Here is a 55,104-nt window from a genome sequence, read left to right as displayed (position 1 = left end):
GCATGGAACGCGAACGATGGGTCTGCGACTTCTGCGGCACCCGCGGCCGGACCGAGACCGGCCAGCCCAGCGAGACCGTGCTCTGCCCCACCTGTGGCGAGCCCGTGACGAGGGAGGGTGGGTGACCGTGCCGTACGCCGAGGTCCGGGTTGTTGCTCAACAGGTGGTTCCGGCCCGCGCCGAGCGCCTCGAGCATCTGGGCGACGGCGGTGTGTCGTGCTCGTCCTCGGCGCGTCCAGCGAGATGACCGGCGCTTGGACGAGCGCACCGCCGGGCCGAGAACAGCTCACCATCTCGGACTTTCGGTGAGCGCCGGCTTTGGAGGCCGTCGCCCGCAGCCGGTGCCGAGCAGGACCTCCAGTCGGCCCTGCCCCGGCCCCCACGACTTGGCGATCGACCCCACCTGCGACTACTGAGGACCGGCCGACCCCCGGCCTCATCACCCTTGAAAGAAGTGAAGGCCGAACCCACAGAACTGTGGGTTCGGCCTGTTCCGATGTCCTGAGACATCACATGGAGCCGCCTGTCGGAATCGAACCGACGACCTAGTCATTACGAGTGACTCGCTCTACCGACTGAGCTAAGGCGGCGCGCTGCCCGCGCGCGAGCAACCCGACGAAGTATAGGGAGCCCGTCGCGAGGCGCGAAAACGAGGCCCGGCCGGGTGGTGAGGGGACGTGTCGACGTGGGCAGGGTCGCGACATGAGCAGTACGTCGACCTCCGCACGTCACCGTGGCACCGACCGGACGTCAGGCCCAGCGGCCTGGTGGACGCTGATCCCGTTCCTGCTGGCCGTGGCGCTCGCCGCAGGCCTCGGTGGAGCGGCGTCGTCCTCGGCCGGTTCGGAGTACGAGTCGCTCGACCAGCCGTTCTTCGCGCCGCCGTCGTGGCTGTTCGGGCCGGTGTGGACGGCGCTCTACGTGGCGATCGGCGTGGCGGGGTGGCTCGCCTGGCGACGTACCGGCGTCGACGCGGCCACCGGGTGGTGGGCCGGGCAGCTGGTGCTCAACGCCGCCTGGACCCCGATCTTCTTCGGTGCCGGCGCCTACGGCTGGGCATTGGTGGAGATCGTGGCGCTCCTGGCGGCCGTCACGGTCACCATCACCATGTTCCGCGCCCGCAGCGGAGCCGCCGCCTGGCTGATGGTCCCCTACCTGGGCTGGGTCGCCTTCGCGACCGCCCTCAACGCGTCGATCTGGTGGCTCAACCGCTGAGGGGTCTCGACGCCCGCTCGTCGCTGACGCTCCTCACTGCTCGACCACCCGACCACCGGGACGTCAGACCACGCCCATCGCCAGCATCGCATCGGCCACCCGGACGAAGCCCGAGATGTTGGCGCCGGCGACGTAGTCGCCGGGGCGTCCGTACTCGTCGGCGGCACTCGCGCACCGCTCGTGCACCCCCGCCATGATGGCGCGCAGCCGCTCCTCGGTGTGCTCGAAGGACCACGAGTCGCGGGAGGCGTTCTGCTGCATCTCCAGCGCCGAGGTCGCGACACCCCCAGCGTTGGCGGCCTTGCCGGGCGCGAAGAGCACCCCCCGCTCGGCGAAGACGTCCACCGCCTCAGGGGTACAGGGCATGTTCGCGCCCTCCGCGACAGCGAGGATCCCGTGGTCGGCGAGCAGTCGGGCGGCATCGCCGTCCAGCTCGTTCTGCGTGGCGCACGGCAGCGCGACCTCGCACGTCACCTCCCACACCGACCCGCCCTCGACGAAGCGCGCCTTCGGCCGCTGCTCGGCGTAGTCGGAGACACGGCCTCGCTCGACCTCCTTGACCTGACGCAGCAGGGGTACGTCGATGCCGTCCTCGTCCACGACGTACCCACTGGAGTCCGAGCAGGCGACCACCTGCGCACCCAGGGCCGCGGCCTTCTCGATGGCGTAGATCGCGACGTTCCCCGAGCCCGAGACCACGACCCGACGACCCGACAGCGAGTGCCCGCGGGTGCCCAACATGTCCTCGGTGAAGTAGACCGTGCCGTAGCCCGTGGCCTCGGTCCGAACCTGGGAGCCGCCGTAGGCGAGGCCCTTGCCGGTGAGCACGCCGGACTCGTAGCGGTTGGTGATCCGCTTGTACTGGCCGAACAGGTAGCCGATCTCCCGACCGCCGACGCCGATGTCGCCGGCCGGCACGTCGGTGTACTCCCCCAGGTGGCGGTAGAGCTCGGTCATCAGCGACTGGCAGAAGCGCATCACCTCCGCGTCGCTGCGGCCCTTCGGGTCGAAGTCCGAGCCGCCCTTGCCCCCACCGATGGGCAGGCCGGTCAGCGCGTTCTTGAAGATCTGCTCGAAGCCGAGGAACTTCACGATGCCGAGGTAGACCGTCGGGTGGAAGCGCAGACCCCCCTTGTAGGGGCCGAGCGCGGAGTTGAACTCCACGCGGAACGCGCGGTTGACCTGCACCTGGCCCGAGTCGTCGGTCCACGGGACGCGGAAGATCAGCTGCCGCTCGGGCTCGCAGAGCCGCTCGATGATCGAGGAGTCGACGTACTCGCGGTGCTTGCGCACCACCGGACCCAGCGTCTCGAGCACCTCCAGGACCGCCTGGTGGAACTCCTTCTCCCCGGGGTTGCGCGCCAGGACGACGTCGTAGTGGGGAGCGATCAACGAGTCGAGGTCGGCCATGGACGCACTGTAGGCATCCGTGACCGACCTCGAGGGGTGGGGCCGCTCGGCGGCCCGGGAGGACGAGACCTCAGGCGGCGACCATGTCCCGGTCGTCGCGCGTCGCGCCGCCGCGGATCGCGGTCTGGGGGGCGCCGCACCAGCACTCGAAGGTGACCTGGGTGCCGGCGTCGGTGCGGGTGGCGCCCGTGATCATCGACGGGAAGATGAGCTGCGTGCGGTCGCAGGCGGTGCAGTCGTGGGTGAACATGAACATCGGGACCTCCTCGGAGTCTGATCGGGTGACGGGACAATCATGACTCGCCAGTAGGAACAGGGGTAGCCTGTCTTTCCAGCCGGTCCTCAAGGATTTCCCTATGCTTTCTGTACACCAGCTCACATGTTTCCTCGCCGCCTACGAGCACGGCTCGCTCACGCGCGCGGCCGAGCACCTCGGCTACGCCCAGCCGTCGGTGTCCGAGCAGATCCGGGCCCTGGAGAAGACCCTCGGCGTCGAGCTGTTCCGCCGGGTCGGTCGCGGAGTCGTCCCCACCACCGTCGGCGACACCCTGCGCCCGTACGCCGAGCAGGTCATCGCCTCCATCGACGAGGCCCGCCAGGCCGTGCAGTCGGTGAAGTCCTTCGAGACCGGGACGATCCGCTTCGGGATGTTCGGCATCGCCCGCCTGTACGCCGGAGCGAGCCTGATCGCCGACGTGCTCACCCGCTACCCCGGCGTCCGTGTCGAGCTGGTCGGGCAGAACTCCGCCGAGGTCATGGAGGAGCTGCGCCGCGGCCGGCTCGAGGCCGCCATGCTCGCCGTCTCCACCGTCGAGAGCGAGGGCATGGAGGTGATCCCCGTGGCCCGCGAGGAGCTCGTCTACCTCACCGCCGAGCCCGCCCGCCTCGAGACGCCCGTCACCGCGCACCGGCTCTCGCTCGCGACGCTGGTGATGTCCGAGACCACCTTCAGGGCCACCGACTCCACCCGCGCCACCCTGCGCCGGATGCTGCACGAGACCGGCCGCAACCCCGCGACCCGCATCGAGGTCGAGGACATCGAGACCGCCGTCGAGCTGGTCGGCCTCGGCCTCGCCGACACCGTCATCCCGTTGGGCGCCGCCCAGCAGCTCGTGCCGCGGCTCGCGCCGAACGCCGGCTGGGTCTCGCTGCGGCCGCGCCAGTTCGACACCTTCGCCATCGTGCACCGCAAGGGCGCCGTGCTCTCCCCCGCCGCACGCCTGATGATCGAGCTCGCCACCGCACGGATGCAGTCGATCGCCGAGGCCACCGCCTCGCGGCACCCGGCGACGCCCGCGACCCCGTAGCCTCCGAGAGCGCCCGGGAGGCGCATCGAGCACAGGAGGCCGCATGACCTGGGACGTCGTCGTCGTGGGAGCCGGCCTGTCCGGGCTCGCCGCCGCCCGCGCCGTGGCCGCGGAGGGCCGTTCCGTCGTGGTCGTCGAGGCCCGGGACCGGGTCGGCGGTCGCACCGAGGGCGGCACTCTCGAGGACGGGCAGTGGGTCGAGCTCGGCGGGCAGTGGGTCGGGCCCACGCAGGACCGGATGTACGCGCTCCTCGCCGAGCTCGGGCTGCGGACGGTGCCGACGTGGAACGACGGCGACATCGTGTTCGGCCTCGGGCGGCGTACCGGGCGGCTGGCGGGACGCAAGGGCGCCGTCCCCCGGCTCAACCCCGTCGCGCTGGCCGACCTCGCGCAGGGCGTCACCCGCTTCGGGCGGCTGGCGCGGCGCACCGACCTCGACGCCCCGTGGGCCACCCCCGGCGCCGACCGGCTCGACGGGCAGACGCTGGCCACGTGGGTACGCCGGAACCTGCGCACCCCGCAGGCACGGGCCTACTTCGAGCTCTACTCCGAGGCCGTCCTGGCCTGCCAGCCCGCCGACGTCTCGCTGCTGCACGCGCTCTTCTACACCCGCTCCGGCACCGACATGGACACGCTGATGGCCGTCGACCGCGGCGCCCAGCAGGACCGCGTCGAGGGCGGCTCGGTGCTGGTGTCGCAGCGGATGGCCGAGGAGCTCGACGTTCGACTCGGGCGGCCGGTGGCCGCGGTGGTGCAGGACGCGGCCGGGGTCGACGTGGTGACCCGGGACGGCGACCGCTTCCGTGGGTCGCGGGTCGTCGTGACGCTGCCTCCCACGTTGGCCGGCCGCCTTCGCTACGAGCCGCTGCTGCCGTCGCGGCGCGACCAGCTGACCCAGAAGCTCCCCGCCGGGTCGGTCATCAAGGTCTACGCCGTCTACCCCCGGCCGTTCTGGCGCGACGAGGGTCTCAACGGCCAGGCCGGCTCGGACCGGGGCCCGGTCAAGGTGGTCTTCGACAACACCCCGCCCGGCTACGACCGCGGCATCCTCATGGGCTTCCTCGAGGGCGCCGCCGCCCGTGAGTGGTCCGCGCGCTCGCCGGCCCAGCGGCGTACCGCCGTGGTCGAGTGCCTGGTGCGCTACTTCGGTCCGCAGGCCGCCGACCCGGTGGAGTACGTCGAGCGCGACTGGACGGCCGAGGAGTTCACCCGCGGCTGCTACGGCGCGCACTTCGCGCCCGGGGTGTGGACCGGCTTCGGCGACGCGCTGCGTGAGCCGGTCGGCCGCATCCACTGGGCCGGCGCCGAGTGCTCGCCGGTGTGGAACGGCTACATGGAGGGTGCCGTGCTCTCCGGCGAGGCCACGGCGCGGGAGGTGCTGGGGCTGCTGTGACGACCGCGCCACGCGAGGCCCGGCCCTAGGCTGGAGCCATGAGCGAGCCCGTCTCCGTCGTCACGACCTTCCTCGACGCCCTGGCCGCGGGTGACTCCCGCAGCGCGCTGGACCTGCTCGACGTCGACATCGAGTGGCGCAACACCGGCCTGCCGACGCTGCGCGGGCGCCGGGCCACCGGTGCCCTGGTGAGCATGGAGAAGCGTGGGGTGGGCTTCGGCTACACCATGCACGCAGCCGCCGCCGAGGGCGACGTCGTGCTCACCGACCGCAGCGACTGGTTGACCCTCGGGCGCTGGCGCGCGGAGTTCTGGGTGCGCGGCACCTTCACGCTGCGGCACGGCAAGATCGCCGTCTGGGACGACGCGTTCTCCATGGGTGGCTTCGCCGGCGCCTCGGCGCTGGGGCTGGTGCGGGCGGTCCTGCCGCGGTAGCCCGGGGGCAGTTTCACCACCCGGGTGGTGAAACACCCGCTGGTCTCACGGAACTCCGGTCGACAAGCGGCAGTTCCGGTCGACAAGTACGCGGCCCGCTGATCAGCAGGACGTGCGGTCGGCGGGGACGGTGCCCTCGAGCAGGTAGGCCTCGATGGCGGAGTCGATGCACTCGTTCCCGGAGTTGTACGCCGTGTGGCCATCGCCGTCGCGGCTCAGCAGCACCCCGCTGGCCAGCTGGTCGGCCAACGACTCGGCCCACTCGTACGGGGTGGCCGGGTCGCGCGTGGTGCCGACCACCAGGATGGGGGCGGCTCCCTCGGCCCGGATCTTCGGCGCCTCCTCGACGGCCCGGCGCGGGTCCCCCACGCAGCCGATGAGGCTCCAGGCGAACACCTCGCCCAGGGTCGGTGACGCCTCCTCGAAGACCGGGACCTGCTGGCGGATCTCCTCGACCGAGGCACTGCTCGGGTCGTCGAGGCAGTTGATCGCGTAGATCGCCTCCGCGGAGTTGTCGGAGTAGGAACCGTCGGGGTTGCGCGAGGCGTAGAGGTCGGCGAGGTCCATCAGCGCGCTGCCGTCGCCGTCGAAGGCGTCCTGCAGCGCCTGGGTCAGCAGGAACCAGTAGTCGCTGACGTAGAGCGGGGTGATGATGCCGTAGAAGGCGTTGCCGACGGTCAGCTCGCGGTCGCCCGCGGGCAGCGGCTCGGCGTCGACCTCGTCGAGGAAGGTCGCGATGCGCTCCAGCCCCGCGTCCACCGAGTCACCGAGGAAGCAGCCGCCCCCGTCGACGCAGTCGCCGACGTAGGCCTCCAGCGCGCGCTGGAAGCCCTCGGCCTGGCCCAGGGTCAACTCGCGCGAGGACGCCGCCACGTCGACGGCGCCGTCGAGGACGAAGCGGCCGACGCTCTCGGGGAACAGCTCGGCGTAGGTCGCGCCCAGCTTGGTGCCGTAGGAGGCGCCGAAGTAGGCCAGCTCGGACTCCCCCAGCGCCGCGCGCAGGACGTCCATGTCGCGGGCGGTCTCGACGGTCGTGACGTGCTCGACCAGCCCGTCGGAGCGCTCCAGGCAGCCGGCGAAGAAGTCCTCGAGGTCCGCTCGGGCCCCGTCGATCTCCGCCGGGGTGTCGGGGGCGGGGTCGATGGAGAGGAAGGCGTCGAGCTCCTCGTCGCTCACGCAGTCGACCGGGTCGGAGGAGCCGGTGCCGCGCGGGTCGAAGCCGACGATGTCGTAGCGCTGGTAGAGGGCCGGACGGAAGACCACGCCGGCGGCTGCGGCGTACGACGTGCCGGGCGCGCCGGGGCCGCCGGGGTTGACCACCAGCGAGCCGATCCGCTCGGCCGGACGGGTCGCGGGCAGCTTGAGCAGGGCGATGCCGACCGTGTCGCCGCCGGGGTCGGTGTAGTCCACCGGCACGGTGAGCGTCGCGCACTCGAGGTCGTCGTCGCGCTCGCAGGGGCTCCACTCCAGCTGCTGGCCGTAGAACTCGTCCAGCTCCGGGGACGGTGCGTCGGTGGCGCCCGGCTCCGGGGTCGTCGTCGGCGCGGGCCCGGAGGCACGCCCCGGCTCGTCGCCGCCGAAGAACAGGGTGAGCGCCACCCCGAGGCCGGCGAGCACCATGGCGAGCGCCACCACGGCGGCCACCACGCGGGTCGTCGTCGTGGACACGGTCTACCTGCTTCCCTCGGGCACCTTCAGCGCCACCATCATGGACTCCAGGGCCAAGGCCACCGGCACGTTGAACTCCAGCATCTGCTCGCGCGCCTCGAAGACCCACGCGATGCGCCGCAGGTTGAGCTCGGGGGTGGAGGTGCGCACGACCTCCTCGACGTCGGGGCGGATCTCCTCGTTGACCAGCTGCCCCGGCGCCCGGCTCGCCAGCGCGATCGCGTCGCGGTAGACCGAGACGAGGTCCATCAGGCTGCGGTCGACCACGTCGAGCACCCGGCGCTTGGCGCGGCGCTTCTGGTCGTCGGTCATCTCGCGCAGGGCGGAGGCGTACTCCCGCGGCCGGCGCCCCTTGTCCTCGTAGCCGAAGGCCCGGTCCAGGTCGGCCTTCTCGCGCTGGTCGAGGTCGGTGGTGATCGCCTCCGCCTCCTCCTTGGCCACCTCGGCGAGGTTGGTGGCGGCCTGCATGCAGGCCCCGATCGTGGTCAGCCGCGCGGGCAGCGAGACCACCTCGCGGCGCCGGTTGCGGGTGGCCTCGTCGGTGGCCAGCGCCTTGGCCCGGCCGATGTGGCCCTGGCTGGCGCGGGCGGCGTACGACGCCAGCGACTCCGACACGCCCTGCCGGCGCACCAGGAAGTCGGCCACCTCGGGCGCGGTCGGCGTGGAGAGCGAGACCAGCCGGCAGCGGCTGCGGATCGTGGGCAGGACGTCCTCGACGGTCGGTGCGCACAGCACCCAGATCGTGCGCGGAGCAGGCTCCTCGACGGCCTTGAGCACGGCGTTGCCCGAGGAGTCGTTGAAGCGGTCGGCATCCTCGACCACGATCACCTGCCAGCGGTGGCTGACCGGGCTCATCGCCGACTTGCGGACCATGTCGCGGGCGTCCTTGACGCGGAACTGCACCGACTCCGTGGACACCCGGGTCACGTCGGGGTTGGAGCCGGCCAGCGTGGTGATGCAGGCGTTGCAGCCGCCGCACCCGGCGGCTGGGCCGGGACCGTTCTCGCACTGGAGCGCGGCGGCGAAGGCGATCGCCGCGTTGGAGCGGCCCGAGCCCGGGGGCCCGGTGAGCAGGAAGGCGTGGGTCATGCCCTGCCCGGACGCCGCGGCACGGAGGGTCTCGATGACCGGCCTCTGGCCGACCAGGTCGTCCCAGACGCTCACAGCAGGGCCTCCACGCGGTCGCGGATCGTGGCGGCGATCTCCTCGATCGGGGCACGCGCGTCGAGCACGAGGTAGTGGTCGGGGTCGGCCGCGGCCATCGTCGTGAACGCCTCGCGGACGCGCTGGTGGAACTCCAGCGACTCCCCCTCGATCCGGTCGCGTCCCTCGAAGCGGCCCAGGCCCGCCGACGGCTCCAGGTCGAGCACGACCGTGAGGTGGGGGCGCAGGTCGCCGGTCGCCCAGCGGGCGACGTCCTCGACCTCGGCCACGGGCAGCGTGCGACCGGCGCCCTGGTAGGCCAGCGTGCTGTCGACGTACCGGTCGGTGATCACCACCGCGCCCCGTGCCAGCGCCGGCAGCACCACGGTGTCGACGTGCTCGGCCTTGTCGGCGGCGTAGAGCAGCGCCTCGGTGCGGTCGGACAGCTCCCCGGTCTCGGGGCTGAGCACGATGCGCCGCAGCTCGCGACCCACCGCGGTGTCACCGGGCTCGAAGGTCAGCACCACCTCGTGACCGGCCGCCTCGAGGTGCTCGCGCAGCAGCCGCGACTGCGTGGACTTGCCCGAGCCCTCGCCGCCCTCGAAGCACACGAAGACGCCGGTGTCGGTCCACCGGCCGGGCCAGGTCGTGTGCCGGGTCATGGGGTGAACCTACGGGGCGGTGGGGACAGCGGCGAGCCGGGGGCGGCCGGGTGCGGTGAGGTTCATCGGCGGCCCGATGAACCTCACGCTGCGACGACGCAGCTGCATCGGGGATCCGTCAGGTCCAGCGGCGCCCCGATGAACCTCACGCCGCGTCACGACTTCTTCGCCGCCGCCTTCTTCGTCGTCTTCTTCGCAGCGGTCTTCTTGGTCGTGGACTTCTTCGCCGTCGACTTCTTGGCCGCCTTCTTCGCGCCCTTCTTGGCCGCCTTCTTCGCCGGGCCGCGGGCGCGGCGCTCGGCGAGCAGCTCGGCGGCCCGCTCGAGGGTGAGGTCCTCGACGGTGTCGTCCTTGCGCAGGGTGGCGTTGTACTCGCCGTCGGTGACGTACTCGCCGAAGCGACCCGACTTCACCACGACCGGCTGCCCGGAGACCGGGTCGTTGCCGAGCTCCTTGAGCGGCGGGGCGGCCGCGGCGCGGCCGCGCTGCTTGGGCTGGGCGTAGATCCGCAGCGCCTCGTCGAGGGTGATCGTGAAGAGCTGGTCCTCCGACGTCAGCGAGCGGGAGTCGCTGCCCTTCTTGAGGTACGGCCCGTAGCGGCCGTTCTGCGCGGTGATCTCGTCACCGGACTCCGGGTCCTCGCCGACGACGCGCGGCAGCGAGAGCAGCTTGACGGCGTCCTCGAGGGAGACGGAGTCCAGCGACATCGACTTGAACAGCGAGCCGGTGCGCGGCTTCGCGGACTTCGGGGCGTCCTCGGGCAGCAGCTCGGTGACGTAGGGGCCGAAGCGGCCGTTCTTGGCCACGATCCGCAGACCGGTCTCGGGGTGCGCGCCGAGGTCGATCTCCTCGCCGGCGGGGTTGGCCAGCAGCTCCTTGGCCTTCTCCAGCGTCAGCTCGTCGGGCGGCAGGTCGTCGGGGACGTTGGCGCGTACGCCCGCACCGTCACCGTCGTCGGGCCCGCCGGCGGTCTCGAGGTAGGGGCCGTAGCGCCCGACCCGCAGGTTGATGCCGGAGTCGGGGCCACCGACCGGGAAGGTCGCCAGCTCGCGGGCGTCGATGTCGCCGAGGCCGTCGACCAGCGTCTTGAGGCCCTCGACGTCGCCGGTGCCGAAGTAGAACTCCGCCAGCTCGGTGGAGCGGTCCTTGCGGCCGGCCGCGATCTCGTCGAGGACGTCCTCCATCCGGGCGGTGAAGGTGTAGTCGATCTGGCGCGGGAAGTGCTCGGTCAGCAGCCGGATCACCGAGAACGCCAGCCACGCCGGCACCAGCGCGGTGCCCTTCTTGTAGACGTAGCCGCGGTTGAGGATCGTGCCGATGATCGAGGCGTAGGTCGACGGGCGACCGATCTCGCGCTCCTCGAGCTCCTTGATCAAGGTGGCCTCGGTGTAGCGCGAGGGCGGCTTGGTCTCGTGGCCGTTGGCCGTGACGCTGGCCGCCGCCACCGAGTCGCCCTCGGCCAGCTGCGGCAGCCGGGTCTCCTGGTCGTCGGTGGCCTTGCCCTCGTCGGTGCCCTCGACGTAGGCCTTGAGGAAGCCGTGGAAGGTGATGACGCGGCCGGTCGCGGAGAAGACGACGTCCTCGCCGGTGGCCGCGGCGCCGCCGAGGCGGATCGTCACCGACTGGCCGACGGCGTCCTTCATCTGCGAAGCCACGGTGCGCATCCAGATCAGCTCGTAGAGCCGGAACTGCTCGCCGGTCAGCCCCGTCTGGGCCGGGGTGCGGAACGACTCGCCGGCCGGGCGGATCGCCTCGTGCGCCTCCTGGGCGTTCTTGACCTTGGAGGTGTAGGTGCGGGGGGCGTCGGGGAGGTACTCGGCGCCGTAGAGCTCGCGCACCTGCGACCGGGCCGCGTTCACGGCCGTGCCTGACAGCGTGGTGCTGTCGGTACGCATGTAGGTGATGTAGCCGTTCTCGTAGAGCCGCTGGGCGACCGACATGGTCACGCTGGCGGACATGCCGAGCTTGCGGCTGGCCTCCTGCTGCAGCGTCGTGGTGCGGAACGGCGGGTACGGCGAGCGACGGTAGGGCTTGGCCTCGACCGAGCGGACGTCGTACGTCGTGTCCTCGAGGGCGCTGACCAGGGCCTCGGCGCGCGGCCGGTCGAGGTGGACGACCTTGCCCTCGGCACCGGCCTTGAGCACGCCGTCCTGGCCGAAGTCGGATCCGCGCGCGACGCGCTTGTCGTCGACGGAGTGCAGCTTGGCCGGGAACATCCGCTGCTCGTGCTTGGAGCCGGCGTCGAAGGTGCCCTCGAGGTCCCAGTAGGAGGCGACCTTGAAGGCCATCCGCTCCTGCTCGCGGTCCACGACCAGTCGCGTCGCCACCGACTGCACCCGGCCGGCGGACAGGCCGGACATGACCTTCTTCCACAGCACCGGGGAGACCTCGTAGCCGTAGAGGCGGTCGAGGATGCGGCGGGTCTCCTGGGCCTCGACGAGGTCCATCGCGAGCTCGCGGGGGTTCTCGGCTGCCTCGAGGATCGCGGCCTTGGTGATCTCGTGGAAGACCATCCGCTTGACCGGGATGTTCTTCGGCTTCAGCTCGTCGAGCAGGTGCCAGGCGATCGCCTCCCCCTCGCGGTCCTCATCGGTGGCGAGGTAGAGCTCGTCGGCGTCCTTGAGCAGGCCCTTGAGCTTGGAGATGTGCGACTTCTTGTCGCGCGGCACGACGTAGTAGGGCTCGAAGCCGTTGTCGACGTCGACCGCGAGCCGCCCCCACGGCTTGTCCTTGATCTTGGCCGGGGTGTCCGCGGCGGAGTTGGGGAGGTCGCGGATGTGACCGATGGAGGACTCGACGACGTAGCCCTGGCCGAGGTACCCGCCGATGGTGCGGGCCTTGGCCGGGGACTCGACGATGACGAGCTTGTGTGCCACGGGGCTGGTCGTTCCTTCGATCGGGGGGTTGCTTCTCGCTGCTGCGGACCGTGCCCTCGAGGGCCTCGGCGCCGCTCACGGTAGCGCGTGCCGGCGACCTGGCCCTCCCCGAGAGGCTGCGGTGGGCGGTCTCGGAGCACCTGTGGAGAGCCCGACGAGCACCTGCGGCGATCGTTCTACCCTCGACGGTAGAACCGGACGTACCCTCGAGAGGTGCCCACGTTGAACCTCAAGGATCCCGAGGTCTACCGGCTGGCCCGAGAGCTGGCCGAACGACGCGGCACGTCCATGACCGCGGCCGTCCGGGCGGCGCTCGCTGAAGCGGTGGAGCGGGAGCCCGCGCACCCTGGACGAGCGACCGTGGATGAGCTGAGGGAGCTCGCACGCAGGGTGCGCGACTCCGGCGACGAGCCGCTCCTCACCGACGACGACCTGTACGACGACCTGGGGCTTCCCCGTTGATCATCGACTCCTCCGCAGTGATCGCCATGGTGCTGGACGAGGGGGACGCAGACGCGGTCTTCGAGACGTTGGCCGCCGCCGCACAGCCCTTGATGGCCACCCCCACCTACGTCGAGGCGACGGTCGTGGCTCGTGGTCGGAGCATCGCCGAATTCGATGCATTCCTGCGCCGCGCACGAGTACGCCTGGTCGACTTCACCCCGGAGATGGCGCAGGTCGCGACAGACGCCTACCGACGCTTCGGCAAGGGCTCCGGCTCTCCCGCTCGACTCAACCTGGGCGACACGTTCTCCTACGCGCTGGCCAGGGTGACAGGAGAGCCGCTGCTGTTCGTCGGCGACGACTTCACCCACACCGACGTCACCCCGGCCCTCACCCGCTGACGGTCTCGCTGACGAGGAACCCCTCGCGCACCAGCTCGGCGACCACCGGCAGGTAGTCCTCGCGGGTGGCGGCGGGATCGAGGTCGAGGATCTCGGCGAGCGCGTCGAGGATCTGCCCGACCTCCAGGTCACCGTCGCAGGCGCCCACCAGGCCGGCCACCACGGTGTCGGCGGTGCGGGCACGGCGCAGGCCGGTCTGCTGGCGCAGCACGATCGTCTCGGGGTCCTCGGCGCCCACCGGGCCGAGGGTCTCCTGGCGCACGTCGGGGCGCAGGGTCAGCCGGGCGCCCGGGCCGGCCTCCGCGTGCACCGCCCGGCCCCAGGCCGCGACCGCGGGCGCGATCGGCTGCTCGACGTCGTAGGGCCAGCTGAGCAGCTCGCGGGCCGGGCCGCCGGCCTCGGAGCCGGTACGCCGGTGCAGGTGGATCCAGCCGAAGCCGACCGCCTCGATGGCCTGCTCGTCGAACCACGACAGCCAGGTGTCGTAGCGCTGGTGGTAGTCCTCGAGCCGGACCGCCCCGGTCGAGGGGTGGTGGCCGGCGTCCTTGAGCCACAGCTCGACGTACGCCGCGGGGTCGAGCACCTCGCGCTGGACCACGAGCGCGTCGACGTCCTCGGAGAGCCACGGCGCGAGCCGCTCGTCCCACGGCTGGTCGCGGGAGATGACCCAGTTGCCCAGCACCTGGCACCAGCCGCCGGGGGTCAGGTGGTCGGGAGCGGCGCGCACGATGTCCTCGACGACCCGGTCGCCGGGCAGGCCGGAGTCGCGGTAGACCAGCCGCTCGCCGGTGGCCGGCGAGATCACGAACGGCGGGTTGGTCGCGATCAGGTCGAAGCGCTCGCCGTGCACCGGCTCGAAGAACGACCCGTCGCGGACCTCGACGCGCTCCTCGACGTCGTTGAGGGCGGCGTTGAAGCGGGTCAGCCGCAGCGCGCGGGCGTTGACGTCGGTCGCGACGACCGCCTCGGCGTGGCGGGCGAGGTGCAGGGCCTGGACGCCGCAGCCGGTGCCGAGGTCGAGCGCTCGGCCGACCGGCTCGCGCAGCGTCAGCTGGGCCAGGCTCGTGGAGGCGGGGCTGATGCCCAGCACGTGGTCGGGGCCGACGCGCTGCGGCGTACCGTCCAGCCCGGGGGTGAGGTCGGAGACGACCCACAGGTGCTGGTCGTCGGTGGCGTAGGGCCGCACGTCGAGGCGGGCGGCGACCTCGCCGACGCTCTGCTCCAGAAGGCCCTCCGCGCACAGGTCGTCGACCAGGCCGGGCAGTGCCGACTCGGCCGCCGAGAGCCCGACCGGCACCTGCAGCAGGAACAGCCGTACCAACGTCGACAGCGCTGACCCGTCGCGGGTGCGGCGCAGGCCGGGCACGGTCTCGTTGCGGGCCAGCGCGTCGTGCCCGAGGGGGCCGAGCTGGTCGGCGACGGCGTCGTAGGTGAAGTCGGCGGCGACGAGGGCGTCCCTCAGCCGGTGCGGGAGGTCCTGGGGGCTGCTCACCCCCTGAGCCTAGAAGAGGGGCGCGACGGGGCCCCGCCTGCCACCATCTCCCCATGACGCTCCCCCGACCGTCCTCCGACCGCACCGCCGTCGTCACCGGCGCCTCCTCCGGCATCGGCGCCGAGATCGCCCGTGAGCTCGCGCGGCGCGGCCACCACGTCACCCTGGTCGCCCGCTCCGAGGACAGGCTGCGGGCGCTGGCCGAGGAGCTGACGGAGCAACCGGGGTCCGCCGGCGCGTCGGTGATGCCCTGCGACCTCGGTGACCGGACGGCCCGCGCGGCGCTCGCCGACTCGCTGCTGGCCGGCGACCGGACCGTCGAGGTGCTGGTCAACAACGCCGGCCTCTCCACCCTCGGCCCCGTCGCGGCCTCCGACCCCGAGGCGGAGATGGGGATGATCGAGGTGGACGTGGTCGCCGTGGCCGACCTGTGCTCGCGGCTGCTGCCGGGCATGGTCTCGCGCGGGCGCGGGGCCGTCCTCAACGTCGCGTCGACCGCGGCCTTCCAGCCGCTGCCCGGCCAGGCGGGGTACGGCGCCGGCAAGGCGTTCGTGCTGTCCTACACCCAGTCGCTGGCCGGCGAGCTGCGCGGCACCGGCGTCACCGCCACGACCCTGTGCCCGGGGCCGGTGCACACCGGCTTCGGCGAGCGGGCCGGCTTCTCGCAGCAGGAGGCCGAGGACGCGCTGCCCGCCGTGATGTGGGTGTCCGCGGAGAAGGTGGCGCTCGACGCCGTGAAGGGGCTCGACCGCGGCCGGCTGGTGGTCATCCCCGGCCGCGCGAACCGGGTGGCCGCAGCGTTCGCCCAGGTCACCCCGCGCTCGCTGCTACTGCCGGTGCTGGTCAAGAGCCACCCCGGCCTGCGGTGACCACGGCGATGCGCATCTCGCCCGAGCCGCCGGTCGCCGCCGCGGCGCTGCCCTGGGACGCCCCGGTCGGCGACGCGGTCGCGTCCATCGCCGCGGCGCGCGCCGAGCACGGCGACACCTTCGTGGTCCACTCGGGGGAGGCCGGTCGGGACACCTACCTCTTCTGCTTCTCCCCCCAGGGCGTCGAGTCCTTCTACGCCCTACCTGAGGAGAGCGCCAGCAAGGGCGTCGCCGACTACCTCATGCTGCGCCGCAAGCTGCCCGACGAGGTCTTCGCCGACCGACGCACGCTGCCGGGCGGACTGTTCCGCAAGGACGACGTCGCCACCTACCTCACCGCACTGGACGACTCGCTCGACCTCACGATCACCGAGCTCGGGGGCGCCGGCACCGTGGACCTCTTCGCCCTGACACGCCGGCTGGGGCATCGGATGGGGCTCGCCTCGTGGGGCGGCCCCGGCTCGGCGTCCGGCGAGGTCTTCGAGGCGCTCGCCGCGGACCTCGACCAGCTCGACGGCGCCGCCTCCTTCGTCCACCCCGACACGGTGCGCGCCGTCGCCGAGAGCGGGTACGCCGAGGAGCGGGCCGCCCTCGAGCGCGTCGTCGCCCTGCTCGGACCGGCCGTGGACGCGGCGTCTGCCGCACCCGAGGAGCACGGGCTGTTCGGGCGGATCGTCGCGGCCTGGTCGGACGCCGGGCCCGAGGACCGCCGACGGGGTGCCGCGCTCGACGTCGTGCTGGTGCACGTGGCGTCGATGTCCAACCTCAACGCCGCCCTGGGCTGGGCGCTCGTCGACCTGCTCGAGCACCCGGACGCCCTGGAGCGGGTGCGCGGGGGCGACGCAGCGTTCGCGTCGCGGTGCGCCCTGGAGTCGACGCGGCTGGCGCAGCGCTCGATCATGTCGCGCCACGTGATGTCTCCGGTCGCGCTGGACACGGGCGCCACCACCTACGAGGTCGGGCCGGGCGTCACGATCGCCACGCTGCTGCCGCTGACCAACCTCGACCCGGCGCTCGGGCACGACCGCTGGGATCCGGAGCGCTGGGACCGCTACCGGTTCACCGACACCGCGGGGCTCGCCAGCCCCCAGCTCGTCACGGCGTTCGGGCACGGGAAGCACACCTGCCCGGCCCAGCCGTTCTCGCTGGCGGCGATGACGGCCTCCGCGACCCGGCTGCTGACGACGTACGACCTCACCACCCGGTGGACCGACCATCCGCTGCCCGTCCCTGCCCAGATCGGCGGCGTGGCCCGGGCCTCCGGCCCGGTCGAGGTCTCCTACTCCCGTCGCGCCTGACGGCAGGTCACTCGGCGATGGAGCCGAGGTAGAGGTCCTCGGGGCAGCCGAAGGAGTACTCGATCGGCAGCACGCCGCTGGGCCCGTCCACCCCGTGCACCACGCCGGCGGTGAGGTCGACGACCAGCTCGGCGCCGCCCCCGTCGACGACCACCCAGGAACCGTTGCCGAGGTCCTCCGCGGCGAACGCATCGGTGAAGTAGTACGCCGGGAGCACGTCGTTGCCGACCGCCAGCGCGAACGCGGCGCAGTCGGCCTCGGTCGACCGGAAGAACGCCACCGCCTCCTCACCGCTCGGCCCGCTGGGCGCCTCCTCGGCGGGGGCAGGGTCCACGGGCTCGGTGGCGGGCTCGGTGACGGGCTCCACGGCAGGCTCGTCGACCCTCTCGACGGTCGGCGCCGCGGGTGCCGCGGCCTCGGTGGGCTGGTCGTCCCCGCACGCGGCGAGCGCCGGCGCGAGGGCCAGGGCGAGGACCGGGAGGAGCAGGGACGGGACGGACGTCCGACGGCTGCGCATGCTCCACCGTGGCACGGGTGGCTCCCCCCAGGGCCACCTCACGCCCGGGTAGTCACATCGGGCCAGCCCGAACGGACTACCCGACTGCCGCGGGATGGGCAGTTCGGGCAGGAACCCGTGACAACCGGGTCCTAGGACCTCCCACGGTTTTACCGTCGCTGCACCGGGTCGGCGCGCCTTGGGAGGGGCGCGCCACCCGGATCTCGATCACCCACCGGGAGGGACCCCCATGCTGCCCACGCTGCACCGTTGCGCGCTCGCGCCCGCGCTGTCACTCGTCCTCGCAGCCGGCGGCGTCACGCTGACCGCCGCACCCGCCACCGCAGCCCCCGTGGTCGCCGCCGACCGCACGGGCGGAGCCGCCGGCGGTCCGCTGGACGGCATCCTCGACCCGGTCACCGACCTGCTGAACGCACTCGTCGGCCCCATCATCAACGGCACCGCCGCTGTCGGCAGCCCACTCACGCTCACCATGCCCGAGTGGAACCTCCTCGGCGTCGCCAACCAGGTGCAGTGGCTGGCCGACGGCGTACCGATCCCGGGCGCCACCGGCACCACCTTCACCCCCACGCTCGACGAGGCCGGCAAGAACGTCCAGGCCCTCGTCACCGGCTCGGTGCTCGGCGTCCTCACGCTGCTGGTCAAGGAGGTCTACTCCGGCGTCGTCGCCATCCCGCTCCCCGGCGGTGGCGGCGGTGGTGGCGGCGGCGGTGAGGGCGGTGGGACCGGCAACCCGGTGCTCGAGGTCCTCAGCGACCCGGCCATCACCGGCATCCCCGGTGTCGGCTCGCTGCTGCAGGTCCTCAACCCGATCTGGAGCCTGCCGGGCGTGACGACGACCTACCAGTGGTTCGTGGACGGCGCGCCCGTCCCCGGCGCCACGGGGCCGACGTACGTGCCGGTCCTCAGCGACGCCGGCAAGCAGCTGCACGCCGTCGTGACGGGCACCCTGGCCGGGCTGCCGGTCCTCACCGCGCTCACCGGCTTCCTCACGATCCCCCAGACCGAGGCCAGCCCGCTGCAGGCCACGTCCGCTGCGACCGTGACCGGCACCGCGCGCGTCGGCAAGGTCATCAGCGTCCAGGACCCGACCTGGAACGAGGAGGGCGTCACCCACGCCTACCAGTGGCTGCGCGACGGCTCCCCCATCTCCGGTGCGACCGACAAGACCTACACGCTGACCCCCGACGACTACGGCCGCCGTGTCGTGGCCAAGGTGACCGGCCACAAGGAGGGCTGGACCGACAGCACCGTCGACAGCAACGAGGTGACCCCCGGCCTGGGCGACCCGCCGAGCTTCACCACCCAGCCCTCGGTCAGCGGCACCTACGCCCTGGGGCGCACCCTCACCGCCCTGCCCGGCGCCTGGGGCCAGGGCAGCACGCCGGCCCACACCTACCAGTGGCGCCGTGGCGGCCAGGTCATCAGTGGCGCCACCTCCTCGACGTACGCCGTCGCCGCCGACGACCTCGGGTCGACCCTGTCGGTCACCGTGACCGCGACGCGTGCGGGCTACCAGCCGGCCACCTTCACCACCTCGGCGCTGCCGGTCGCGAAGCTGGCCTCGGCGACCACGCTGAAGGGCAAGAAGAAGGCCCGTGCGGGCAAGCCGCTGCGCGTGAAGGTCGGCGTGCTGGTGGACGGGTTCGCCCCCGACGGGGTCGTCAGCATCCTCGACGGCTCCAAGACCCTCAAGCGGCTGCGGATCGCCCGCGGCACCAAGAAGGTCAAGCTGCCCAAGCTCTCGAAGGGCAAGCACGTGCTCACCGCGGTGTACGCCGGCTCCGACGCCACCGAGGAGTCCCGGTCGAAGACGCTGAAGGTGCGGGTGCTGCCCCGCCGCTGAGGTCGTGCCGCTCCACCCGGAGCCCACACGCACAGCGCCCCCACCCAGGTGCCGGGTGGGGGCGCTGCGTGCGTGCAGGGGCGGGTCAGCCGACCGGGGCCGGCTCCTCGTCGGAGATGACCGCCGAGCGGCGCTTGGACAGGTAGACCGCGACCGCGATGCCGAGCGCCGCCGCGAGGGCGATGATGATCGACAGCGGACGGTTGGCGTCCTCGCCCACGGTCAGCGAGATGATCGCGCCCACGATGAGCAGCGAGACCAGGTTCATCACCTTCAGCAGCGGGTTGATCGCCGGGCCCGCGGTGTCCTTGAACGGGTCGCCGACGGTGTCACCGATGACGGTGGCCTCGTGGGCGGGCGAGCCCTTGCCACCGTGGTGACCGTCCTCGACCAGCTTCTTGGCGTTGTCCCACGCACCGCCGGCGTTGGCGAGGAAGACCGCCATCAAGGTGCCGGAGCCGATGGCACCGGCCAGGAACCCGGCCAGCGCGCCGACGCCGAGACCGAAGCCCACCGCGATCGGGGCCAGGATCGCCAGGATGCCCGGCGTGGCCAGCTCGCGCAGCGAGTCGCGGGTGACGATGTCGACGACCTTGCCGTACTCCGGGCGACCGGTGCCCTCCATGATCCCCGGGATCTCCCGGAACTGGCGGCGCACCTCCATGACCACCGCACCGGCGGCCCGGCCCACGGCGTTGATGGCCAGCCCCGAGAACAAGAACACCACCGCGACGCCGATCAGCAGACCGACCAGCACGTCGGGGCTGAACACGAAGAAGCTGGTCAGGAAGTCGGTGACGTCCTGCTCGGTGGAGTTCTCCAGGTCCGCCAGCCGCTCGATCGCGGTGCCGATGTAGGAGCCGAACAGCGCGCTCGCGGCCAGCACGGCCGTCGCGATCGCGATGCCCTTGGTGATCGCCTTCGTGGTGTTGCCGACCGCGTCGAGCTCGGTGAGGATCTGCGCCCCCTCCTCGCTCACGTCGCCGGACATCTCCGCGATGCCCTGGGCGTTGTCGGAGACCGGGCCGAAGGTGTCCATCGCGACGATCACGCCGACGGTGGTGAGCAGGCCGCAGCCGGCCAGGGCCACCGCGAACAGCGCGATGGACAGCGAGCCCGCCCCCAGCAGGAACGCGCCGAAGACGGCCGCCCCGATCACCAGGGTCGTGTAGACGGCCGACTCGAAGCCGACCGAGAGGCCGGACAGGATGACCGTGGCCGCACCGGTCAACGACGTACGCCCGACGTCCTTGACCGGACGGAACTCGGTGCCGGTGAAGTAGCCGGTGAGGGCCAGGATCGCCGCGGCGAGCACGATGCCGATCAGCACCGCCAGGGCCGCGATCACCGCCGGGCTGCCGCTGGCGGGCTCGAACCCGAAGGCCCGGTCGAGCGGGCTGCCGCCGCGCTCGAGGCCGCTGAGCTCGGAGAAGTCACCGGGCAGGTAGACGAAGGCCAGCAGGACGCTGGCCACCGCACCGATGCCTGCGGAGATGTAGAACGCGCGGTTGATCGTGGTCAGGCCGTTCTCGCCGGGCCGCGGCTGGCAGAGGTAGACACCGGCCACCGCGGTCAGCGCCCCGATCGCGGGGATCAGCAGCGGGAAGACCAGGCCCTTGTCGCCGAACGCGGCCGAGCCGAGGATCAGCGCCGCCACCAGGGTGACGGCGTAGGACTCGAAGAGGTCGGCGGCCATGCCGGCGCAGTCACCCACGTTGTCGCCGACGTTGTCGGCGATGGTGGCGGCGTTGCGCGGGTCGTCCTCGGGGATGTTGTTCTCGACCTTGCCGACCAGGTCGGCGCCCACGTCGGCGGCCTTGGTGAAGATGCCGCCGCCGACTCGCATGAACATCGCGAGCAGCGCCGCCCCGAAGCCGAAGCCCTCGAGCACGTCGGGCGCGTCGTCCTGGAAGGCCAGCACCACGACGGACGCGCCGAGCAGGCCGAGGCCGACGGTGAGCATGCCGACGGTGGCGCCGGTGCGGAACCCGATGTGCATCGCCGGGTCGCGGCCCTGCGTCTGGGCGGCCGCGGCGACGCGCAGGTTGGCCTGCACCGCCAACGACATCCCGAGGTAGCCCACCGCCGCGGAGAAGCCGGCGCCCCCGAGGAAGGCCACGGAACGGAAGATCCGCACCACGGCGTCGTCGGCGGGCAGCAGCAGCAGCGCGAAGAACGCGATGCCGGCGAAGATGGCGAGCGTGCGGAACTGCCGCGTGAGGTAGGCGTTGGCCCCCTCCTGCACGGCCTGGGCGATGGACTTCATGTTGTCGGTGCCTTCGGCGGCAGACATCACCTCGGCGCGGAACATCGCAGCCATCGCCAACGCACCGAGTGCGATGAGAGCGACGACGACGACGAGCACGAGGTTGCCACCGGAGACGTCCACGACGTTGGGAACGGTCCCCGTCATGCGCTTCCTCCTGGGTCGGAGCTGTGCAGCTCGGTGTGGACGCAGCAGCAGAGTGTGAGCCACGTCTCACTGGAACGAGCCGGAGTCTACGCACGGCAAAGGGCGTGACAGCAGCACAGTGTGACGCGCGCCACAGCGTGTCACCGTCGGTGACGGGTCCCACGTGGCCGTGCGGCGTGCCAGCAGGACCCCCGGACCAGGGCGTGGTCTCGGGGGTTCAGGCCAGGGGCTCGAGCCAAAGGCTCGGACCAAGGCTCGGGTCAGAGGCTCAGGGTCAGGAGGCGGCCAGCGCGGCTTCGGCGCTGTCGTGGATGACGAAGACCTTCGCCAGTCCGGTGATCCGGAAGATCTTGAGCAGGCGGTCCTGGGTGCACACCAGCTGCAGCGAGCCGTCGTGCGCGCGGACCTTCTTCAGTCCGCCCACGAGGACACCGAGGCCGGTGGAGTCGAGGAACTCCACTGCCTCCATGTCGATCACGAGGTCGTAGACGCCGGCGGCGACGAGCTCGGTGATCTTGTCGCGCAGCTTCGGCGCTGTGTAGACATCGATCTCACCGCCGACGGTGACAACGGTCGTACCGTCGACGTCGCGCGTGGCGAGGGTGAGGTCCACGTGTTGCTCCCTGTCGGCTGGGGGTGGGTCGAAGGTACTCCAGGTCGGCCGGAGCGCAGGGAACGCCCCCCGTCCCACGGATCGACCACAGGATATGAAACCACGACGCCCCGAGGCGCGCACAGAAAGGTAAAGACGACAGGCCTCCCGCGCCACACCCGAACGGTGCCCGCTCACCCGTTCAGGTGGCTGTCCCCTGCCGAGCCGGCGCATTGATACGCCGGCTCGACCACCCAGCCCGCCGAGCCGGCGCATTGATGCGCCGGCTCGGCGGTGTCGGTGCGGTTTGCGAGGATCGGGACCATGCCCGGCCCGACCACCAGCGAGCTCGCCCCGAGCGGCACGCCGACGGGCCGACCCGTGACCGGGCTGCTCGAACGGCTGGCCTCGGCCCCCGGGCGCGCCGACCGGCTGACCCACGTCGAGGAGCTCCCGCCCCGGGCGGCAGTGGCTGCCCCGTGGCCGGGGTGGGTGCCGGAACAGGTGCGGGCGGCGTACGCCGGGCGTGGCGTGGTGCAGCCCTGGACCCACCAGGTGGCGGCGGCCGACGCCGCCTGGCACGGCCGGCACGTGGTGCTCTCGACGGGGACGGCGTCGGGCAAGTCGCTGGCCTTCCAGGTGCCGGCGCTCTCGCGGGTGCTGGCCGCGCGTGGTGGTCGCGGGCAGCGCGGCGCGGCGGTGCTCTACCTCTCCCCCACCAAGGCGCTCGCCCAGGACCAGCTCTCCTCGCTGCACGAGCTGGGTCTGGGGGTGAGGCTCGCGACGCACGACGGCGACAGCAGCCGCGAGCAGCGTGAGTGGACCCGCGACCACGGCGAGTACGTCCTCACCAACCCCGACATGCTGCACCGCAGCCTGCTGCCCGGCCACGAGCGCTGGACCGGGTTCTGGCGGTCACTGTCGATGGTGGTCGTCGACGAGTGCCACCACTACCGCGGGGTCTTCGGGGCGCACGTGGCGCACGTGCTGCGCCGCCTGCGGCGGGTGTGCGCGTCCTACGGCGCCGACCCGACGTTCGTGCTGGCCTCCGCCACCGTGGCAGACCCGGCCGCGGCCGCGCACCGGCTCACCGGGCTCGACGTGCTCGCGATCGAGGACGACGCCTCGCCCCGCGGCCGGGTCACCGTGGGGCTCTGGGAGCCTCCGCTGACCGAGCACCTCGGGGAGAACGACGCGCCCGTGCGGCGGGCCGCCTCCTCCGAGACCGCCGACCTGCTCACCGACCTGGTCGTCGAGGGCGTGCGCAGCCTGGCCTTCATCCGCTCGCGCCGCGGTGCGGAGCAGGTCGCGATGACCTCGTCCGCGCTGCTGGAGGAGGTCGACCCGTCCCTCGCGGGTCGGGTCGCGGCCTACCGAGGGGGCTACCTCCCCGAGGAGCGCCGTGAGATCGAGCAGCGGCTGCGCTCCGGGGAGCTCCTGGGCCTGGCTGCGACCAACGCGCTGGAGCTCGGCATCGACGTCAGCGGTCTCGACGCGGTGCTGGTCGCCGGCTTCCCCGGGACCCGCGCCGCCTTCTGGCAGCAGGTCGGGCGTGCCGGCCGGGGGGCGCAGGACGCGGCGGCGCTGCTGGTGGCGCGCGACGACCCGCTGGACACCTACCTCGTGCACCACCCGGAGTCGTTGTTCGGTCGACCGGTCGAGGCGACGGTCTTCGACCCCACCAACCCCTACGTCCTCGGGCCGCACCTCGCGGCCGCCGCACAGGAGCGGCCGCTCACGCGCGCCGACCTCGCGGCGTACTGGCCCGGTGCCGAGCCGGTCGTCGACGACCTCGTCGCGCGCGGGCTGCTGCGCAAGCGGCCGCACGGCTGGTTCTGGACCGACCGCAGCCGGGCCGCGGACCTCGCCGACATCCGCTCCAGCGGCGGCCAGCAGGTCCAGCTCGTCGAGGCCGGCACCGGTCGGGTGGTCGGCACCGTCGACGGCGGGCGCGCGCACGGGACAGCCCACCCCGGCGCGGTCTACGTCCACCGCGGCGAGACCTACCTCGTGCGCGAGCTCGACCTCGAGGACCACGTGGCCGTCCTCGAGCGGGACGACCCCGACTACTCCACCTCCGCCCGCGAGCTCACCGACATCTCGGTGGTCGAGGAGCGCGAGAGCCGTCGGTGGGGCCCGTGCCGCCTGGTGCTGGGCCAGGTCGACGTCTCCCAGCAGGTGGTCTCGTTCCTGCGGCGGCGCCAACCCGGCGGTGAGGTGCTCGGCGAGGAGCCGCTCGACCTCCCCGAGCGCACGCTGCGCACCAGCGCGGTGTGGTGGACGATCCCGTCCGCCGAGCTCGAGGGCTGCGGTCTCGACCCGGGCGACCTCCCGGGCGCCGCGCACGCGGCGGAGCACTGCTCGATCGGCCTGCTGCCGCTCTTCGCGACCTGCGACCGCTGGGACATCGGCGGTGTCTCGACCGCCCTGCACCCCGACACCGGCACGCTCACGGTCTTCGTCCACGACGGCCACCCGGGCGGAGCCGGCTTCGCGGAGCGCGGCTACCACGCCGCCGGCGCCTGGCTGCGGGCCACGCGGGAGACCATCGCCTCCTGCGAGTGCCTCGAGGGCTGCCCGTCGTGCATCCAGTCGCCCAAGTGCGGCAACCAGAACAACCCCCTCGACAAGGCCGGGGCCCTGGTCCTCCTGGACCTGCTGCTCGCCCACGCGCCGCTCGACTGACACCGACCGCCGGGCCCGTGTCGGCGGGCACTGTCGGCGGGGAGCGCGCAGCCCTAGGCTCGGGCCATGGTCGTCCTGGGTCTGCTGCTGCTCCTCGCCGGTGTCGTCGTCATCCTGGTCGGGGTGCTCACCGCCGACATCACGAGCACCGGCGCGGAGGTGCTCGGGATCGACGTCTCGGCAGTGACGCTGTTCCTGCTCGGCGTGGGTGCGGCGGCGGCCGTGCTGTGGGGGTTCTCGCTGGCCAAGCTGGGCGCCCGCAAGGCGATGCAGGCCCGCCGTGAGCACAAGAAGCTGACCGAGCTGTCGGAGAAGCTCGACCGCGCGCGCGAGCACGAGCGCGAGGAGGAGCGCTGAGGCCGGACCCGCTCACGCAAGACCGGCCCGAGCGGTGCCGGTGAGCGCGGCCTCAGGGCCCCACCGGCTCGGTGCGTCCACCGAGACGACCACCTCGACCGCGCTGCCGACGGCGCGGCACGACGTGACCTCCGCACCGTTGCGCCGGGCCACCTCGGCGGCCGCCACGCACGGGTCGAGGCCCGCCGCGCCCGCCGGGGCCCCGGTCAGGGCGCCGGCCCCGGCCAGTGCGGCGAGGTCGGCCGCCGCCCGCGCCTGCCGGTGCGCCGCGAACCACGCCCCCACCTCCCCGAGTGCCAGACCCACCACCAGCAGCAGCCCGAGGCAGGCGACCGCGGCCGTGGTGGCGGCGCCCCGGTCGGCACCACGGTCGGCACCCCGGTCGGCACCCCGGTCGGTACGCCGCCTCACGGGACGGACCCGCTCGGCGCCGGCCCCCCGGCGGCCGGCTCGCGCGCGGCCGTCGCCTCGCCGCTGACCTCCGCCCCGGGGAGCACGGCCAGCGCGCCGCCCGGCCCCTCGATCGTGGCCTTGACGGTGACGACGACCAGCCCGTCGCGGTCGCTCACCGCGACCGTGCTGCCCGGTGGCCCGATCGTGAGCGCGAGATCGGTCGCGACCGCGGCGTCCTCCCCGCGGGCCAGGGCGCGCGCCGCCTCGCGCGCGGCGTCGGTGGCCCGGAGCTGACCGAGCCCCACGACCAACAGCCACACCAGCCCGGCCGTGACGGCGAGGAGCAGCGGCAGCACCATGGCCAGCTCCGCGGTCACCGCTCCCCGATCGCCACGACCGGCCCGGCTCATCCGACGCCCAGCAGGCCGAGCACGTGGTCGAAGAGGGTCGTCAGCAGCTGGTCGCCGAAGCCACCGGTGAGCATCGTGTAGAGCAGACCGGCCAGCCCGGCGCCGGCGGCCGTGCCGACGGCGTACTCCGCGGTGGTGATGCCGTCCTGGGCGCGGTGCCGCGGACGACCACGGGTCGTGAGGACGTGGGGACGGGGCATGGTGCCTCCTGGGTCCGGGGCCACCCGATGCGGCCCGAGGGCACCCAGGCTGGTCGCCGGAGGGCCTGCGTGGGGGCGCCGTGGGCCGGGCTGGGGAGGGGCCCGATCGGACCCCGCATGTGGACGGCTGCCGGGCCCGGGCGGCGTCGAACCGGCGTAACGATGCGCCGGCTCGACGGAACCGACAGATCGAACCGGCGTAACGATGCGCCGGCTCGACGGGACCGGCGGGCCGAACCGGCGTAAGGATGCGCCGGCTCGACGGGGGGGATGGTCACCAGAGGTCGGCCAGGAGGGCGGCGGCCAGCGGGACGATGCCGAGCACGACGAAGGACGGCAGCAGGCACAGCCCGAGCGGGACCGCGGCGCGGACCCCCACGCGACGGGCCCGGTCCTCCACCTCCGCACGGGCCTGCTCCGCCGACCGCACCGCCAGGCGCGCGACCGCGTCGGCCACCGGCGTCCCGCTCTCGTGGGCGCGGGCCAGGGCCCGGCCGAGAGGTGCGAGCGCCGGGTCGTGGGCCAGCTCGCGCCACACGGCCGCGGGGTCGGCCCCGAGGGCCAGGGCGTGGGTACGGCCGAGCAGTCGGTCGGCGGTCGGGCCGGGCAGCGCGTCGGCCGCGTGCCGCAGCGCCCGGGTGGGGTCGCTGCCCGCGCGGACCGCGTCGGCGGCCAGACCCACCAGGTGGGGCAGGTCGGTGCGAGCCTGTGCGGCCGCCCGTCGCTCGACGCTGGACTCGCCCCTGCCGGCGGCGGTCCACACGGCCGCGCCCGCGACCAGCCCGACGACGGGGCCGAGCAGCGGCCCCAGCAGGTCGCGACCCCAGGTCAGCCCCGCGACGACGGCCAGGACAGCGGCCACCCCCCGCTGCCGTCGTACGTCGGTGGGCGGCCGCGGCCGGTGCCGCACCGTGACCGGGGGCCGGTGCGGCCGGTGGGCGAGCAGCACCGCGAGCGCGGTGGCCACGGCGGCCAGCGCGGTCATCGCTCCACCGACCGGGCGAGCAGCTCGATCCAGGCCAGCCCGCCGAGCAGCAGCCCGCCACCGAGCGCGAGGCAGGCCCAGCCGGCAGGACCGCCCAGGAGCCAGGCGAGCGGGTCACCGCCCGAGCCGGATCCCATCAGCCAGGCCAGCATCGGCAGGCCGGCCACGAGCCGACCGGTCGCGCGCGCCGACGCGAGCTCGGAGGCGACCACCCGGCGGCTGGCCTCTCCGGCCCGCAGGTCCTCGGCCACCCGGGAGAGCGCCGCCGCCAACCCCTGGCCCGTGCGGCCGGAGACCTGCCAGGCGGCGGCGACGAGCCGCAGCCCGCCAGCGCCGGGGGCCTCGGCGACACGACGCCAGGCCGTGGGGACGTCGAGCCCGACCCGGTGCGCGGCGAGCACGGGCCCCAGGGACGGCCAGTCCCGGGCGGCACGCGCCAGCGCCCGGTCGGGGCCGGCGCCGGCGGTGAGCTCCTCGGCGAGGGACTCGCAGCTCTCGCGCACGCGGGCGGCGGTGGCCCGGGCCGCGGACGCCTGTCGTCGGGCCCGCAGGATCCAGGCGGCACTGGCCGCCAGCAGCCCGAGGAGCGCGGCCGCGACGAGCACGCGGGCCGGGGGCCCGAGGAGCAGGACCACTCCCGTCGCGCCTGCGAGCAGCACCGCCGCACCCGGCGACCGGCCGGCGCGGGGCGTCACCCGACCCGGCACGAGCAGCGCAGCGGCCGCCCCCGCCAGCAGCGCGGAGAGCACCGGGTCGGCCGGCACCGGTCCAGCCAGCACCGGTCCAGCGAGCACCGACCCTGCCAGCACGGGTCCAGCCAGCACCGGGGCGCTCACGCCCGCGCCAGGACGTCGGCCAACTGGTCCTCCCCGGGCCCGGGGACCAGGGCACCGTGCTCGACCCGGACCGCGCTGAGCATCCGGACGGTGCCGTCGCGGTCGCGGGAGGGCACGGCCAGCTCGGCGACCCGGCGCGTGCCGTCGCGGTGGCGGCGCAGGTGGAGCACGGCTTCCACGCCGGCGGCGAGCTGGCTGTGGGCGGCCGCCCGGTCGAGCCCGGCGGCAAGGGCGAGGGCCTCCACCCGGGCGGGGACGTCGGCGGCGGCGTTGGCGTGCAGGGTGCCGCAGCCGCCCTCGTGACCGGTGTTGAGCGCGGCGAGCAGCTCGACCACCTCGGCCCCGCGGACCTCCTGCGGATTCCGGCGGGAGTTTCCCAAGATCCCCAGGGGCGTTCCGGCCGAGAAACTCCGAGCTGGGCCGAGCTTCCTCCACGGAAGAAGCTCGTGCTTCCAGACGGGAAACTCCTCGTTCCAGCGGAGAAACTCGTCGGTTCCAGAGGGGAAACTCCTGCGCCTCAGACCGTGCGGGCTCGACAAGAAGGCCCGGAACTCGATGAGCTCCGGGCCTAGCGGTGGCGGCGTCAGCGCCGGCGGGGCCGGCGTTCCTGGGTTTGGTCGAAGAGGCCGCGCATGGGTTCGTGTGGGTGGCACCCGGCGAGCCGGCGACTGGACCGCAGCCGAGCCAAGGGGGCGCGCAGATGGTCGGCTACCACCAGCGGGGTGCCTTCGACGGCGACGGTCGAGCCGTCAGGGGCCACGTCGGACAGCAGCGCCGCGCTCGCTGCGGGGTGGAGCGCCGCGAGGGCGTCCATCCCGGGGGTGTAGAGGTCCCGTCCAGCAGCGGTGAGCCGCCACCGGTCAACGACGGTGGTCGCGGGGTGGCGCGCGAACTCGGCCAGGCGCGCCCGGTGCACTGATGCGAAGGTGTCTCCGGTGATGGCGGCTCGCCGACCCCAGGACACGACGCAGTCCGCAATGGTCTGGTGTTGCCGGCACGGCTTCGGCGGCCAGGTGTCGCCCAGGGTTGATGTCCACCAGGGCAGACGCGGTGCCGCGCAGAGTCCTGTCTTGACGGGGCGTCCGGTCCAGTCGTTGATGACGGCGTCGGCGTGACGGGTCGTGCAGGTGTCGCGGACCCAGTGGCGGACCGCTTGGTCGGCTTCTCCGCGGAGCGACGGCCCGCCAAGGGAGCCGGCGGGGTCGATGAGGAGCCAGAGCTGCACGGACCCGAGGAGCGCGGTCTGGTGGAGTTCGGCGAGCGTGTCGGTCCCGACGAGTTCGGCGTGTTCGACGATGAGGTGCCGTACTGGGCCGTGGACGAGGTGAACCAGCGACCGGAGGAGGTGGCGCTCGCCAACGGCTCGCGGGGGTGCGAGCCCGACGGCCCCGATCGCGTCGAGGAGGTCTTGGCTGAAGGTTGCGAGGTTCTCGGTGACCGGCATCGGGCGTGGACGTAGCCAAGCGGTGTCGTCGTGTCGTGCCGCGGCTGGCCGCAGGGTGCGCAGGGCCTGGTCGAAGCGGTGCGCGGAGATGGGGGCCGCTACTGGTCCTGGGAAGGCCGGCCCTTCGCCTGCAAAGGGGTCGAACGGGTTCATCGCCGGGAGGGCTGACGCTCTGCGAGGTCGATGTATCGGCCGGTGATGGACGTGAGCGCCTGCTGCGCTGCCTGCTCGGTGATGGGACCTCGGTGCTGTTGGTCGCGCAGTTCGGCGAGGAAGTTCGACCACTTCCTCCAGGACCCCTGTGCGTACTGCTCGTTGATGCGGACCAGGAGGTCCCGGTCGGTGATGGCGGCGAGGCGGTGGTGGTTCTGGATGTGGGTGACCATCGTGGCGGCGGTGTGGTGGTCGAGGGCGATGCGTCGGTTGATGCGGCTGGCGATGGACTCGTCGGCGTCGAGGTGGCTGAACAGGTCGGATCCGGCGAGCACGATGGCGAACCCGTTTGGGAAGGGGTGCGCCCAGAGCCAGCGGAGCTGGAGTAGCCCGGCCCGTCCGATGAACTGGGCTTCATCGACGATGAGCAGGGTTGGGTGCGTGACGAGGTGCTCGAGGGTGGCGTGCCGCATGTCGCGGGCGGTTCCCTCGACGGTGACGCCGAGGACTGCGGTCGCGATCTCCTCCCACACCTGCCGGTCGGTGGAGCCGCGGGTGATGTCGGCGAACGCGGTGTTCACGGCCGGGTCGGCCACTGCGGCGACGGCCTTGAGCATCGTGGTCTTTCCACATCCGGCGGGCCCGGACACGGCGGTGGCAGCACCACGTGCCAGCGCGGACGGCATCCCGGCGGCAAGCATGCGCATCTGCGGCGTCAGGACGAGCGCAGAGTGCTCGGTGAAGGTTCGCTGCACGTCGTAGGGCACCCGCGCGGCTGCGTGCTGCACGTCCCACGCCGCAGCCGTTCGGGGCGGGGCGTCACCCATCGGTTCGCTCCGGCTCTTCGACGTCGTCGGAACGGGTGGTGCCGTAGAGGTTTGCGATCGCGTCGAGGCTGTCGGTGTCGGGCAGCTGGTCCTCGGTGGGCGGCGGGACCTTGCGGGAGCGCAGTGAGGTGCGCTGCGGACGCGGGCGGTGCGACGCCTGCTGGTCGGGGGCCTGGGCGGCGGCGCTGGGCGCAACGAAGTGGAGGTCGGGGATGGGAGCAACGCTGTGCTCGTCTTCGCTGGTGTCGTGGGGAGGGCCGTAGAGGGAGGCGTGGTCGGCTGCGTCGACGAGACCGTCTGCGACGGCGTCCCAGGCATCTTGAGCGTCGGCGCGTGCGGAGGCGGCCTTGGGCTTGGCGATGTGGTTCTGCACGAACGTGTGTCGGCGGGCCCGGTGGGCGTGGGTGGTCTCGACTTCGGCGGGGATGGCTTCGGCGCGTGGCGCGACGGTTCCGATGAAGCGGCCCTTGCTGTCGTAGGCGTACAGGGTGCCGGGGTCGAGGAGTTGGCGGAGCGTGATGCGTTCGCCGGGGTTGGCGGCGTCGGCGAGCGCGGAGGAGAGCCAGTACTGGTTGTCGTAGTGGAGTCCGCGGGTGGCGTCGTAGGTGCGCTCGCCGACCCAGTACCCGACGGAGCCCTCGTCTTCCTCGGTGAGGGTGGGGCCGTCGTAGACGTCGCCGGCGGCGGTGAGGTCTGCGTAGACGCCCAGGCGGCTGCGGCCCTTGTGGGGCCCGCCCTGGAACGGTCGCGTGATGTAGGTGGCGAACCAGTTCCCGATTTCCTCGACGACGGTGTCGAAGGGCAGGTCGCCGTGGTCGGCTCGCTGGCCGGCGATGTCGGGCCATCCACGTCGGGACCCGGGTCCGTTCGCGAAGTGCGCGAGGAGGGACTGGTGCATCTGCTCGTGGTCGCCGTTGGACTGGGGCGTGTGGGAGGCGATGGGGCTGTTGCCGATGCCGAGACGGCGGGCGGCGGCACGCGCTTCGTCGCCGAGGAGGGCGCCTCCCTGGTCGGAGACCAGGAGTCGTGCGACCCCGGAGACTTCCAGGGCGCCGTTGGGGTCGTCAGGGTGGGTTGTGGTGAACCCGAGGGCGGCGGCGGCAAGGAGAACGCCGGTGTCGGCGCCGCGGGCACCGTGCTTGAGGACGGTGTAGGCGAGCGGGAGGCCGGAGGCGCGGTCTCGGATGCAGAGCAGCTTGGGTTCGATGGGTGCGCCGCGCTCGTCGCGGCTGCGGACCTTGAGGTCGTACTCGTCGATGGACCAGGTCTCGTTGATGCGGTCGCGGCCGGTCAGGGGCCAGGTGGCCTCGAGTGCGCGCTGCGCGGCGGCACCGTCGCGGGCCCCGGCCCGCACTGATGCGGTCACGTTGCCCCAGGCGGCGTACAGGGTGGACTCGGAGTAGTGGCTGAGCCGGTTGGTCGGGTCGGCGCGCACTGCCGCGATCGCGTTCCGCAGCGGCTTGGCCTGACCGAAGAACGCGATTTCGTCCTGGGTGAGCTGCAGCTTGTCGGGCTCGGCGAACCGGTAGAGGTAGGCCGGCATCACGAGGTGGCTCATGCCTGGCATCTCGTTGTCGTCTCGGAGGTGGGCAACCTCTTCGAGGCACGCCTTGGACCACCAGTTATTGATGGTGCGGACCGTGACGTCGGCCCGCTCGGCGGCGCGCTCCTTGTCTGCCCGGGTGACGTTCCCGTGGAGTTTGGCGACCTCGCGGAGTTGGTTGATGGCGGCTTCGCGGGTCAGTGCGCTGGTGCGCTTGCCGTGGTCGCCGAGCCGGTAGCCGTTGCTGCGGCGGGCGACGCTGTCGCGGCCCTGGCGTGCGAGGTCGAGGTTGTGGACCTGGGCGGTGCTCACGGCGCCACCTCCGCTCGCACGGCAGCGCGCACGTCCTCGGGTGCTGCCGGTTGCGTCTGGCTGGTGGTGGTGTGGCTGGTGCTGAGGCAGTTGTGGCAGCCGCCGATGCGGTGGTGGTCTGCGACGACGGCCTGCCCGGCCGGGTTGAGGGTGGCGGTGAAGTGGACTCCGGCGTTGGGGGCGCGGTGGGTGAAGACCCGAACGCCCAGGATGCCGTGCTCGGCGGCGTCTTCGCCGCTGCCGCTGGGAGCGCCCGGTGCGGTGCCGCCGAGGGCGACCAGGAGGTTGGTGACGCGGTGGAGGTCTTCGGCGACCTTGCGTCGCATCCATGTGTCGACCTCGATGAGGCCGCTGCGGGGCGTGTGGTGGATGCGGTCCACCAGCAGTCCTGCGGCGGGGCCGTCGGGGTGCATCCACAGAACCCGCCGGCGTCGTGCCAGGGCGGGCAGGCTCGCGGCCTGGTCGACCTCGTCGAGGTCGGCGGTTCCTGCGTGGCCGCTGGTCTCGGAGATGGCTCGCGTGGTTGCGGTGTGGTCGCGCCAGAGGCTGAGGATGTCGCCGCGGGGAAGGAAGCGCATCCAAGCGTGCCGGTGGTGGGTGACGAGAAACCGGGCGGCAGCTTCGAGGAACGAAACGCCGCGCCGGTCGAGCTCGGCGGCTCGGGCGAGTACCAGCGGGTCGCACAGTTCGACGAGCATGGCGTTCTGGCCCGCGAGGTCGGCGGGGAACCCGGCAGCGTGGAGGTCATGGGCGAGGGCCTCGCCGGCGAGGATGGCGGCGAGGTTGGTGCGGGTGGGGGCGACGTTGAGCGGTCGGGCGATGCGCTGGCGCCGGTTAGGCGCGATCACGACGGTGCCGGCCATCGGCCGGGGTGCGGGACGCTGCTGCCTGCTGACTCGCGCGGTGCTCGCGGGTGCGGTGTGGTTCGCGGCGGTTGGCCGACGGAGCCCGGTCATGGTGACGCCGCGGTTCGTGGGTTGGGTGGACACGACGCCACTGGTGCCGTCGGGTGCTCGAAACGATGGTCACGCACAGGAGAAATCACTGTGCATCGCGTCAAGGTTGCGGTGTGTAGTGAGTTCAGGCGTGGTCGACGTGGGGTTCGTGGGTCGCCGCTGAAAAGGTCAGATGCGTGGCGGAGGAGAAGCGGGGTCCGGTTCGCCGGTCGCCGTTCGATGACCTCACTCCGGCCGACTTCGTCGAGGGTCGGTGGCCGCACGGTCGCCTCGTGGTCCCCGAAGAGGCGTTCCGCCGCTACGGGCTGACCCGCACGCAAGGTGTTGCGCACATGCGGGCGGTCCGGGACCTGCGCCAGCTGGTGCTGGACTACGAGAAGTACCTGCAGGTGAAGGGGCGCACTCAGAAGGCGTACGCCTCGCACGTGGGCGTGAGCGTGAACCGGCTCTCGGCGCTCCGGTCGGGGACGTCGTGGCCGTCGTGGCGTCTCGTGGGCATTCTGCGCGCCACCATCCCCACGCAGGCGGTCCTGGACCGCGGGGAACTCGCCGGCGAACTGCCCGACGACGCCTGAGCTCCTCGTGCGCTTTGCCGCAGCGTCAACCGCGTCGGCGGGAATGGCGGGTGTAGAGGTCTGCACGGCGCATCTCTGATGGTCTCGACAGGTGGCGGAAGTCGAAGGTATGTTCGAACACCTGTTCGAGTCAAGAGGTGTTCGCGGTGTCAGAGAGTTCGGGGGTGGGTCGGGCATTCGAGCCGCACGTGCCCGTGGACCGGCTCGCGGACGGCGCCTGGGTGTACGCGCCGGTGGGGCAGATGACGGTGACGGACGAGGGGCGTGCGGTGGTGTGCCACGCGTGCGGGGAGCCCCTGGCGGGGGTGTCTGCGGCGCACGCGAGGCGTCATGGCCTGTCGTTGGTCGCCTACCGGGAGCGGTTCGGGTTGAACCGGAAGACGTCGCTGATCGCGCCGGCGTTGGCGGAGATGCGGCGTGTGGAGGGTCAGCGTCGGTGGGTGGAGAACGCGGCGGTTCGCGAGGGGTTGGCCGTCGGGCAGGCGTTGGCGCGATCGGGTGCGTTGTACGAGCTCGGTGCCAAGGCACAGCCGGCGGGGACCCGGCGAGAGCAGGGGCGGTTGGCCGCGTCCCGGGAAGGTGCGTCGCCGGCGTTGCGCGCTGATCGCGAGCGGCGGTCGTCGGCGGCTCGGGAACGGTGGACATCTGCGGCGACCGGCTTGGGTTTCGCGTCGTTGGAGGCCTACTTGGCGCAGCGGAGAGCTGAGGGCGCTTCGGCGCATCGGCTGCGCGGAGAGCTGGGATGTGGCGGGTCGTCCGCTGAGCGACTCCTGCGGGCGCCATAGGGTTCGCCTTGTGTCGAGTACGAGCGTCGCGGAAGTGGTGTGGGAGCACTGCACGACGGCTGGCCCATTGCGCGACATCGGTGCGGACCGCGCGCTGAGGCTTTCCTCCGGCCCGGGAACCCATGGATGGGGCCCGTGCGTGTGGCTGAGCAGCGGGTGCCAGTTTGACCCAGGCTGCTCGAGGGCGTTCTTCGCGTTGGATGAGACTGCCGTGGTGCGACAGGTCGAGGACCGTTCAGTGCCCTTGGAGGCTGGCCTCAGGCCAGCGGAGCTCGCAGGGGCGATGTTCTCAACAGATGACCCGCATCTCGGCGGCGCTGGCGGGTACTGGCTCGCGGTGTTCGACGTGCGCGTACTGAAGTTCAGAGGCGTGGAGTTTGGTCCACGGTGACAACCGCGACGCAGAAGATGGGCTGGGTCTGCGCGAGCGCTCTCAGGTCGCGCTGTGTGTCGGCACCGAGGGTCACACGCAGGGCTGCGCACCAGTAGTCGACCTGCATGAGGAACCCCGCCCAGTCCCCGACGTCTAGGCGCTGCTCGAGGTCGTCCCCGGCTCTTCGGTACTCGCTGCGGATGAGGGCGTGCGCGGTGTCGATGGACGCCTCGATGGTGGCGGGGAGACGTTCTGCGAGTTCCGGGGCAAGGCGCGACATGTGCCCTACCGTCCGGATGGTTCTGCTGTGAGCCAGCCGCTGCTTGAGGAGCCTGCTTGGCGTGTGTTGGCGTCGCGGTTCAGACACTCGGCTCCGAACGGGAAACCCTGTGGTGCCGAAGGAGCACCAGGTGTCTGGCCGTGGCGGCACGATGGTGGCTATGACCCAACGGCTGTTCACCCACGAGCCGCACGACCACCCGTCCGACTGCCTGGACGCGGTGCTGCACGAGCTCGCGTTCGAGGCGAACCTGACCACGGAGCATCGGCGCGAGACGTTCGAGCACGGGGAGCAGGCGCTACGAGAGCTTCAGCGGCAGGTCGCGGAGGCGCGGGCGTGGCGCGCGCCTACGAGCATCGGCTGTTCCCGTTCGACACGAGCGACCCACCAGGGTGGCTCACCGCTCCGCTGGACGAGGAGGGTCGCTGAGGCGGGTGTCCCGTGGATCGCGCGCCGCCGTCGCTTTGGAGCGGTGGGTGGCTGCCGCAGCCGGCCCCGGGGTTGGTGTCGCTGGACGCCCACCTGCCGCAGCGGCGGGCGTACGGCGCTGCATCGCGTCCTGGCTAGTCGGTTGCCGCACGCGATGTGCTGTTGGTTAGCGTCCTGGGATGCAGTCAAAACTTCTCGCGACCTCGGCTGTCCTGGCCGCCCTGCTCGTCACTGGTTGTGGAGGTGGGACGGACGGCGAGGAGCAGCCGGACGGCTCCACGGCGGCCGCGCCGGATGCCTTCGGAAGTGACGTGGTGGCCGAGTCGGAGGTGAACCCGGTCGATGTGCTGCGCATGGTTCCGGACTGCACCATCGGCGCCGGTGTCGAGAGCGGCGAGCCCGACGTGAACGGAAACCTGTACGCCTCCTGTGAAATCGAGGATGTCGAGTTCACCGACGGAGACGACCGGTACACCACGGACGTAGGCGTGACCGCTCGTGCGGTGCCTCCCGAGGCGGCGCGGGAGCTCGGGTACGACGACCTCATCACCCCCGACGACTCTCACAAGGTCATCGCCGGCGATGGCTTCTTTTTGGTCCTGACCGCGAGCCCTGCCGCATTCGGTACCGGCGCTGTGGACGTGGAGGAGATAGCGGCCGCGGTCGAGGGCCAGGTGCTCTAACTGGCAGTCCTACGACGGACACGAGGCTGCTGTGCGCGAAGGAGTGGCCCCGGCGCAGAGACCGCCTCGCGAGTTCACCCCTGACTTCGCGGGTGGGAAGCAGTTCGGAGAGTCGTGCCCACTGGACGCCTCTTGGTCGAGCACTTTCGAGCAGGTATAGCACCGTCTAGCAGGTGTGGCGCCGTCGAGCAGCCGGGCTTGCTGACACCCCAACGCCCTCGGCATCAAGAAGATGCCGAGGGCGTTGGGTTCATGCAGGGGTGCGGGCCGGTGTTGAGGTCAGCAGGTGCCGGCGACGGCGTCGTTCGACCCGGTCTCGACGTACAGGTCGCTGACCCACGCCGTGGTGCCGTCGGGCACGACAACGTAGTCCCACAGGTCGGTCGAGGCCCATCCCGTGACCATGTCGCTGCGGACCTGGCAGAGCAACGTCAAGGGGGACCCCTCGGGCAGAACCTCGATGAGCTCCCCGTCGAAGCCGGGGCCGGCGTGGGTCCACAGACCGTCCCCGCCGGTAAACGCCACCGCGGCCGGAACACCCGCGGCCGCTGCTCTAACGCGACACACGCGGACCCTCGCACCCGCAACGAGAACCGGCGGTGCACGCGTAAAGACGGCGCTAGTGTGCTGCCATGCTGATCCGACGTGCCCTGGCCGCTGGTCTGTTCCTGATGCTTTCTGTGGCTGGAGACCCGGCAGCCCACGCCGAATCGGAGGTGGTGAAGGACCCAGCCAAAGACGCCGCCAAGATCGTCGACATCGTTCGGGTGAAGTACAGCAACGGCGAAAAGGCGTTCCGGACTGTGGTGACCATGCGTCACCTCGCGAAGACGGGTGTGCACCAGTCCCTCAGGATCGAAACCTACGACGTGGCCGAGTACCGCACTTACTACGTCGGCATCTATCGCGACGAGGACGGCAAACTGCAAGTCGGCATCGCCTTCACCGACGAAGCCGGGGGCGGCGAGGTCAAATGCAAGAAGGCGGCAGTCGACTACAGGCCAGGCAAGCGTGGGAGCATCAGATTCTACGCTCCGCGGTCATGCTTTGATCTCAGCAAGACCGTGTACATGGTGACGCAGGTTGGAAGCGAAGGCTCCACCCTGGACCAGGCGGACTCCGCGATCGTGCCCCAGGGCTAGACGGCGCACCTGCGCGCGGGCCGCCCGCAGAGCCCCAGCCCCCCGGCAAGCCGGACGGCCCAGAGGCGTTGTCCACATCTGTAGACATGCCGCGCCCGCAGCCTGCCCCGGTGTCAGACCCGACACCTGCGGGCCCCCAGCCGTGGCCGCGCATCTGACGTCGCCCGAGGGGGTGGCGCCACAGCCCGTCGGGGGGCGACGCGAGATGCCGCGCATGCGGAGTGCCGCAGGCACGGCACCGAGACGCCGGGAGACGCAACGGGTCTGGGGGAGAAGCCTGGTTCCGGACGGTCTGGCCGTTCTAGGGTGGAGCATCCCCGGGGCGACCCGAGACCCCCTTTCCTTCCTGACCCGAGGGCGGTGCCCCACCGTGCAGACCGAGCCACCCGCCACCGCGGCCCCATCCACGTGGGACGCGTACTGGCTCACCGCCCACCGCCCCGGTCGTAGGCATCGATGTAGCGGTGCAAGTCGGCCTCGTGCGCCGCGGTGATCGTCACGTCGTTCACCACCCGCCGTGCGAGCGCAACCAACTGCGGCGGCCCCCACGCACGGGACTGCTGCACGGATAGGTGACATCTGATCTGTGGTGCCGAGAGGTGCCGCTGGAAGGATGTGCGCTGTGCCCAAGCCCTACCCCAAGGAGTTCCGCGACGACGTCGTGCGCGTGGCGAGGAACCGCGAGCCGGGTGTCTACCTCAAGCAGATCGCTGCCGACTTCGGCATCAGCGAGTCCTGCCTGACCAACTGGCTCAAGACCGCCGACGTCGAGGACGGCATCAAGCCCGGGACCACCGCGGCTGAGAACACCGAGCTGCGTGAAGCGAAGAAGCGGATCCGGTTGCTGGAGCAGGAGAACGAGGTCCTGCGCCGTGCTGCTGCCTACCTCTCCCAGGCGAACCTGCCGGGAAAATGATGTACCCGCTCGTCCGCGAGCTGGCCGCTGACGGTGTCCCCGTCACGGTGACGTGCCGGGTACTCAAGATCGCCCGCCAGCCCTATTTACCGCTGGCTCGCGTGTCCGGTCACCGACGCCGAGCTGGTCGAGGCCTACCGCGCCAACGCGCTGTTCGACGCCCACGGCGAGGACCCCGAGTTCGGCTACCGGTTCCTCATCGACGAGGCCGCTGAGGCCGGTGAGGCCATGTGCGAGCGGACAGCCTGGCGCATCTGCTCGACCAACGGCTGGTGGAGCGCCTTCGGCAAACCCAAGAAGGGCAAGGCCGGGCGGCCCGGCCCGCCGGTCCACGACGACCTGTGCGCGGTCGTCGACAAGCACGGTGTGACCCGCCACGCCTTCACAGCCGAGGAGCCCAACCAGCTGTGGGTCGGCGACATCACCGAGCACTGGACCCGCGAAGGCAAGCTCTACCTGTGCGCGTTCAAGGACGTCTACTCCAACAAGATCGTGGGCTACTCCATCGACTCCAGAATGAAGTCGCGCCTAGCGGTCGCAGCACTCAACAACGCCGTCGCCAGGCGCGGTGAGGTCGCCGGCTGCATCGTCCACACCGACAGAGGATCGCAATTTCGAAGCCGGAAATTCGTCCACGCCCTCAACCATCACGCCATGGTCGGATCGATGGGCCGAGTAGGTGCCGCGGGCGACAACGCCGCCATGGAGAGCTTCTCTGCGCTGCTGCAGAAGAACGTTCTGGACCGTCAGACCTGGGCCACACGCGAGGACCTGAGGATCGCCATCGTGACCTGGATCGAGCGCACCTACCACCGACGCCGTCGACAGCCCGGTCTCGGACGATTGACCCCCGTCGAGTACGAAACCATCATGACCACCAAAGCCGTCCAGGCTGCCTAACCCGACCTGTCACCTGATCGTGCAGCAGTCCCCTTCGCGAACAGGTAGGGCTCCCCGACGCGGTCTCCGCGTTGCGGGTCCTCGACGTCGTTGTCTGGATGGGCGCCTGGGGAGGGAAGAGCTGCCCGGTCCGGGCTGCCACCGCTGGCGTGGACACCAGCCAACGTTGAGGAGCCGACGCTCGGCGCCGCCTAGCTGACATCGCCCCGGTACAGCACCTTCAAGCAGGTATAGCAACGTCTAGCGGGTATGGCACCGTCGCGCAGCGGCCGCGTGCCCACGTGTGTCCCGGACCCACCCTGCTACGTCCTTGAGGCGCTGAATGCGTCCCGCGGGAGGTCAGGCAGACACGGCCGCGGGTGCCGGCCGCATCTGGCGGAGCACCGCCTGGGCGGTCTCGGCGGCGAGGTAGCGGAAGCTCTGCGGCGGGTGCGAGATGCCAAGATGGGAGCGCAGGCACATCGGCGCAGCACTGCGGAGGACCTCACCGACCGCGATGCCGGTGCCGAGGTCGCGGCTGCCGTAGTAGGCGGCGAACGCGTCCTCCTCGATGCCACCGACGTCGGCGAACCGCTGCCACAACTCGGCTGGGGTGAGCGTGTGCTGCCCCTCGACGGAGAACGCACCGACGACTGCGCTGACCGGGGCGGTCGCGTAGACCACGACGTGGGTCACGTCGGCCGCAAGGGGGCGCTTGCGGAACTCGACCCGCTTCGCGCCGGCCAGGATGCCGTCGGCGTAGCGGGGGTGGATGGACAGCAGCGCTACCCGCCCAACTGCTCGCGTACCCACGTGGTTCCCTCCTCGGTCGCGGCGGTGATGGACTGTGGCGGGCCATTCAGGGCGCCGCGTTGCTTCAGGTCGTCGAGGAGCCAGGGCGGCTCGAGGCGCCGGTCGAACCGGAACAGCACCGCGAGCACCTCCCCAACCTCGCACATCCTGCGGATCTCGCGAAGGCTGTAGACGGTGCGTCCCGTGACGAACGCGGCCACCTCCGCGGGGTCTCGCGAAGCCAGAGTGTTCTCGACGACGCCGACAGCGGTGACCCGGGACGTGCCAGCCCCGGTCCGCAGGAAGCCGAGGGTGTCCCCGGGGCGGAGCTGCCGGGTGTTCGCGCGGCACAGATACGCCTTGCGGATGGCGTTGCCGCAGGCCTCGTTGCCCATCAGTGACCGCTGTTCGTCGCTGTCGGGGAGGAGGCGGGAGTGGAACCGGTCCTGGATGGGCACCCAGAACACGCGCTCCACGCGGAGCGACCTGGGCCCGTAGGCGACGTGGTGCGGCAGCGGGGCCAACGCAGCCGCACCCGGGGGCGGCACGAAGTGCTTCGCAAGGACCAGCTCGCCCTCGGCCGTGGCGCCGTGGTGGAAGAAGCCGAAGCGGCCCAGCCATCCGATGAGGTCCCCGTGGTGCTCCCAGACCGTGAGGTAGGCCGCGTCGAAGCCGCTGCCGACGGCGTGGTCCACGACCGCACGGAGCAGCAGCTCACCGCGCCTGGCCCGGCCCAGCCCCTCGGCGACCTTGAACGTCGAGATCTTCAGGACCCGGTCGGCGAGATCGCTCTCGTCGGACTCGTCCTTGAGGACGGCGACCCCTTCGGGCGCGTCGTGGTCGCCGAGCACCAGCACGGTGCGTCGCTGGTCCACGACCTTGTCGCGCCACCAGCCCTCGAAGTCCGGGTAGTCGTTGCGCAGGCTGTCGAAGATGGGGGCGCGCAGCGGGATCTGGTAGGCCTCGACCCGTTCGACCCCCGCGGCATTGCGCAGCTCGGGGGCGCGCAGGCCCGCCAGCCAGTCGAGGGCGTCGTCGAGGTTCAGGACGCGCTTCAGCCCTGCCTGGGCGGCGCGGTTGCGCATCTTGCGGTCCTCGGTGACGAGCGCGATGGCGGCACCGGTCGCGAAGACCGACAGGATCTGGAGGTCTGAGCTGTCGTTGTCCTCGAGGTTGGGCGGGAAGCGTTCGCGGAGGTCCGGGTCCGGCGAGACGGGGCGCAGCTGGGTGTAGTGCTTGTTCAGGGAGCTGCGTCGTCGGCTGCGGCGCGGCTCGTCGGCTCGGAGCACGTCTTGAACGGTGCCGTGGCTGATGAGCACCTCGAAGCCGAGGTCGCGCGCCTCGCGGACCAGCCGTTGGGCGCGCCGCGCGTTGGTGTGCGGCTCGTCCTCGTCCTCGTGCGCGATGACGATGTTGGTGTCGATGAGCAGCCGCAGCCGGCGGCCGTCGGTGTCCTTCGCCATCTCGAGTCCTCCCCCGGCGAGTAGCCAGACGGTAAGCGACACCGTCGCTCCCGTGCCTGACAACACGGCATCGTGACCGGCCGCGATTGGGGTCAGCAGCCACCAGGACGCGCATCCGACGTCACCAAGGTGGCTGTCTGTCGGCGGGCAGCGGTCTCCTTAGTGGCGTGTCAGAGGAGGTGACGGTCCCCGGCCGCGCGGACTAGTTGCGCGACCCGCCCCTTGGACAACTCGGTGGCGACAGCGATCCGGTCGTAGGACCACCCCTGGGCGCGCAGTTCGGCGATGGCACGCAGTCGCGGCAGCGCGATGACGTCCAGGGCGTCATCCAGGGCCGCGTACACGGCACCGACGGCCGCGATCCGCTCCAGCGGGCCCTCGATGCCGTCCAGGCGTGCACCTTCGGCGTCAAGGGCGTCACTCAAAGCAGGCGTCAGCGTCTCGGGACGGTAGCCATCACGACGACGACGAGGAGGCACCCGCTAAGCCTGCCGTTGTGTAGACCTCTACACGCGCCAGCGCGCGCCGACCCAGCGAACATCGCAAGGGTCAGCGGCCGCGATGCTCCTACAACAGCGCGCGGCTGGCCTCGACGACTTCGAGCACACGGTCGAACTCCGGCATCGGGCCGTATCCCAGACCCGCCATCTCCTGCGTGTACGCCTCTCGCGCGTGGCCCAGCACCGCCTCGTCGCAGAACGCCGGCGACGCCCCGAACCCCTCCTCGGGTCGCGGCTGACCGGGCCGGCGGTTGCGCACCGAGTCCTCGGCTGCCTCCGCCGCGTACGCGGCGACCATCCCAGGGTTGGCGCGAAGGTTCATCCGGATGGAACGGGCGTCCAGCAACTGGTGCACGTCGTAGTAGTGCCGCGCGTGCCGGCGAAGCTCGTAGCCCTCGCCGGCGAGGACCTTCACGGCCTGGTCGTGAAGAATGCAGAGCTTGTCGACCAGCGTCCGCTCCGGCGAGAGCACGTCGATGGTCACCGGCGCAGCGTCGTCGAAGTCGTCGAGCGCGAAACGACCGGTCGCCGCAGCAAACTCCGCCAGCATCGAGGAAACCTGCTGACTCGCGCTCGGTGTCGGATGCCCCATCCGGACCAGCTCGACCTGCACACCGTCCTTCAACGCCTGGTCCGCACGCAGACCCGCGCCGTAGTCGAAGATGTACCCGCGCTTGGAACCGGCCCGCTGGTACTCGAACTCCGTGAACGTCAGATCGAGCGCGCCAGCCACCCGCTCCGCCGCCATCTTCATCAGGGTGTTCATCCTGTTGGTCCCGACAGCGACACCCTCCGACAGGATGTTGCCCGCCTCGTCGACCTCGTAGGCGTCGATGTATACGTCGACGTCCTCACTGAACCGGTGCAGCAGCCCGTGAGCCTTGCTCAAGCTCGTCCCGCCCTTGAACACGGCGCGGGCATGCACGCGCGGGTCCCGGGCGTTCTGGCGCGCCGCGATGAGCGGCTGCGACAACGACCGCAGAACCTCGGTCACCCAGTAGTCCTTGACCACTGTGAGCTGCGGTATCGCCAAGCCTCGGCCACGGAACCACACAGACGCGTCCGCCGCGAGAACATCCAAACCGTCCCGGTCAGAGCGGAGCAGACGGGCAGGGTCCTGCTCCGCCTGCCCCACCGCTGCACCGTGCCGTCGTTCAGCCAACAGTCTCGACCTCGTCGAAGAGCCTTTCCGCGCGCTTCCTGGCCGCGACATGCCGCTCCCGACGGGCCACGTCACGCACCTCCGACAGAGACACCTTTCCCTCCGCAGACAGGGCCGCGACAACCTTGACGAACGTTCCCCAAGACTCCTCGCTGTAGCGGGGCCACGCCGGCAGCAGCTCCAAGACCGCCACCTCGAGCGGCCGAAGCTTCGAGCGTGCCGTCGACGACCTGCTACAGAAGTGCACGTCCGGCGTATCCGCCGGCGCCCGCCCAGGAACGCTCAGCTCATCGCGGCGAGGGACCTGGGTCGTCAGGCCCAGCGCACGGGCGGCCGAGTACCCCGCCGGCCCCACCCCGCACTCGAACCCCGCCGACCTCGCCACCTCGTACCCGACACGCAGCGCCTCAGGCCGCGTAGTCCCGAACCGGGTCTTGCGGCCCTTGTAGTACAGGCCCCGCCGCACGGGCACCAGGTCCTCGGTCTCCTTGAGGCGGTGCAGCGCCACGTCAACCGCAGTGCGCTCACCAAGCTCCGCGACCAGGTCACGCGAGTGGATGAAGGCGTCAGCGGGGGTGGCGACGACACGCTCCCGCACGCGTTCCATGACCGACATCGGCATACCTCCTGAAAGAAAACTGTATCAGTTATCTGTCCGGCGGCGGTACGAGAAAGGCAACTACCCCAGTGCGAGGCCAGACCGAGCAGGTGATCAGCGTGCAAGTGCTTGTACGTCAGACCTGGCCACCGCTACTCCCACGAGACCGGGCGGCGGCTCTGCTCATGCCACTCCGTCTGGGTCGACCCATCCAGCATCATGGTCGGCGGCGCCCAGTTGCAGGCCGCCTCGGTCGCGGCGGCCTCATCGGAGAACTCATCCCGGAGTATCCCGATCGGAACGGCCCACGCCAGGGAGTGTCCGAACTGGACGTTGCCCGGCCAGCTCGCAAGTGTCCGGACTGGAATCCACGCCGTGCCCGACAAGACACTCCCAGCAGATTCCGCATCTGGGGCGCAACCAGCGACGAATTCAGCCGCCCGCTCAAACGGCGGGTCGCCAGGTGACCAGGGCCGACGCCCACGGGGCTGGACCACCGGTGGAGTGAGGGCCACCGTAGATAAGCCTCCCGCGTAGGTACTCGACCTCGGCGCCCGGCTCAACGATGTTGCGCCACCACCAGTCCGTCCCCGTGGAGGCCGGAACCAGCCCCGCCACCGTCACCCCAGCTGCCGCGGTTGTTACGGCACGCTGCAAGAACCCCTCGAGGGACGACGCCGGGGTGTAGGGCGGGTTGAGCCACACCACCTGTCCGACAGGCAACAGACCCGCCCAGTTCTCGAACGCGAGAGCGTCCCGGCGGGCCGGGTCGGCGTGGTCGGGGCCGAGGTAGTTCTCCACCAAGGCCACCTGCACTGTCGCGGCGGCGTCGAGGTCCACCGACCACCGCGCGAGGACGTCCTCACGCACCTCAAGCGGAGTCCACCAGTCGGAGCGAACCGGGCGGCGACGCTTGCGCTGCGCGTAGGCGTACTGCCGGCAGGCATCCGAGCAGTACAGCCGAGGCCGCCCACTCGCCGGCTGCTCAATCTCGTTGGGACAGGACACGCACACCCGCCGCCGCGCCGCCCGCTTCACTGACCCAAGACTGCCTGTTTCGTGAGGTTTCGTGAGCCCGCCACGCCGCCCTGTCGCGGCATCGCAGGGTCGTACGGTGAGCCCGTGACCACTGACGACGCGCGACACGGCGAACCGAACGAGTGGCCCTACGGAGGCCTCGCCGAAGCACTCGCCCGTCCGCTGGCTCAGACCGGCCCGTCCAACGTCACGGCGGAGCAGCTTGTAGACGAGGTGACCGGCAGCGAGCCCCCACCTCTCGCGCCTGGCCGACTGCGGCCCTATGTCGCGATGGACCTCGCGCGCACGGCGAGGTACGGCGAAGTGCTGGACCGAGCACTCAAGCTGCTGCTGTACGCCCCGGAAGTCGTGACCGACAGACCGTGGTTGAGCGTCGAACCAGAGGACCAGGACGAGACCCTCGAGACGATCGCGTCGCTGGTGAACGTCTGGGACCTGGTCGTGGACGGGTCGCTGCACATTCGCGAGATGCCGCATCCGCTGGGCCAGTACGCGAGCTACGGGAACCCCGACTCGCTGCGACTCGACACCCCGGAGGTCGTGGACCAATTCGCGTTCACCGACCGCGAGCGAGACCACTGGCTGGACCAGGCAGTCGCGATGGAGCTGTGGCCGCAAAGGACCACCCCATGGTTCATCAGCGGCCGCCAAGCCAGCGCGATGGACTCTCTGCTCCAGAGCGCAGGGCGCTCCGTTGATGGACGCGGCGTCCACCTGCCTGCATTGGCGGCGCTCAAGCTCCCGTCGATGGCCCTGCGCACACCCGAGCTGATCGCCGTACGACGCAGCAGCGACACGTTCGCTGAGTGGCGCCAGCAGCTCCGGACCGCCCTCGAACAAGTACAACTGCTGCCCGAGAGCGAGACGTGGCAGTCCGACGCTCGAGCAGTCATCGCTGATGAACTCACCCCCTACACCGAGCGGCTCCGCGGCGAGACTTCGAGAAGCTCCGCGCTTTCCGCCTCTGTGACGGGGATGAAGCAGCTCGTCATCACCGGCCTAGGGGGCGCCGTTGGTGGCCTAGCAGGAGGCAGTACGGCGGGCGCCTTGGCTGGCGTCGGCGGCGTCGCCGCGGGCACGTTCATCAGCGGCCTCTCTGACTGGGTGCGAGTGCATCGCGCAGCGGCGCCGCAGCGCGCCGTACTGAAGCTCGCCGTGGTCTTCGACGACGGGGCGGCCTGAGTGGTAGTGGCGCAACACGGTCGCCGGCGCGTGTAGGTGCAGGCAGAAACTCGTGGTCGTCACCGCCCACGGCCAAGGCGATGCTGCACAGCACCCGCGACCAGTCCCACGCCCCGCGGTCCACCCCTAGTTCGAACGGCTCCCTGAGGGCTCGACGTCGCGCTCCTTGCGGTCAAGGCTCGCCTCGACCCAAGCGCGCGGCGCCAACCTCGCCCTCCTCAACTCCCCACGGCCCGGGGACGTCGCCGCGGCATACCCAGGCTGCTTGCGCGGCCGCTACTGGGTAGCAACTGTCGATGGAGTCCTTTACGTTCGAGTCTCTCGATCCCAAGCTCCCTTGGAGGGTGCACGCTCATGGCCAAGCGCGGCTTCTTCGCCGAGATGAACTACCAGGCACAGCAGGCGGAAAAGCGTCGCCGACAGCAAGAAGCGGCGGCCATCAGAGCGCACAACGCCGCTGTCCGTGAAGCGGAAAGGACGCACAAGGCAGCCGTTCGCGCACACGCTGCCGCGGTGCGGGCCTCCGAGGCCGAACGGAAGGCTGCGGAGAAGGAAGCGGCTCGGCTCCACGTCGAGGCACGCCAAGCAGAGGTTGAGGCCCTGAACGCGGAACTCGCGTCCTCCTACGCCGACATCGACTCACTCCTGGAGTGGACCCTCGACGTAGATGACCATGTCGATCTCGAGACCCTGAAAGTTCAGCCTGAGCACCCGCCGTTCGACCCGGGGCCACTGGGTCAGCCCGTGCCACTGATCCAGGACCTCACCTACCCACCCGAGCCCCGCTACGAGGAGCCCCCCGCACCCAAGGGGCTTGCAGGAGCACTAGGCGGAAAGAAGAAGCACGCAGAGGCCGTCGCCGCCGCTCAGCAGGCTCACCAGAAGGCGGTCGCGGAATGGCAGATCCAGAACCAGAGCCGCTACGAGGGCCATCTGGCGTTGCTGGCCAAGCGCGAGGAGAAGGAGAAGGAGAGGCTCGCGAAACTCTCCGAGGCCGAGGCTGTCTACCGCGCCGAGTGCGAGGCACGTGAGGCTGAGGCCGGCAAGCGCAACGCAGAGCTGGACAAGTTCATCAACGACCTAGCCTTCGACGTGGAGTACGCCATCGCTGACTACGTCGGCATCGTCCTGTCGAACTCTGTGTACCCAGACGTGTTCCCCGTGGACTACGACCACTCCTTCGATCTGGCCAACCGGGAACTGACGTTGGCGGTCAGCGTTCCCGAGCCGACAGCCTTGCCGACGGTCAAGGAGTACCGCTACGTCAAAGCCAAGGACGAGATCGCCGCGACGCAGCTGGCCGCCAAGGCGCAGAAGGACCGCTACACCTCGGCCGTGCAGCAAGTAGCGATCCGTACCCTCCATGAGGTCTTCGAAGCCGACCGCGCCGGCAAGATCCACTCGATCGCCCTCACCGTGGGAGTTCACCGAACAGCCCCCGCGACTGGGCTGCCCGAGTTCGTGCCCCTGGTGATCGTGGCCTCCGACCGCGAGACCTTCAATGCCTTCGACCTCGCCAACGTCGTGCCTGCCGCCACGCTTGACCACCTGGGCGCGTCGATCTCGAAGAACCCGTTCGAGCTCGTGGCTGCGGATACCAGCCGCGGCGTACGCCAGCGGGGGCAGTGATGCGCTTCAACCCGCCTCCAGGTTGGCCGCAACCGCCTGCCGGCTGGGTTCCCCCGCCAGGCTGGAAACCCGACCCTTCGTGGCCCGAACCGCCGCTCGGATGGGAACTGTGGGTCGACGACAGCGCCCCTACGGACAGTGCGGGCGCGCAGAACGCACCTGAGGCCCCCTCGAGCCCTCCTCAGGCACCCGAGGAACAACAGGAGCCCTCGGTGTCCATCAACGCTCCTACGTCGCCTCCGGCGGCTCAGGCAGACGTCCCGGCGTCGGCTCCGCCAACCCCACCTCTGGTGGCCCCGGCAGCGACCGGTTCGTCCGAGCCCTCTGCGCTACTTCGCCGGATCGCGGAGCTCGAGGCAGCCCTGGAGGCGTCGAGCAGCGGATCTGACCTCGTCGAACTCCATGATCAGCGAGTCCTTCAAGACGTCGGCATCTACCGATACCACCACCCGCTCGAGGACGCCGACGCGTACAAGGACCGCCTCAGCGACATCAACACCCGCATCACGCGCATGGTCAAGGACAACCAGGCCGTCCTTGGGGCAGACATGTTTACCTTCGACGGCTCCCTGGCGAAGGGGCGACGGATGGTCGCCGACCTGTCCAAGCTCATGCTGCGCGCCTACAACGCAGAGGCGGACAACTGCGTCCGGTCTTTGCGCAGCGGGAACATCTCCACTGCCAAGAAGCGACTGGAGAAGTCCATGGAGTCGATCCAGAAGCTCGGCGTCATCATGGAACTACGGGTCAACCCCGAATACCACCTACTCCGCGTCGAAGAGCTCGAGCTCACCGCGGACTACCAGATGAAGGTCCAGGAGCAGAAGGAACGCGAGCGCGAGGAGCGCGCGCAGCTGCGTGAACAGCGGCGGGCCGAGCAGGAGTTGGCGGCGGAGAAGGAACGGTTGGAGAAGGAACGAACCCACTACGAGACCGTGCTGGCCCAGTTGCGGGCCAAGGGGGACGACGCAGCAGCCGAAGACCTCGCCTCCCGACTCGCCGACATCGAAGAGGCCATCGAAGCTAACGACTACCGCATCGCCAACATCCGCGCCGGCTACATCTACGTCATTTCCAACATCGGCGCGATGGGCGCTGACATCGTCAAGATCGGCATGACCCGACGCCTGGAGCCTCGCGACCGTGTCCGCGAGCTCGGAGATGCCTCCGTGCCGTTCCTCTATGACACGCACGCCCTGTTCTTCTCCGAGGACGCCGTGACACTGGAGAACGAGCTGCACAAGGCGTTCGCCGATCGGCGAGTGAACTTCGTCAACGAGCGCAGGGAGTTCTTCTTCGCCACACCAGCCGAGGTCCGCGACGTGTTGCGCGAGAAGGTTGGTGGACTCCTAGAGTTCAACGAGGAGCCCGAAGCGCCGGAGTACTACCAGAGCCGTGGGCGGTGGCCAAGCGCCCTCACGTAGGGCGACCTCGGCCCTCCGGGTCTGCACGTTCAAGGGGTGCCAGCGCCCTACCGGGTCGCACTCCGCAGTCCCTGTTCAGGACGCAAGCACGGCCGCCGAAGCTGCTTGCGGGCCTAGGTTCAGGCGGTTGCAGCAATAGCCCAGGTCCATGAACCGCCAGGTCGCGGGGGCTCGCTCTTCCTCGCCCTCAGGGGACTGGCGCAGAAGCGACAGGGCGAGCGCTGCGGACCTGCTGATGCTTGCCTGCTTGTTCAGGCCGCCTGCGCTCTCCGCGTCGGCGACCGACCACCCGACAAGGAAGTCGATGGCCACCTCGTCAGGGTTGTCAGGGAACCCACCAAGCGGGAGCAAGGTCGGGATGAGGTGCCGCAGAAGGGCATCGATGTCGGGGCGGTCCAGGAGAGCGTCCCCGTTCTGCTCCACTACGTCGCCAGCCGCTTTGGCCATCGTCACGCCGGTGTTGAACTCAGCTTGGCTCAGGCTCGGATCTAGGAGTCGGACCTCACCCCATCGGAGCACGTGGAGCGGCAGGTAGGCGTACCTCGCAGCCTTTCGACCAAAGATGCCCATGAGCGGACTTTACTTTCACCGCTGCGAGATGTCGCCGTTCTGGCGATGCGGGCGACTGCTTGCAACTGAAACTGCTTCCTGCGATTCCTGCCGCCATGAGTGCCGCGGCGCCCCTCGCCCGAGGGTTCGCGTCGTGAAGGGAACCCGGAGCGTGCCTCTGCGAGCCAACGTGGCGCAGAAGCCGGTGAAAGTCGATACGGGGATGTGCCGCATCGAGGTGCTGGGGCACGCTCAGCGGGTGAGGTGCTCGTACAGTTCCCGCTCACACACCAGGACCTGAGGAACGGCGCCCTCCCTTCCGGGGCCCGCCCCGCGCACGCTCACCGCAACCAGGTCCGCTCCACCATCAAGCAGCCTCGCGAGCGCCTTCGCCCTCGTTCCCGGGACGTATCCGGCTTTCGCCTTGGCGCCTTCCGCCCACACCGAGATCGCGTTCGGGTCGTGAGGATTATTCGGTTCGCGCACGAGGCGGACCGCTGTTCCTGGGGTGAAGCGCCCCGCTCTCACCGCCGCAGTGTGGTAGCTGGTCCCCCGGAGCTGGAAGGAGTGCAAGCCCCACTTGTGAGCCGAGCGGCTCTTCGGGTTCACCCACCCTGCGGGGGTGACGACCAGAAGTCGGTCTCGAACGCGTTCAAGGCGCGCGTCTGGGAACCCGCCTGGACCTGGATGGAGCGCAGCCGCCTCGGCCTGGGGCTCTAGATACTCGGCACGGGATACGACTCCGACCTGCTTAGCGCGCGCCACCTGGTCGGCGGGTGTGCGAGCCGCCCGACGAGCTTTCCCACGGGCGGATGCTTGCTGGTGAGCGGCGTCCTGGAAGCCCGCCGCGCGCGCCGCGACATCTGCGGCCTCCGTGTCCACCCCGTCCCACGGCTCCGCCGGCGAAGGCGCCGGCGGGCGCTTACGCAGCCACCCCACGAACACTCCTTCCGCCACAGTTTGCACTCACCCTTGCACGCATTCACGAACTCGGTAACTGCTTCGGCCTGTCACCACTGTCCGCGTACCCAGATGCGCACGAGACGCCCGGACAATGCGACGACACCTGGAAGCACCACGTGAACTTGGCCGCTGCTCACCGCTCGGTAGTGACAGTCTGCGGGCGATGGGCGACCGACGCCTGCTACCCCCGGCGCTCGGCTGAGCGGGCCCGCTGCCGAGCTGTACGAAGGCGCCGGAGTCGCGAGACCAGCGCTGGGGCGGCTTCGTGGGCCTCGGGCCGGTCGATGAGCGCGTTCAGGACCTGGTGGTAGCGGGTCAGAGACCACCCGAACTCTTCGCGGATCCGCGTCTCCATCGCTCCGGGGAACTTCCACCACTGGCTGGCGAAACGCAGAACGGCGGCCTCTGTATCCGTGAGAGGTCCGGCTGCTTGAGTCCGGGGTTGGTCATCAGGTGCCACCCCTCGCACGGTGCTAGGCGAGGCGACCTCAGCAGTCGCTAGGGGCGGTGGAGCTAGCGGCTTCCCCGCAGCATGGTGAGCGCCTCATCGAGACTGATGCTGCCGTCGCGGAGAGCGAAGTACCCGGCCTCGACCTGGTCGGGGTCCACTCCCATCTCGGCCGCTTCGCGGCGCAGCTGGGCGAGGCTTATCTCGGCCTGGAGCAACCGGGCGAGGTTGCGGGAGTCCTGCTCGCGAGAAGAAGTTGCGGCGTGCTGTCGGCCGCGGTCGTAGAGCACCCCGGCGGCGCCGGCGCCTCCGACAGCAGCGGCACCAGCCGCAGCGAAGTAGAGGATGGCGATGAACATGACGTGACTCCGTTCTCAGGCCGCGCGGGCCGGGAAGTGGGTGACGGGACGGGCGACGCGCTTGAGGCTGCGGGCTACCGGGATGTCGTGCGGCACCGCGAGATGCAGGGGTGCCAGGTCGGCGAGCTGAGCGAAGAAGTGGTCTCCCGACGCGACCACCAGCGCGGCGTAGCCACGAGCGAGGAGCTCGAAGCCCTGGACGCACAGGGCGAGGTCTGCGGCGTCGGGCTCGGACCCACACGTTCTGACCGGGATGTTCTGCGCCACTAGCACCGACGAGTACGCCCCCAGCGTCCTTGGCGGGGCGATCGCGATCCGGTAGTCACACGGCCCGGCCAACTCGGCGATCGTGCGCAGACGCTGGCCGACCAGGTCGGCGGGGAGGAGGCGTCCCCGGTGGAGTGCGATGTTGTCGAGGTCGATGAGCAGACCACGACGCGAGGAACCGCCAAAGGAGGGCAAGAGAGGAGGAGAGAGGAGCATGGCTCGGACTCTAGGACGATGCTCACTGGTCGTCAAGAAGTCATCGTCTCTCGTCGTCTATCCTGTTCCCATGACGTACTCCCCACGCCGCGACTACATCGACGGGCCCTGGCTGGTGAAGAGCGGGTCTGAGGGCAACCGAGTGCTTGGCGACCTCCTGAGGGACCTGCGCCTGAAGAGCGGACTGACAGCGAGGGAGCTCGCAGAGATGGCTGACGTGCACCCCACTTTCGTGCGTGCCGTCGAGCGCGGCGCGCAGGCGCCCTCGCTGGACTCCGCACTCACCCTGCTCGCCCACCTCAGGGCCGCCGACGGGTCCTACGCAACGGAGTACTCCGCGACCGCGGACGGAAGGCGCCTCGACCTGGTCGTCAAGGATCCCCGCGTCGGACGGGGGGCGGCCTTCGAGTTCAAGGCGAAGGTGCGTGGCCAAAACACGCAGCGAGTTCTCGTGCGGCAGCAGCCGTTCGCTTCGCCACAGGAGGCCGCCGAGGCGCTGCACCCACGACTCGAGTCTGCGCCGGAGCCCGACCCAAGGACTCTCGCTAGGGTCGTACACCTCCTGGCGAAAGCCGATGATGAGGCGCTCCTCGCGGTCGAGGAGGTGTTGATGAAGGCCCTTCCGCGGCTCGCAGCCGACGAACACCGCCGCCTAGAGGACTTCTACCGCCGAAGGCGCAAGCTGGACGACGAGTACGGCCACCTGGGCAACCCAGACAGGGACAAGGCCTTCCGCCACGACTAAGGACCGGCCACGTGCGGTGGGGTGTCCCGTCCGTCTCGAGCTAGCTGAGCGCCGCGTCGGTGTCCGACCCGACCAAGTTCGGGTAGGCGACCTGCCCGCAGTTCTTCTGCGCAATTCTCTCGCTCGACCAGCAGCAGCGCCACCTGAACTGACCTGAGCTGACGCGGCTAGGTCGTGAGCCCCACGAGGTCGTTGACGTTGTCGAGTGCGCGCTCGGGCGGCTAAGCGAATGTTGTCCTGCCTGACCGGCAACTTCTGAAATTTCGAGAGCCACGACGAAACGCCGTGGCTCTCCGGACCCGGGCCGACTCGAACGGGCAACCAACCGTGGCTCAGTGACGCGTCCTACCGGCCCAGACGCGTTGGGCGGGCTCAGTGCCAGACTACGGCCTTCTCGGGGCTATCTGCCCTCGCGCGACGCGCCTTGGCCGAGGGACGCGAACCAGGGCGAGTCGGTGCTGACGGCGCCCGTGGGGGCGACCTGCCAGATGTCGATGGCGAGCGTCTCGCGCACACCCTCAGGCACACGCAGGGCGGCCGGAGCCGCGGCTGCAGGCACGACGAGGGCGTAGCGGACGCTCGCGACGCCGCGGTCGGCCATGCGGCGCAGAAGCTGCCCGTAGGCGGTGTCCACGTCGGTACCGACGCTGCGGGTCTCACCCTTGACCTCGGCGATGAGTACATCGGTGCCGCGGCGCGCGATCACGTCGGTGTAGTCGGCGTTCTCGGTCGTCACGTCCCAGCCGCGCTCGTACAGCGCTCCAACGAACGCCGCCTGGACCTCAGCTTCCGTCATGCGCAGCAACCTATGCCGAAAGACGCATGCCATCGTGCCTTCATCCACACCCCTTGCGGGCGGCCACGCTGCTGCGGCCGCCTCACGCCGCGAGACGCGGAACTTCAGCCGGTCTCGTCCGGCGGCGCACAGGTTCGCATCGCGATGGTTGTGAACGCCGCCCACGTCGCCCGTGAGGCCCACCGCTTACCCAGGCTGTGGTCCGACCAGGTCTTCACGGAGAACCCGAACTCGGTCGCCATCCGTCGCGCCAGGGTTCGGTCGCGGAGCCGGTAGGCCATCAGCGCCGCCTCGTGCTGCGCTCTGGCTACCGCCACCAGCGCCGCGTCCACGCCATCCGTGTCGCCGCGCCAACGCGCGCCGGCGCTGCGGCCAAACGCGGCCTCTGGGATGCACAGGTCGCGGGGGCGAGGCGTCGACATGCCCCCAGATGTGCCCAAGCAGTGCCGGCGGACAGACGGGTCGAACTTCCGCGCCATGGCGCGGAACCTGGGGCGCAGCGCTGGCGAGGTCGGGCCAGCAGTGTTCAACTTGTTCGAACACTTGTTCTAACGAAAGGTAGGTCGATGAACGCATCGCGAAACGACGACAAGCAGCCGGAGCACGCAGAGGAGCAGGCGCCGGAGGACACCCAGCGGCCCGGGCAGGACAGCGAGAGCGACGACAGCGCCGCCGTGGACGACGACGAGTTCGAAGAGACCACCGAGACGACGTACGAGCGACTCCCCGGAGGCGGCCACCGGGTCACGCGGCGCACCACCCGGCGCCGCGTCACCACCACGACCGAGGACATCGACGAGCACGTCGTCGAGGACCTCCCCGCCGACGCCTACCGCGCCCCGGCCGCCGCGGGCCACCCCGCCCCCGTCGGCTGAACCGTCCCAGTCATGAACCTCACCGACGCGGCCCCACAGAAGCCCTCGACCAGTGACCAGGTGCTGCCGGCAGGGTGGCCCCGCAGGCATCCGGACCGGTTCGCTGCCGAGTGCGCCGCGCTGGACGCCGCAGGATGGACCTACGAGGTGCAAGACGCTGAGGACCGGGTGACCTTCACGGTCCAGTACCCGCTGCCTCATCAGGGCTCCCGTGCGGAGCTGACCGTCTGGTTCCCCGGGGCCTACCCGCACTTCCCGGCCGAGGTGTACGACCGCACCAACGCCACCGGAGCCGTGCGGCACCGCGACCCGGTCACCGGTTTGCTGTGCCTGGCCCACGACCGGGACCACCGCCCAGAGGAGCTCTTCGCTGACGTCCTCGCTCGGCAGATGTCGAAGTTGCTCGTCGTCGAGAACCTGGTCGCCGACGACTCCATCCGCGCTGACCGCGCTGAGGACCCGGTCTGGGCTGTGCACGCCGGCCTGGAAGAAGCCACGGTCGGGTACGGGCTGGGTACAGACCGGCTGTCGGCGACGGTCGTGGTGGCCGATGTCGCCATCCCCGCGCACCTCGACGGAGGAGCGCTCGAGGCCCGGTACCCACACGGCCTGGTACGCCAGGGGCGCCTCGCCACCGGTGTGGTCACCCACATCTGGGGCGACGACTTCCACTCCGAGCTCAGCTCGGTCGGCATCCGCAGCGAGTTCCCCGTCATCGAGGTCGGCCGCTGGATACGAGACCCCGACTACCGCGTCGGACAGGACGCCGAGGAGGTCTGGGCGCGCATCGAGCCCCTCCTTCCGCCACTCGAAGAGGCACAGGCCGGAACCGACCACCAAGCCGGGACCGACCGCGACCCGGACGGCGCTCAGGACCCTGACCGGCGCGCCACGGAGACCATCGGACTCCTCGTCCCCGAGACCGAGACGGCCTACCGTCAAAGCGGGGAGTCGT

The 55,104-nt window shown here is 71.0% G+C and carries 58 protein-coding genes, 1 tRNA gene and 1 pseudogene (1 of these 60 cut by a window edge); 23 read left to right on the top strand and 37 right to left on the bottom strand.

Features of this window, described 5'->3' with window-relative positions:
• Window positions 1-2 precede the first annotated feature (2 nt).
• The gene (locus BKA05_RS19925; RefSeq protein ID WP_281364554.1) at window positions 3-125 is read left to right on the top strand and encodes a hypothetical protein; all 123 of its coding nucleotides are present in this window, start codon (window positions 3-5) and stop codon (window positions 123-125) included.
• A gap of 389 nt (window positions 126-514) precedes the next feature.
• Here BKA05_RS19925 and BKA05_RS00565 read toward each other — a convergent pair.
• Window positions 515-590: transfer RNA gene (locus BKA05_RS00565), tRNA-Thr, on the bottom strand.
• 112 nt (window positions 591-702) lie between these two features.
• Here BKA05_RS00565 and BKA05_RS00560 point away from each other — a divergent pair.
• Window positions 703-1,215 carry a TspO/MBR family protein gene (locus BKA05_RS00560; RefSeq protein WP_179529688.1) on the top strand — a complete coding sequence of 171 codons (513 nt, stop codon included), beginning with the start codon at window positions 703-705 and terminating at the stop codon, window positions 1,213-1,215.
• 63 nt (window positions 1,216-1,278) lie between these two features.
• On the opposite strand, the gene gdhA is transcribed toward BKA05_RS00560, so the two are convergent.
• Window positions 1,279-2,625, bottom strand: a complete 1,347-nt coding sequence (gene gdhA / locus BKA05_RS00555) for an NADP-specific glutamate dehydrogenase (protein WP_179529687.1) — start codon at window positions 2,623-2,625, stop codon at window positions 1,279-1,281.
• 70 nt (window positions 2,626-2,695) lie between these two features.
• On the bottom strand, window positions 2,696-2,881 hold the full coding sequence (locus tag BKA05_RS00550; protein WP_179529686.1) for a hypothetical protein: 186 nt from the start codon (window positions 2,879-2,881) through the stop codon (window positions 2,696-2,698).
• Window positions 2,882-2,981: 100 nt separating this feature from the next.
• Between BKA05_RS00550 and BKA05_RS00545 the strand changes: the two genes are divergently transcribed.
• Genes BKA05_RS00545 through BKA05_RS00535 form a run of 3 tightly spaced genes read left to right on the top strand, consistent with a single transcriptional unit; the run spans window position 2,982 to window position 5,759 of the window.
• Window positions 2,982-3,932 carry a LysR family transcriptional regulator gene (locus BKA05_RS00545; RefSeq protein ID WP_179529685.1) on the top strand — a complete coding sequence of 317 codons (951 nt, stop codon included), beginning with the start codon at window positions 2,982-2,984 and terminating at the stop codon, window positions 3,930-3,932.
• Window positions 3,933-3,975: 43 nt separating this feature from the next.
• Window positions 3,976-5,325 (top strand): flavin monoamine oxidase family protein, encoded by a 1,350-nt coding sequence (locus BKA05_RS00540; RefSeq protein ID WP_179529684.1) that lies wholly within the window; start codon window positions 3,976-3,978, stop codon window positions 5,323-5,325.
• 38 nt (window positions 5,326-5,363) lie between these two features.
• Complete coding sequence (locus tag BKA05_RS00535; protein ID WP_179529683.1) at window positions 5,364-5,759, top strand: limonene-1,2-epoxide hydrolase family protein; 396 nt, start codon at window positions 5,364-5,366, stop codon at window positions 5,757-5,759.
• Between the two features lie 102 nt (window positions 5,760-5,861).
• Here BKA05_RS00535 and BKA05_RS00530 read toward each other — a convergent pair whose 3' ends face one another.
• From BKA05_RS00530 to topA, 4 genes are all read right to left on the bottom strand, one after another.
• The gene (locus tag BKA05_RS00530) at window positions 5,862-7,427 is read right to left on the bottom strand and encodes an alpha/beta hydrolase (protein ID WP_343045455.1); all 1,566 of its coding nucleotides are present in this window, start codon (window positions 7,425-7,427) and stop codon (window positions 5,862-5,864) included.
• A gap of 3 nt (window positions 7,428-7,430) precedes the next feature.
• Window positions 7,431-8,591, bottom strand: coding sequence for a DNA polymerase III subunit delta' (locus BKA05_RS00525; protein ID WP_179529682.1), 1,161 nt, complete (start codon window positions 8,589-8,591; stop codon window positions 7,431-7,433).
• Complete coding sequence (tmk, locus tag BKA05_RS00520) at window positions 8,588-9,232, bottom strand: dTMP kinase (protein WP_179529681.1); 645 nt, start codon at window positions 9,230-9,232, stop codon at window positions 8,588-8,590. Before tmk ends, BKA05_RS00525 begins: the two co-directional genes overlap by 4 nt.
• Window positions 9,233-9,387: 155 nt before the next feature.
• Complete coding sequence (gene topA / locus BKA05_RS00515; RefSeq protein WP_179529680.1) at window positions 9,388-12,108, bottom strand: type I DNA topoisomerase; 2,721 nt, start codon at window positions 12,106-12,108, stop codon at window positions 9,388-9,390.
• 213 nt (window positions 12,109-12,321) lie between these two features.
• Between topA and BKA05_RS00510 the strand changes: the two genes are divergently transcribed.
• Together BKA05_RS00510 and BKA05_RS00505 are read left to right on the top strand one after the other, a co-directional pair.
• Window positions 12,322-12,570: a type II toxin-antitoxin system VapB family antitoxin gene (locus tag BKA05_RS00510; RefSeq protein WP_218842184.1), complete on the top strand. Its 249-nt coding sequence runs from the start codon at window positions 12,322-12,324 to the stop codon at window positions 12,568-12,570.
• Window positions 12,567-12,953 carry a type II toxin-antitoxin system VapC family toxin gene (locus tag BKA05_RS00505; RefSeq protein ID WP_179529679.1) on the top strand — a complete coding sequence of 129 codons (387 nt, stop codon included), beginning with the start codon at window positions 12,567-12,569 and terminating at the stop codon, window positions 12,951-12,953. Before BKA05_RS00510 ends, BKA05_RS00505 begins: the two co-directional genes overlap by 4 nt.
• Here the strand turns inward: BKA05_RS00505 and BKA05_RS00500 are convergent.
• Window positions 12,943-14,445 (bottom strand): DUF7059 domain-containing protein, encoded by a 1,503-nt coding sequence (locus BKA05_RS00500; protein WP_179529678.1) that lies wholly within the window; start codon window positions 14,443-14,445, stop codon window positions 12,943-12,945. The two genes, BKA05_RS00505 and BKA05_RS00500, sit on opposite strands and share 11 nt — an antisense overlap.
• A 53-nt stretch (window positions 14,446-14,498) precedes the next feature.
• On the opposite strand from BKA05_RS00500, the gene BKA05_RS00495 reads away from it, so the two are divergent.
• Both BKA05_RS00495 and BKA05_RS00490 read left to right on the top strand, forming a co-directional pair.
• The gene (locus tag BKA05_RS00495) at window positions 14,499-15,314 is read left to right on the top strand and encodes an SDR family NAD(P)-dependent oxidoreductase (RefSeq protein ID WP_179529677.1); all 816 of its coding nucleotides are present in this window, start codon (window positions 14,499-14,501) and stop codon (window positions 15,312-15,314) included.
• The gene (locus tag BKA05_RS00490; protein ID WP_218842182.1) at window positions 15,311-16,612 is read left to right on the top strand and encodes a cytochrome P450 family protein; all 1,302 of its coding nucleotides are present in this window, start codon (window positions 15,311-15,313) and stop codon (window positions 16,610-16,612) included. The genes BKA05_RS00495 and BKA05_RS00490 overlap by 4 nt, the downstream gene beginning before the upstream one ends.
• A gap of 7 nt (window positions 16,613-16,619) precedes the next feature.
• Here the strand turns inward: BKA05_RS00490 and BKA05_RS00485 are convergent, their stop codons facing one another.
• Window positions 16,620-17,129 carry a hypothetical protein gene (locus tag BKA05_RS00485; RefSeq protein ID WP_179529676.1) on the bottom strand — a complete coding sequence of 170 codons (510 nt, stop codon included), beginning with the start codon at window positions 17,127-17,129 and terminating at the stop codon, window positions 16,620-16,622.
• A gap of 229 nt (window positions 17,130-17,358) precedes the next feature.
• On the opposite strand from BKA05_RS00485, the gene BKA05_RS00480 reads away from it, so the two are divergent.
• Window positions 17,359-18,975, top strand: a complete 1,617-nt coding sequence (locus BKA05_RS00480; protein WP_179529675.1) for an Ig-like domain repeat protein — start codon at window positions 17,359-17,361, stop codon at window positions 18,973-18,975.
• Between the two features lie 85 nt (window positions 18,976-19,060).
• Here BKA05_RS00480 and BKA05_RS00475 read toward each other — a convergent pair whose 3' ends face one another.
• Both BKA05_RS00475 and BKA05_RS20140 read right to left on the bottom strand, forming a co-directional pair.
• The gene (locus BKA05_RS00475; protein WP_179529674.1) at window positions 19,061-21,388 is read right to left on the bottom strand and encodes a sodium-translocating pyrophosphatase; all 2,328 of its coding nucleotides are present in this window, start codon (window positions 21,386-21,388) and stop codon (window positions 19,061-19,063) included.
• A gap of 274 nt (window positions 21,389-21,662) precedes the next feature.
• Window positions 21,663-22,001 (bottom strand): anti-sigma factor antagonist, encoded by a 339-nt coding sequence (locus BKA05_RS20140; protein ID WP_179529673.1) that lies wholly within the window; start codon window positions 21,999-22,001, stop codon window positions 21,663-21,665.
• A gap of 303 nt (window positions 22,002-22,304) precedes the next feature.
• Between BKA05_RS20140 and BKA05_RS00465 the strand changes: the two genes are divergently transcribed.
• Together BKA05_RS00465 and BKA05_RS00460 are read left to right on the top strand one after the other, a co-directional pair.
• Window positions 22,305-24,665: a DEAD/DEAH box helicase gene (locus BKA05_RS00465; protein WP_179529672.1), complete on the top strand. Its 2,361-nt coding sequence runs from the start codon at window positions 22,305-22,307 to the stop codon at window positions 24,663-24,665.
• A gap of 66 nt (window positions 24,666-24,731) precedes the next feature.
• Entirely contained in the window at window positions 24,732-25,022 is a 291-nt protein-coding gene (locus BKA05_RS00460) for a hypothetical protein (protein WP_179529671.1), read from the top strand.
• A gap of 12 nt (window positions 25,023-25,034) precedes the next feature.
• Here the strand turns inward: BKA05_RS00460 and BKA05_RS00455 are convergent, their stop codons facing one another.
• The 10 genes from BKA05_RS00455 to BKA05_RS00410 form a co-directional block, all read right to left on the bottom strand.
• Complete coding sequence (locus tag BKA05_RS00455) at window positions 25,035-25,433, bottom strand: Rv3654c family TadE-like protein (protein WP_179529670.1); 399 nt, start codon at window positions 25,431-25,433, stop codon at window positions 25,035-25,037.
• Window positions 25,430-25,792 (bottom strand): TadE family type IV pilus minor pilin, encoded by a 363-nt coding sequence (locus tag BKA05_RS00450; RefSeq protein WP_343045454.1) that lies wholly within the window; start codon window positions 25,790-25,792, stop codon window positions 25,430-25,432. The genes BKA05_RS00455 and BKA05_RS00450 overlap by 4 nt, the downstream gene beginning before the upstream one ends.
• Before the next feature lie 29 nt (window positions 25,793-25,821).
• Window positions 25,822-26,025: a DUF4244 domain-containing protein gene (locus BKA05_RS00445; protein WP_179529668.1), complete on the bottom strand. Its 204-nt coding sequence runs from the start codon at window positions 26,023-26,025 to the stop codon at window positions 25,822-25,824.
• 274 nt (window positions 26,026-26,299) lie between these two features.
• Window positions 26,300-27,010, bottom strand: a complete 711-nt coding sequence (locus BKA05_RS00440; RefSeq protein ID WP_179529667.1) for a type II secretion system F family protein — start codon at window positions 27,008-27,010, stop codon at window positions 26,300-26,302.
• Window positions 27,007-27,846: a type II secretion system F family protein gene (locus BKA05_RS00435; protein WP_179529666.1), complete on the bottom strand. Its 840-nt coding sequence runs from the start codon at window positions 27,844-27,846 to the stop codon at window positions 27,007-27,009. The genes BKA05_RS00440 and BKA05_RS00435 overlap by 4 nt, the downstream gene beginning before the upstream one ends.
• Window positions 27,843-28,226, bottom strand: coding sequence for an ATPase, T2SS/T4P/T4SS family (locus BKA05_RS19415; protein ID WP_343045453.1), 384 nt, complete (start codon window positions 28,224-28,226; stop codon window positions 27,843-27,845). The genes BKA05_RS00435 and BKA05_RS19415 overlap by 4 nt, the downstream gene beginning before the upstream one ends.
• A gap of 203 nt (window positions 28,227-28,429) precedes the next feature.
• Window positions 28,430-29,290 (bottom strand): hypothetical protein, encoded by an 861-nt coding sequence (locus BKA05_RS00425; protein WP_179529664.1) that lies wholly within the window; start codon window positions 29,288-29,290, stop codon window positions 28,430-28,432.
• 149 nt (window positions 29,291-29,439) lie between these two features.
• Window positions 29,440-30,231 carry an AAA family ATPase gene (locus tag BKA05_RS00420; protein ID WP_179529663.1) on the bottom strand — a complete coding sequence of 264 codons (792 nt, stop codon included), beginning with the start codon at window positions 30,229-30,231 and terminating at the stop codon, window positions 29,440-29,442.
• Between the two features lie 31 nt (window positions 30,232-30,262).
• Window positions 30,263-32,125, bottom strand: a complete 1,863-nt coding sequence (locus tag BKA05_RS00415) for a hypothetical protein (protein ID WP_179529662.1) — start codon at window positions 32,123-32,125, stop codon at window positions 30,263-30,265.
• Window positions 32,122-32,988 (bottom strand): hypothetical protein, encoded by an 867-nt coding sequence (locus BKA05_RS00410; protein WP_179529661.1) that lies wholly within the window; start codon window positions 32,986-32,988, stop codon window positions 32,122-32,124. Before BKA05_RS00410 ends, BKA05_RS00415 begins: the two co-directional genes overlap by 4 nt.
• 365 nt (window positions 32,989-33,353) lie before the next feature.
• Between BKA05_RS00410 and BKA05_RS00405 the strand changes: the two genes are divergently transcribed.
• Window positions 33,354-33,656, top strand: coding sequence for a hypothetical protein (locus BKA05_RS00405; RefSeq protein ID WP_179529660.1), 303 nt, complete (start codon window positions 33,354-33,356; stop codon window positions 33,654-33,656).
• A 242-nt stretch (window positions 33,657-33,898) separates the two neighbouring features.
• A complete protein-coding gene (locus BKA05_RS20455) occupies window positions 33,899-34,441 on the top strand; it encodes a MucR family transcriptional regulator (RefSeq protein ID WP_415836606.1) in 543 nt (180 codons plus the stop codon).
• Between the two features lie 362 nt (window positions 34,442-34,803).
• Here the strand turns inward: BKA05_RS20455 and BKA05_RS00395 are convergent, their stop codons facing one another.
• Window positions 34,804-35,094 carry a hypothetical protein gene (locus tag BKA05_RS00395; RefSeq protein ID WP_179529658.1) on the bottom strand — a complete coding sequence of 97 codons (291 nt, stop codon included), beginning with the start codon at window positions 35,092-35,094 and terminating at the stop codon, window positions 34,804-34,806.
• A 608-nt stretch (window positions 35,095-35,702) separates the two neighbouring features.
• On the opposite strand from BKA05_RS00395, the gene BKA05_RS00390 reads away from it, so the two are divergent.
• Complete coding sequence (locus BKA05_RS00390) at window positions 35,703-36,206, top strand: hypothetical protein (RefSeq protein WP_179529657.1); 504 nt, start codon at window positions 35,703-35,705, stop codon at window positions 36,204-36,206.
• 279 nt (window positions 36,207-36,485) lie between these two features.
• Here the strand turns inward: BKA05_RS00390 and BKA05_RS00385 are convergent, their stop codons facing one another.
• The gene (locus BKA05_RS00385) at window positions 36,486-36,641 is read right to left on the bottom strand and encodes a hypothetical protein (protein WP_179529656.1); all 156 of its coding nucleotides are present in this window, start codon (window positions 36,639-36,641) and stop codon (window positions 36,486-36,488) included.
• A gap of 197 nt (window positions 36,642-36,838) precedes the next feature.
• Here BKA05_RS00385 and BKA05_RS00380 point away from each other — a divergent pair, with 197 nt between their 5' ends.
• On the top strand, window positions 36,839-37,348 hold the full coding sequence (locus BKA05_RS00380; protein WP_179529655.1) for a hypothetical protein: 510 nt from the start codon (window positions 36,839-36,841) through the stop codon (window positions 37,346-37,348).
• A gap of 425 nt (window positions 37,349-37,773) precedes the next feature.
• Here the strand turns inward: BKA05_RS00380 and BKA05_RS00375 are convergent, their stop codons facing one another.
• Window positions 37,774-37,914: a hypothetical protein gene (locus BKA05_RS00375; protein WP_179529654.1), complete on the bottom strand. Its 141-nt coding sequence runs from the start codon at window positions 37,912-37,914 to the stop codon at window positions 37,774-37,776.
• A gap of 56 nt (window positions 37,915-37,970) precedes the next feature.
• On the opposite strand from BKA05_RS00375, the pseudogene BKA05_RS00370 reads away from it, so the two are divergent.
• A pseudogene (locus tag BKA05_RS00370) lies at window positions 37,971-39,164 on the top strand (IS3 family transposase).
• Between the two features lie 339 nt (window positions 39,165-39,503).
• Here BKA05_RS00370 and BKA05_RS00365 read toward each other — a convergent pair.
• The 6 genes from BKA05_RS00365 to BKA05_RS20135 form a co-directional block, all read right to left on the bottom strand.
• Window positions 39,504-39,956, bottom strand: coding sequence for an ASCH domain-containing protein (locus BKA05_RS00365; RefSeq protein ID WP_179529653.1), 453 nt, complete (start codon window positions 39,954-39,956; stop codon window positions 39,504-39,506).
• The gene (locus tag BKA05_RS00360; protein ID WP_179529652.1) at window positions 39,929-41,398 is read right to left on the bottom strand and encodes a PIN domain-containing protein; all 1,470 of its coding nucleotides are present in this window, start codon (window positions 41,396-41,398) and stop codon (window positions 39,929-39,931) included. The genes BKA05_RS00365 and BKA05_RS00360 overlap by 28 nt, the downstream gene beginning before the upstream one ends.
• A 170-nt stretch (window positions 41,399-41,568) precedes the next feature.
• Complete coding sequence (locus BKA05_RS00355) at window positions 41,569-41,877, bottom strand: hypothetical protein (protein ID WP_179529651.1); 309 nt, start codon at window positions 41,875-41,877, stop codon at window positions 41,569-41,571.
• Between the two features lie 88 nt (window positions 41,878-41,965).
• A complete protein-coding gene (locus tag BKA05_RS00350) occupies window positions 41,966-42,910 on the bottom strand; it encodes a nucleotidyl transferase AbiEii/AbiGii toxin family protein (RefSeq protein WP_179529650.1) in 945 nt (314 codons plus the stop codon).
• 142 nt (window positions 42,911-43,052) lie between these two features.
• Window positions 43,053-43,676, bottom strand: a complete 624-nt coding sequence (locus BKA05_RS00345; RefSeq protein ID WP_179529649.1) for a DUF6088 family protein — start codon at window positions 43,674-43,676, stop codon at window positions 43,053-43,055.
• A 426-nt stretch (window positions 43,677-44,102) separates the two neighbouring features.
• Window positions 44,103-44,666 carry a DNA N-6-adenine-methyltransferase gene (locus tag BKA05_RS20135; RefSeq protein WP_343045773.1) on the bottom strand — a complete coding sequence of 188 codons (564 nt, stop codon included), beginning with the start codon at window positions 44,664-44,666 and terminating at the stop codon, window positions 44,103-44,105.
• Between the two features lie 114 nt (window positions 44,667-44,780).
• Here BKA05_RS20135 and BKA05_RS00335 point away from each other — a divergent pair, with 114 nt between their 5' ends.
• From BKA05_RS00335 to BKA05_RS00325, 3 genes are all read left to right on the top strand, one after another.
• On the top strand, window positions 44,781-45,878 hold the full coding sequence (locus BKA05_RS00335) for a hypothetical protein (protein ID WP_179529647.1): 1,098 nt from the start codon (window positions 44,781-44,783) through the stop codon (window positions 45,876-45,878).
• A gap of 354 nt (window positions 45,879-46,232) precedes the next feature.
• Window positions 46,233-47,507: a hypothetical protein gene (locus tag BKA05_RS00330; RefSeq protein WP_218842180.1), complete on the top strand. Its 1,275-nt coding sequence runs from the start codon at window positions 46,233-46,235 to the stop codon at window positions 47,505-47,507.
• Window positions 47,508-47,719: 212 nt separating this feature from the next.
• A complete protein-coding gene (locus BKA05_RS00325; protein ID WP_343045452.1) occupies window positions 47,720-48,931 on the top strand; it encodes an SNIPE associated domain-containing protein in 1,212 nt (403 codons plus the stop codon).
• Between the two features lie 75 nt (window positions 48,932-49,006).
• Here BKA05_RS00325 and BKA05_RS00320 read toward each other — a convergent pair whose 3' ends face one another.
• The 5 genes from BKA05_RS00320 to BKA05_RS00300 form a co-directional block, all read right to left on the bottom strand.
• Complete coding sequence (locus tag BKA05_RS00320) at window positions 49,007-49,501, bottom strand: hypothetical protein (protein ID WP_179529645.1); 495 nt, start codon at window positions 49,499-49,501, stop codon at window positions 49,007-49,009.
• 231 nt (window positions 49,502-49,732) lie between these two features.
• Window positions 49,733-50,089, bottom strand: coding sequence for an HIRAN domain-containing protein (locus BKA05_RS20450; protein WP_425489676.1), 357 nt, complete (start codon window positions 50,087-50,089; stop codon window positions 49,733-49,735).
• Window positions 50,090-50,624: 535 nt separating this feature from the next.
• Complete coding sequence (locus tag BKA05_RS00310; RefSeq protein ID WP_343045451.1) at window positions 50,625-50,903, bottom strand: DUF3263 domain-containing protein; 279 nt, start codon at window positions 50,901-50,903, stop codon at window positions 50,625-50,627.
• Between the two features lie 53 nt (window positions 50,904-50,956).
• Entirely contained in the window at window positions 50,957-51,250 is a 294-nt protein-coding gene (locus tag BKA05_RS00305) for a hypothetical protein (protein WP_179529643.1), read from the bottom strand.
• Window positions 51,251-51,265: 15 nt separating this feature from the next.
• Window positions 51,266-51,733 (bottom strand): PIN domain-containing protein, encoded by a 468-nt coding sequence (locus tag BKA05_RS00300; protein WP_179529642.1) that lies wholly within the window; start codon window positions 51,731-51,733, stop codon window positions 51,266-51,268.
• A gap of 70 nt (window positions 51,734-51,803) precedes the next feature.
• On the opposite strand from BKA05_RS00300, the gene BKA05_RS00295 reads away from it, so the two are divergent.
• A complete protein-coding gene (locus BKA05_RS00295) occupies window positions 51,804-52,478 on the top strand; it encodes a helix-turn-helix domain-containing protein (RefSeq protein ID WP_179529641.1) in 675 nt (224 codons plus the stop codon).
• 400 nt (window positions 52,479-52,878) lie between these two features.
• On the opposite strand, the gene BKA05_RS00290 is transcribed toward BKA05_RS00295, so the two are convergent.
• On the bottom strand, window positions 52,879-53,274 hold the full coding sequence (locus BKA05_RS00290) for a hypothetical protein (RefSeq protein WP_179529640.1): 396 nt from the start codon (window positions 53,272-53,274) through the stop codon (window positions 52,879-52,881).
• A gap of 104 nt (window positions 53,275-53,378) precedes the next feature.
• Entirely contained in the window at window positions 53,379-53,606 is a 228-nt protein-coding gene (locus BKA05_RS00285; protein ID WP_218842176.1) for a hypothetical protein, read from the bottom strand.
• Window positions 53,607-53,840: 234 nt separating this feature from the next.
• Here BKA05_RS00285 and BKA05_RS00280 point away from each other — a divergent pair, with 234 nt between their 5' ends.
• Together BKA05_RS00280 and BKA05_RS00275 are read left to right on the top strand one after the other, a co-directional pair.
• Window positions 53,841-54,149 carry a hypothetical protein gene (locus tag BKA05_RS00280; RefSeq protein ID WP_179529638.1) on the top strand — a complete coding sequence of 103 codons (309 nt, stop codon included), beginning with the start codon at window positions 53,841-53,843 and terminating at the stop codon, window positions 54,147-54,149.
• Between the two features lie 12 nt (window positions 54,150-54,161).
• Window positions 54,162-55,104, top strand: the 5' end (the start) of a protein-coding gene (locus BKA05_RS00275; protein WP_179529637.1) for a ThiF family adenylyltransferase. The gene runs 953 nt beyond the window's last position; only the first 943 of its 1,896 coding nucleotides appear in the window; the start codon lies at window positions 54,162-54,164; its stop codon lies off the right edge, out of view.

This window comes from Nocardioides marinus (genome assembly GCF_013408145.1).
In the GTDB taxonomy this organism is placed as follows: domain Bacteria; phylum Actinomycetota; class Actinomycetes; order Propionibacteriales; family Nocardioidaceae; genus Nocardioides; species Nocardioides marinus.
Note: the sequence above shows the minus strand (reverse complement) of the source record. Positions and strands in the feature narration are given on the sequence as shown.

What these genes read in the sequence shown, in the direction of transcription:
- BKA05_RS00550 (WP_179529686.1), bottom strand. Translation starts at nt 2,881, where the DNA reads ATGTTCATGTTCACCCACGACTGCACCGCCTGCGACCGCACGCAGCTC.
- BKA05_RS00465 (WP_179529672.1), top strand. Translation starts at nt 22,305, where the DNA reads ATGCCCGGCCCGACCACCAGCGAGCTCGCCCCGAGCGGCACGCCGACG.
- BKA05_RS00480 (WP_179529675.1), top strand. Translation starts at nt 17,359, where the DNA reads ATGCTGCCCACGCTGCACCGTTGCGCGCTCGCGCCCGCGCTGTCACTC.
- BKA05_RS00440 (WP_179529667.1), bottom strand. Translation starts at nt 27,010, where the DNA reads ATGACCGCGCTGGCCGCCGTGGCCACCGCGCTCGCGGTGCTGCTCGCC.
- BKA05_RS00545 (WP_179529685.1), top strand. Translation starts at nt 2,982, where the DNA reads ATGCTTTCTGTACACCAGCTCACATGTTTCCTCGCCGCCTACGAGCAC.
- BKA05_RS00540 (WP_179529684.1), top strand. Translation starts at nt 3,976, where the DNA reads ATGACCTGGGACGTCGTCGTCGTGGGAGCCGGCCTGTCCGGGCTCGCC.
- BKA05_RS00395 (WP_179529658.1), bottom strand. Translation starts at nt 35,094, where the DNA reads ATGTCGCGCCTTGCCCCGGAACTCGCAGAACGTCTCCCCGCCACCATC.
- BKA05_RS00460 (WP_179529671.1), top strand. Translation starts at nt 24,732, where the DNA reads ATGGTCGTCCTGGGTCTGCTGCTGCTCCTCGCCGGTGTCGTCGTCATC.
- BKA05_RS00560 (WP_179529688.1), top strand. Translation starts at nt 703, where the DNA reads ATGAGCAGTACGTCGACCTCCGCACGTCACCGTGGCACCGACCGGACG.
- BKA05_RS00425 (WP_179529664.1), bottom strand. Translation starts at nt 29,290, where the DNA reads ATGCCGGTCACCGAGAACCTCGCAACCTTCAGCCAAGACCTCCTCGAC.
- BKA05_RS00280 (WP_179529638.1), top strand. Translation starts at nt 53,841, where the DNA reads ATGAACGCATCGCGAAACGACGACAAGCAGCCGGAGCACGCAGAGGAG.
- BKA05_RS00535 (WP_179529683.1), top strand. Translation starts at nt 5,364, where the DNA reads ATGAGCGAGCCCGTCTCCGTCGTCACGACCTTCCTCGACGCCCTGGCC.
- BKA05_RS00495 (WP_179529677.1), top strand. Translation starts at nt 14,499, where the DNA reads ATGACGCTCCCCCGACCGTCCTCCGACCGCACCGCCGTCGTCACCGGC.
- BKA05_RS00305 (WP_179529643.1), bottom strand. Translation starts at nt 51,250, where the DNA reads ATGTTCATCGCCATCCTCTACTTCGCTGCGGCTGGTGCCGCTGCTGTC.
- BKA05_RS00320 (WP_179529645.1), bottom strand. Translation starts at nt 49,501, where the DNA reads ATGGGCATCTTTGGTCGAAAGGCTGCGAGGTACGCCTACCTGCCGCTC.
- BKA05_RS00290 (WP_179529640.1), bottom strand. Translation starts at nt 53,274, where the DNA reads ATGACGGAAGCTGAGGTCCAGGCGGCGTTCGTTGGAGCGCTGTACGAG.
- BKA05_RS00360 (WP_179529652.1), bottom strand. Translation starts at nt 41,398, where the DNA reads ATGGCGAAGGACACCGACGGCCGCCGGCTGCGGCTGCTCATCGACACC.
- BKA05_RS00390 (WP_179529657.1), top strand. Translation starts at nt 35,703, where the DNA reads ATGCAGTCAAAACTTCTCGCGACCTCGGCTGTCCTGGCCGCCCTGCTC.
- BKA05_RS20455 (WP_415836606.1), top strand. Translation starts at nt 33,899, where the DNA reads ATGACGGTGACGGACGAGGGGCGTGCGGTGGTGTGCCACGCGTGCGGG.
- BKA05_RS00330 (WP_218842180.1), top strand. Translation starts at nt 46,233, where the DNA reads ATGGCCAAGCGCGGCTTCTTCGCCGAGATGAACTACCAGGCACAGCAG.
- BKA05_RS00345 (WP_179529649.1), bottom strand. Translation starts at nt 43,676, where the DNA reads ATGTCGGTCATGGAACGCGTGCGGGAGCGTGTCGTCGCCACCCCCGCT.
- BKA05_RS00380 (WP_179529655.1), top strand. Translation starts at nt 36,839, where the DNA reads ATGCTGATCCGACGTGCCCTGGCCGCTGGTCTGTTCCTGATGCTTTCT.
- BKA05_RS00445 (WP_179529668.1), bottom strand. Translation starts at nt 26,025, where the DNA reads ATGCCCCGTCCCCACGTCCTCACGACCCGTGGTCGTCCGCGGCACCGC.
- gdhA (WP_179529687.1), bottom strand. Translation starts at nt 2,625, where the DNA reads ATGGCCGACCTCGACTCGTTGATCGCTCCCCACTACGACGTCGTCCTG.
- BKA05_RS19925 (WP_281364554.1), top strand. Translation starts at nt 3, where the DNA reads ATGGAACGCGAACGATGGGTCTGCGACTTCTGCGGCACCCGCGGCCGG.
- BKA05_RS00295 (WP_179529641.1), top strand. Translation starts at nt 51,804, where the DNA reads ATGACGTACTCCCCACGCCGCGACTACATCGACGGGCCCTGGCTGGTG.
- BKA05_RS00485 (WP_179529676.1), bottom strand. Translation starts at nt 17,129, where the DNA reads ATGCGCAGCCGTCGGACGTCCGTCCCGTCCCTGCTCCTCCCGGTCCTC.
- tmk (WP_179529681.1), bottom strand. Translation starts at nt 9,232, where the DNA reads ATGACCCGGCACACGACCTGGCCCGGCCGGTGGACCGACACCGGCGTC.
- BKA05_RS00475 (WP_179529674.1), bottom strand. Translation starts at nt 21,388, where the DNA reads ATGACGGGGACCGTTCCCAACGTCGTGGACGTCTCCGGTGGCAACCTC.
- BKA05_RS00300 (WP_179529642.1), bottom strand. Translation starts at nt 51,733, where the DNA reads ATGCTCCTCTCTCCTCCTCTCTTGCCCTCCTTTGGCGGTTCCTCGCGT.
- BKA05_RS00410 (WP_179529661.1), bottom strand. Translation starts at nt 32,988, where the DNA reads ATGGCCGGCACCGTCGTGATCGCGCCTAACCGGCGCCAGCGCATCGCC.